Annotated in this window: 36 protein-coding genes; 17 read left to right on the forward strand and 19 right to left on the reverse strand. The window is 71.0% G+C overall.

The features are described 5' to 3' along the window. Positions 1-54 precede the first annotated feature (54 nt). Entirely contained in the window at positions 55-780 is a 726-nt protein-coding gene (locus J7E93_RS31455) for a hypothetical protein (protein ID WP_215073434.1), read from the reverse strand. A gap of 106 nt (positions 781-886) precedes the next feature. On the opposite strand from J7E93_RS31455, the gene J7E93_RS31460 reads away from it, so the two are divergent. Next, complete coding sequence (locus J7E93_RS31460; protein WP_215073435.1) at positions 887-1,504, forward strand: hypothetical protein; 618 nt, start codon at positions 887-889, stop codon at positions 1,502-1,504. A gap of 103 nt (positions 1,505-1,607) precedes the next feature. On the opposite strand, the gene J7E93_RS31465 is transcribed toward J7E93_RS31460, so the two are convergent. Genes J7E93_RS31465 through J7E93_RS31475 form a run of 3 tightly spaced genes read right to left on the reverse strand, consistent with a single transcriptional unit; the run spans position 1,608 to position 3,956 of the window. Further along, positions 1,608-2,390, reverse strand: a complete 783-nt coding sequence (locus tag J7E93_RS31465) for an enoyl-CoA hydratase/isomerase family protein (protein ID WP_215073436.1) — start codon at positions 2,388-2,390, stop codon at positions 1,608-1,610. Further along, positions 2,387-2,812, reverse strand: a complete 426-nt coding sequence (locus tag J7E93_RS31470) for a Zn-ribbon domain-containing OB-fold protein (protein WP_215073437.1) — start codon at positions 2,810-2,812, stop codon at positions 2,387-2,389. The genes J7E93_RS31465 and J7E93_RS31470 overlap by 4 nt, the downstream gene beginning before the upstream one ends. Before the next feature lies 1 nt (position 2,813). Further along, positions 2,814-3,956 carry a lipid-transfer protein gene (locus J7E93_RS31475; RefSeq protein WP_215073438.1) on the reverse strand — a complete coding sequence of 381 codons (1,143 nt, stop codon included), beginning with the start codon at positions 3,954-3,956 and terminating at the stop codon, positions 2,814-2,816. Between the two features lie 92 nt (positions 3,957-4,048). Between J7E93_RS31475 and J7E93_RS31480 the strand changes: the two genes are divergently transcribed. Further along, positions 4,049-5,596, forward strand: coding sequence for a FadD3 family acyl-CoA ligase (locus tag J7E93_RS31480; RefSeq protein ID WP_215073439.1), 1,548 nt, complete (start codon positions 4,049-4,051; stop codon positions 5,594-5,596). Between the two features lie 412 nt (positions 5,597-6,008). Here the strand turns inward: J7E93_RS31480 and J7E93_RS31485 are convergent, their stop codons facing one another. Together J7E93_RS31485 and J7E93_RS31490 are read right to left on the reverse strand one after the other, a co-directional pair. After that, positions 6,009-6,209: a hypothetical protein gene (locus J7E93_RS31485; protein WP_215073440.1), complete on the reverse strand. Its 201-nt coding sequence runs from the start codon at positions 6,207-6,209 to the stop codon at positions 6,009-6,011. Between the two features lie 199 nt (positions 6,210-6,408). After that, the gene (locus J7E93_RS31490) at positions 6,409-9,372 is read right to left on the reverse strand and encodes a BTAD domain-containing putative transcriptional regulator (protein ID WP_215073441.1); all 2,964 of its coding nucleotides are present in this window, start codon (positions 9,370-9,372) and stop codon (positions 6,409-6,411) included. Positions 9,373-9,526: 154 nt separating this feature from the next. On the opposite strand from J7E93_RS31490, the gene J7E93_RS31495 reads away from it, so the two are divergent. From J7E93_RS31495 to J7E93_RS31525, 7 genes are all read left to right on the forward strand, one after another. After that, a complete protein-coding gene (locus tag J7E93_RS31495; RefSeq protein WP_215073442.1) occupies positions 9,527-10,744 on the forward strand; it encodes an amidohydrolase family protein in 1,218 nt (405 codons plus the stop codon). Between the two features lie 272 nt (positions 10,745-11,016). Continuing rightward, complete coding sequence (locus tag J7E93_RS31500; RefSeq protein ID WP_215073443.1) at positions 11,017-11,934, forward strand: LLM class F420-dependent oxidoreductase; 918 nt, start codon at positions 11,017-11,019, stop codon at positions 11,932-11,934. Positions 11,935-11,960: 26 nt separating this feature from the next. Further along, positions 11,961-12,722 carry an SDR family NAD(P)-dependent oxidoreductase gene (locus J7E93_RS31505; RefSeq protein WP_215073444.1) on the forward strand — a complete coding sequence of 254 codons (762 nt, stop codon included), beginning with the start codon at positions 11,961-11,963 and terminating at the stop codon, positions 12,720-12,722. A gap of 98 nt (positions 12,723-12,820) precedes the next feature. Continuing rightward, entirely contained in the window at positions 12,821-13,945 is a 1,125-nt protein-coding gene (locus J7E93_RS31510; protein WP_215073445.1) for an LLM class flavin-dependent oxidoreductase, read from the forward strand. Between the two features lie 169 nt (positions 13,946-14,114). Then, positions 14,115-15,854 carry an amidohydrolase family protein gene (locus J7E93_RS31515; RefSeq protein ID WP_215073446.1) on the forward strand — a complete coding sequence of 580 codons (1,740 nt, stop codon included), beginning with the start codon at positions 14,115-14,117 and terminating at the stop codon, positions 15,852-15,854. Beyond that, positions 15,851-17,314 carry an aldehyde dehydrogenase family protein gene (locus J7E93_RS31520; RefSeq protein ID WP_215073447.1) on the forward strand — a complete coding sequence of 488 codons (1,464 nt, stop codon included), beginning with the start codon at positions 15,851-15,853 and terminating at the stop codon, positions 17,312-17,314. Before J7E93_RS31515 ends, J7E93_RS31520 begins: the two co-directional genes overlap by 4 nt. Before the next feature lie 259 nt (positions 17,315-17,573). After that, positions 17,574-19,145, forward strand: a complete 1,572-nt coding sequence (locus J7E93_RS31525; RefSeq protein WP_215073448.1) for an APC family permease — start codon at positions 17,574-17,576, stop codon at positions 19,143-19,145. Between the two features lie 143 nt (positions 19,146-19,288). On the opposite strand, the gene J7E93_RS31530 is transcribed toward J7E93_RS31525, so the two are convergent. Then, entirely contained in the window at positions 19,289-19,756 is a 468-nt protein-coding gene (locus J7E93_RS31530) for a carboxymuconolactone decarboxylase family protein (protein WP_251067353.1), read from the reverse strand. A gap of 175 nt (positions 19,757-19,931) precedes the next feature. Continuing rightward, complete coding sequence (locus J7E93_RS31535; RefSeq protein WP_215073449.1) at positions 19,932-20,378, reverse strand: nuclear transport factor 2 family protein; 447 nt, start codon at positions 20,376-20,378, stop codon at positions 19,932-19,934. 110 nt (positions 20,379-20,488) lie between these two features. On the opposite strand from J7E93_RS31535, the gene J7E93_RS31540 reads away from it, so the two are divergent. Next, a complete protein-coding gene (locus J7E93_RS31540; RefSeq protein WP_215073450.1) occupies positions 20,489-21,022 on the forward strand; it encodes a GNAT family N-acetyltransferase in 534 nt (177 codons plus the stop codon). On the opposite strand, the gene J7E93_RS31545 is transcribed toward J7E93_RS31540, so the two are convergent. Then, positions 21,003-22,502 carry a CehA/McbA family metallohydrolase gene (locus tag J7E93_RS31545; RefSeq protein ID WP_215073451.1) on the reverse strand — a complete coding sequence of 500 codons (1,500 nt, stop codon included), beginning with the start codon at positions 22,500-22,502 and terminating at the stop codon, positions 21,003-21,005. The two genes, J7E93_RS31540 and J7E93_RS31545, sit on opposite strands and share 20 nt — an antisense overlap. A 132-nt stretch (positions 22,503-22,634) precedes the next feature. Between J7E93_RS31545 and J7E93_RS31550 the strand changes: the two genes are divergently transcribed. Continuing rightward, positions 22,635-23,465 (forward strand): TIGR03619 family F420-dependent LLM class oxidoreductase, encoded by an 831-nt coding sequence (locus tag J7E93_RS31550; protein WP_215073452.1) that lies wholly within the window; start codon positions 22,635-22,637, stop codon positions 23,463-23,465. A 3-nt stretch (positions 23,466-23,468) separates the two neighbouring features. Here J7E93_RS31550 and J7E93_RS31555 read toward each other — a convergent pair whose 3' ends face one another. The 4 genes from J7E93_RS31555 to J7E93_RS31570 form a co-directional block, all read right to left on the reverse strand. Next, positions 23,469-24,092, reverse strand: coding sequence for a hypothetical protein (locus tag J7E93_RS31555; RefSeq protein ID WP_215073453.1), 624 nt, complete (start codon positions 24,090-24,092; stop codon positions 23,469-23,471). Between the two features lie 72 nt (positions 24,093-24,164). Further along, complete coding sequence (locus tag J7E93_RS31560) at positions 24,165-24,674, reverse strand: hypothetical protein (RefSeq protein ID WP_215073454.1); 510 nt, start codon at positions 24,672-24,674, stop codon at positions 24,165-24,167. Continuing rightward, entirely contained in the window at positions 24,667-25,977 is a 1,311-nt protein-coding gene (locus tag J7E93_RS38205) for an alpha/beta hydrolase (RefSeq protein WP_215073455.1), read from the reverse strand. The genes J7E93_RS31560 and J7E93_RS38205 overlap by 8 nt, the downstream gene beginning before the upstream one ends. Next, positions 25,872-26,195 (reverse strand): hypothetical protein, encoded by a 324-nt coding sequence (locus J7E93_RS31570; RefSeq protein WP_215073456.1) that lies wholly within the window; start codon positions 26,193-26,195, stop codon positions 25,872-25,874. The genes J7E93_RS38205 and J7E93_RS31570 overlap by 106 nt, the downstream gene beginning before the upstream one ends. 154 nt (positions 26,196-26,349) lie before the next feature. Between J7E93_RS31570 and J7E93_RS31575 the strand changes: the two genes are divergently transcribed. Then, complete coding sequence (locus J7E93_RS31575; RefSeq protein WP_215073457.1) at positions 26,350-28,935, forward strand: bifunctional FO biosynthesis protein CofGH; 2,586 nt, start codon at positions 26,350-26,352, stop codon at positions 28,933-28,935. Between the two features lie 142 nt (positions 28,936-29,077). Next, entirely contained in the window at positions 29,078-30,196 is a 1,119-nt protein-coding gene (locus J7E93_RS31580; protein ID WP_215073458.1) for an ADP-ribosylglycohydrolase family protein, read from the forward strand. Here the strand turns inward: J7E93_RS31580 and J7E93_RS31585 are convergent. Together J7E93_RS31585 and J7E93_RS31590 are read right to left on the reverse strand one after the other, a co-directional pair. Then, a complete protein-coding gene (locus tag J7E93_RS31585) occupies positions 30,181-31,731 on the reverse strand; it encodes a sodium:solute symporter family protein (protein WP_215073459.1) in 1,551 nt (516 codons plus the stop codon). The genes J7E93_RS31580 and J7E93_RS31585 overlap by 16 nt on opposite strands. A gap of 210 nt (positions 31,732-31,941) precedes the next feature. Next, positions 31,942-32,724 carry an SDR family oxidoreductase gene (locus tag J7E93_RS31590; RefSeq protein WP_215073460.1) on the reverse strand — a complete coding sequence of 261 codons (783 nt, stop codon included), beginning with the start codon at positions 32,722-32,724 and terminating at the stop codon, positions 31,942-31,944. A gap of 81 nt (positions 32,725-32,805) precedes the next feature. On the opposite strand from J7E93_RS31590, the gene J7E93_RS31595 reads away from it, so the two are divergent. Continuing rightward, positions 32,806-33,639, forward strand: a complete 834-nt coding sequence (locus J7E93_RS31595) for a hypothetical protein (RefSeq protein WP_215073461.1) — start codon at positions 32,806-32,808, stop codon at positions 33,637-33,639. Between the two features lie 216 nt (positions 33,640-33,855). Here the strand turns inward: J7E93_RS31595 and J7E93_RS31600 are convergent, their stop codons facing one another. The 3 genes from J7E93_RS31600 to J7E93_RS31610 form a co-directional block, all read right to left on the reverse strand. Next, positions 33,856-34,056 (reverse strand): DUF397 domain-containing protein, encoded by a 201-nt coding sequence (locus J7E93_RS31600; protein ID WP_215073462.1) that lies wholly within the window; start codon positions 34,054-34,056, stop codon positions 33,856-33,858. A gap of 244 nt (positions 34,057-34,300) precedes the next feature. Continuing rightward, positions 34,301-35,161 carry a helix-turn-helix transcriptional regulator gene (locus J7E93_RS31605; protein ID WP_215073463.1) on the reverse strand — a complete coding sequence of 287 codons (861 nt, stop codon included), beginning with the start codon at positions 35,159-35,161 and terminating at the stop codon, positions 34,301-34,303. A gap of 202 nt (positions 35,162-35,363) precedes the next feature. Continuing rightward, the gene (locus J7E93_RS31610) at positions 35,364-36,086 is read right to left on the reverse strand and encodes a GPP34 family phosphoprotein (RefSeq protein WP_215073464.1); all 723 of its coding nucleotides are present in this window, start codon (positions 36,084-36,086) and stop codon (positions 35,364-35,366) included. 169 nt (positions 36,087-36,255) lie between these two features. Between J7E93_RS31610 and J7E93_RS31615 the strand changes: the two genes are divergently transcribed. Then, the gene (locus J7E93_RS31615; RefSeq protein ID WP_251067354.1) at positions 36,256-38,628 is read left to right on the forward strand and encodes a D-alanyl-D-alanine carboxypeptidase family protein; all 2,373 of its coding nucleotides are present in this window, start codon (positions 36,256-36,258) and stop codon (positions 38,626-38,628) included. 256 nt (positions 38,629-38,884) lie between these two features. After that, positions 38,885-40,573: an MFS transporter gene (locus J7E93_RS31620; RefSeq protein WP_251067355.1), complete on the forward strand. Its 1,689-nt coding sequence runs from the start codon at positions 38,885-38,887 to the stop codon at positions 40,571-40,573. A 454-nt stretch (positions 40,574-41,027) separates the two neighbouring features. On the opposite strand, the gene J7E93_RS31625 is transcribed toward J7E93_RS31620, so the two are convergent. Next, entirely contained in the window at positions 41,028-41,567 is a 540-nt protein-coding gene (locus tag J7E93_RS31625) for a DinB family protein (protein WP_215073466.1), read from the reverse strand. 128 nt (positions 41,568-41,695) lie between these two features. Between J7E93_RS31625 and J7E93_RS31630 the strand changes: the two genes are divergently transcribed. Next, positions 41,696-42,934: an IS701 family transposase gene (locus J7E93_RS31630; RefSeq protein ID WP_215073469.1), complete on the forward strand. Its 1,239-nt coding sequence runs from the start codon at positions 41,696-41,698 to the stop codon at positions 42,932-42,934. The last annotated feature ends 216 nt before the right edge of the window (positions 42,935-43,150 follow it).

Consider the following 43,150-nt stretch of genomic DNA (forward strand, 5'->3'; position numbering starts at 1 on the left):
GGGCGTGACGGGGACGGCGACCCCGGACGGCGCGGCGCCGGGGGCGTGACGCGGTCAGGGGCGCTGTCGCGGTGGCGGCGGTTCGTCCGGGTACGGACCGTGGCCGCCCTGGCCGGGGCCCGGTTCGTCCCGCCGAGGGTCGTGCTCGTCCCAGCGGGGTTGGTCCATCGTCCGGGTCGGTGAGTCCGCGTCATGCGGATACGCGGGTGCGCCGCCCGGGCCCCGGGCGTCCGGTTCGCCGCCGTATCCGCCCTGGTCGCCGTAGCCGTCCTGGTCGCCGTATCCGCCGTGCCCGCCCTGTCCGCCCCGGCCGTCCAGGTCCGGGTGCGTGGGCGGCGGCCGGTGATCGACCCGTGTCGTGTGCGCGCGGCGGCGGCCGGACATCACCACCGAGGCCAGGAGGAGCAGTGCACCGCCTCCGAGGGCGTTCGCGACCCCGTCGCCCAGGCCCGTACCGTCGGAGCCGACCGTCAGACCGTCCTCCGCCTGCCCGGCCCGGACCATCCACAGGACGGTGAAGCCGAGCACGATCACTCCGGCGAGGGCCACCAGGAGCCGGGAGCGGAGCAGCAGGCCGACGAGGGTGACCAACGCAGCGAAGGCGAACGGCAGCAGGATCGAGCCGATGACCTCGGCCTTCTCGTCGGTGATGCCGCCGAACAGGTCGTCGATGCGGTATGCGCTGCCGTGACGGCCGTCGTACCAGGCACGGAAGGGGCTCCAGACGGCGGCCGTCGCTCCGGCGAGGGCCAGGATCGAGCCGATGACGTTGCGAATCATCGATCGGGCCTCCTTCGGTCCGGCTCTCGCTCATGACGCTACGCCGGGTGAGAGCGCCCCGCCATGCGACGTTAGGGTGGCGCGGACACGACAGAAGGAGCGGAAGATGGCAACGGGGACGGCACGCCGCAGGAGCCTCCGGCTCGCGGCCACGCTCACGGTGGTGGTGCTCGCGCTGACGGGTTTCCAGACGAGCAGCAGCGGCGGCAAGGGCAGCGGAAAGAGCCGGAGCGGGTCCAGCGGCTCGGGCAAGTCCAGCGGCTCGGGCAAGTCCAGCGGCGGCGGTGGCAGCGACAGCGGCGGTGGCGGCTGCTCCAGCTCGAAGAAGAAGAACGACGACTACGACGCGAGCGACACCTCGGGCAGCAACGGGGAGACGTACACCCCCGCACCGACCACGCCGACCCCCACCGCCTCCTCCACGTCCACCGTGGAGGTCGTGGTCGTCGACTGCGTCGAGCCGGCGCAGAAGAAGCGCAAGGGCAAGCCCGCTCGTAAGGCCGACACCACCGCGACGCTGCGGATCACCTCCCGCGAGACGTTCACGGAGACCTTCAAGGTCGAGCTCGGGTTCCGGGGCGCCGGCGGCACCGAGGTCGACGACGCAGACGCGCTGGTGACGGTCGAGCCGGGAGAGACGAAGACCTTCGAGGTCGCGATGGACACCCCGAGGGCCGCCGACAGGGTCAAGAGCTGCTTCGTCGACTCGGTCCGCAAGCAGTAGGGCCTGCGGGGCGGACCACGCATTCCTCGAACGAAGATCCACGCGAGCAGGCCGCCGACGCCTCACCGGAGGCGACGACCGGTACGCCGGGGCGATGAACGGTTCACCGGAGGCGGTGGCCGCCGCTCCTGCGGGTGAAGAGTTCCGCCTGCCGATCGGCCGGCAGGTTCCCCAGCGTGACCAGGTGCGGCGCGTGGGCGAGGGCTTGGGCGCGGGCGGACCCCTGGGCCGACCAGAGCGCCCGGACGGTGCCCTGCACCGCCTCGGTCGGGTACGCGGCGATGACGGCGGCGGCCCGGCGGGCGGCGTCCAGTGCTCCGCCGGTCTCCGTCAGCTCGGAGACGAGCCCCGTCTCGTACGCCCGTCGGGCCGAGATCCGCTCGGCCGTCCCCATCAGCGCCATCCGTGCGACCTCCCCGAACGGCATCCGCTGTGCCATGTGGATGGTCTCGAAGGCGCTGACCATGCCGTAGGTGGTGTGCGGGTCGAAGAAGGTGGCCCCCTCGCCGGCGACGAGGAACTCCACCTCGCCGAGCAGGTAGAACGCCCCGCCGCAGGCCATGCCCTCGACGGCGGCGACGACCGGTTTCCACAGGTCGTTCGCCTTGGGGCCGATGGAGATCAGCGGATCGTCGATCGTGTACGGGGAGGAGGGCTGGGGGACCTCGACCGAGCGGTCGATGCCGGTGCAGAAGGCCGCGCTCCCCGCGCCGGTGACGACGACGGCCCGTACGGTGTCGTCGTGGCGGAACTCCCGCCAGACAGCGGCCAGTCGGTCGGCCATCTCCAGCGTGATCGCGTTGTGCTTCGCGGCCCGGTCGAGGGTGACGACCGCGACCCCCGACTCCTTGCCCGTCTCCACCCGGATGCCGCCGCCCGGGCTCATCCGCGCTCCAGGAGCCAGCGCGGCACGGTGACGCCGTCGATCTCGGTGAACGCGACCTTCACCCCGGCGCCGATCCGCAGGCGCGCCGGGTCGACCGAGTCGAGCGGTGCGTCCGGAGCTGCGACGACGTTCCCGACGAGACGGATCCGGGGAGCTTCGGCGAGTTCGACGACGACGGCGTTGTACGGGGCCTGGGCGGCGTAGTCGGGAAGGAGCGGCGGATGGGGCACGACGTACGACCAGATCCGGCCGCGGCCGGACATCCGGCGCCACTCGCTGTCGAAGGAGTGGCAGTGCGGGCAGCAGGGGCGGGGCGGGAAGCGCAGCTTGCCGCAGGCGGAACAGGCCTGGACGCGCAGTTCGCCCCGGGCGGCGTACTCCCAGAAGGGTGCGCCGTCCTCGTCGACGACCGGTGTCAGCATCTCAACTCCTCAGCAGTAGAGCCGATGTGGGGACACCTTCACCGGCCGTGACCAGGCAGGTGGCGGCGTCGGGCACCTGGGCGGTGGAGGTGCCGCGGAGCTGCTTCACGCCCTCGTTGATGAGGTTGAAGCCGTGGACGTAGGCCTCGGAGAGTCCGCCGCCGCCGGTGTTGAGGGGCAGCCGTCCACCGATCTCCAGGGCGCCGCCCTCGGTGAACGCGGCGCCCTCCCCCCGGCCGCAGAAGCCGTAGCCCTCCAGGGAGAGGGGGATGAGCGGGGTGAACGCGTCGTAGATCTGGGCGACGTCGACGTCCTGCGGCCCGAAGTCGGCGTGTTTCCACAGCTGTCGGGCGGCGGTCCAGGCGGGGCCGGTGAGCGGGTCGTCGTTCCAGTAGTTGACCATGCCGTGGTGCTGGGCGGGCAGGCCCTGGGCGGTGGAGTGGACGTAGACGGGTTTGCGCCGGCAGTCCCGCGCCCGTTCGGCGCTCACGACGACACAGGCGAGGGCCCCGTCGGTCTCCAGGCAGTTGTCGAAGAGGCAGAGGGGCTCGCTGATCCAGCGGGCGGTCATGTACATCTCGCGGGTGAGGGGCCGCTCGTACATCATGGCCGCGGGGTTCTGGTTGGCCCGGTTGCGGCAGGCGAGGGCGACGTTGAAGAGGTGGTCGCGGGTGGCGCCGTACTCGTGCATGTAGCGGCGGGCGAGCATGCCGATCTCGTCGGAGGGGCGCAGGAGCCCGAAGGGCCGGGTCCACTGCCCCGGCGTGGGGAGCTGCACCCGGGTGTTCTTCCAGGGCCGTGGCCCGCTGCCCCGCTTCCGGGACCGCCAGGCGACTCCGACGCTCGCCTGGCCGGTGGCGACGGCGGCGGCGAGGTGGCCGACGGTCGCGCACGAGCCCCCGCCGCCGAACCCCACCTTGCCGAAGAAGGTGACGTCGCCGGCGCCGATCGCCTTGGCGATCTCCACCTCGTCGGTCTCCTCCATCGTGTACGAGGCGAAGGCGTCGACCTCGTCGGGCGCGATGCCGGCGTCGTCGAGGGCGGCGAGGATCGCCCGGCAGGCGAGGGTCTTCTCGGACTCGGGGAGCTGTTTGGCGAACGGTGTCTGTCCGATGCCGACGATGGCTGTGGCGTCCTTGAGCACTGCAACCTCCCCGATCGCGAGCTGCTGACAGCGCGTCAGGCTACAGCTAATCTGACGGATAGTCAGCTACTGGTGTTCGGGAGGGGTGACGGATGCGCGGAGACCTGGAGTGGGGCTCGATCCCGAGGCTGGTACGGGCGGCGGCCGAACGGTACGGGAGCGCGGAGGCGGTCGTCGAGGGCCGTACCCGCGTCTCCTACGAGGAGCTGGGCGAGCGGGTCGAACGCGCGGCGGCGGCGTGCACGGCGTCCGGGGTCCGCGAGGGCGACCGGGTCGCGATCTGGGCGCCGAACACCCTGGACTGGATCGTCGCGGCGCTCGGGGCGGTGACGGCGGGGGCGGTGCTCGTCCCCCTGAACACCCGCTTCAAGGGCACCGAGGCGGCGTACGTCCTCGCCCGCTCCCGGGCGAAGCTGCTGTTCGTGACCGGCACGTTCCTGGGGACCTCGTACGTCGCCTCCCTGCGCCGCGCCGGCGTCGAACTCCCGGACCTGGAACGGGTGGTGGTGCTGGGCGACGCCGCGCCGGAGGAGTGGACGACCTGGAAGGCCTTCCTGGCGGCGGGGGACGAGGTGACGTCGGCGGAGGTACGGCGGCGGGCCGACGCGATCGACCCCGCCTCCCCCTCGGACATCATCTACACCTCGGGGACGACGGGCCGGCCGAAGGGAGCCGTGATCAGCCACGCCCAGACCCTGCGCTGCTACGAGGTGTGGAGCGACCTCGCCGGTCTGCGGGAGGGCGACCGCTACCTCATCGTGAACCCGTTCTTCCACACCTTCGGCTACAAGGCCGGGATCATCGCCTGCCTGATGCGGGGCGCGGTGATGATCCCGCAGCCCGTCTTCAACGTGGACACCGTCCTCGCGAACATCGCCGCCGAACGCGTCTCGGTCCTCCCCGGCCCGCCGACCCTGCACCAGTCGCTCCTCGACCACCCCTCCCGTTCGTCGTACGACCTGTCGACGCTGCGCCTCGTGGTGACCGGCGCCGCGGTCGTCCCGCTCCGGCTGGTCGAGCGCCTGCGCGGCGAACTCGGCGTCGGCACGGTCCTCACGGCGTACGGCCTCTCCGAGGCGAGCGGCATCGTCACCATGTGCCGTAGGGGCGACCCGGCGGAGGTCGTCGCGACCACCTCGGGCCGCCCGATCCCGGACACCGAGCTCCGCCTCTCGGAGGCGGGCGAGGTCCTGGTGCGCGGCCACCACGTGATGCGCGGCTACTTCGAGGACGAGGAGGAGACCGCCCGGGCCGTCGACCCGGACGGCTGGCTCCACACGGGCGACGTGGGCGTCCTGGACGAGGCGGGCAACCTGCGGATCACGGACCGGATCAAGGACATGTTCATCGTCGGCGGCTTCAACGCCTACCCGGCCGAGATCGAACAGCTCCTGGGCCTGCACCCCGGCATCGCGGACGTCGCGGTCATCGGCATCCCGGACCCCCGCCTCGGCGAGGTCGGCAAGGCCTTCGCGGTCCGCCGCACGGGGGCGCGGGTGACGGGCGACGACCTGATCGCGTGGGCACGGCGGGAGATGGCGAACTACAAGGTCCCGCGGGAGGTCGAGTTCGTGAGCGAACTGCCCAGGAACGCGAGCGGGAAGGTGGTGAAGGGGGCGCTGCGGGAGTGTGGCCGGTGAAGCACCACCAGGCCGTGCTCCGCGTACGTCCGGCGCCACCCCACACCTCGTGACATCAGATGCATGGTCGCGCGATCGGTGAGGCGCGGCGCGGGGCTGTTCGCCGCGACGCGAGCACCGTCGGGTATCAGCCGGAGCGGCGTACGGGCCGCCGCCTCCCGCGTACCCCGAAGGGGCCGGGCAGATGCCCGGCCCCTCCGATCGGTTGTCCGGCCGCTACGCGCCCGGCCCTGAATGCGTCGGGTTCGCCTCCCGCTGGTCCCCCCAGACCTCGCGGGCGGTCCCCCGTTCCCGACGCGCCGGGCCCCCGGACAACCGGTGGCCCCGGCGACTCCCCCGATTGGTGCCGCCGCGGCCTTCCCCCGGTGTGAGCCGACCCCGTTTCCCCCGTGGGCCGGCTCGGCTCGGCTGGTTACTTCAGCGGCTCGCTCGTCGCGTGGGAGTCCAGCGGCTTGATGGGCTCGCTGGTGGCGTGGGAGTCGAGCGTGGTGATGTCACCACCGGTCGCGTGGGAGTCCAGGGGCTTGATGGGCTCGCTGGTGGCGTGCGAGTCCAGGGTGGTGATCTCCTCGCCCGTGGCGTGCGAATCGGTGGGCTTGAGGTTGTCGGCCATGGAATCTCCTGAAGTGATGGGGCGTTGTGGAACCGAACGCCCGCCCGGCTATTCCCCCGCGGACAGCCGGGCGGACATCCAGCGGCCGATCACCCTAACGGCGCGGCCTCGCGGCGATCCGTCTGCCCCCCGACGCGGCGGATCGACACGTATGAGAATGCCGTGCGGCGATAAACGATTGATGAACGTCCGGTCCGGGTCAGGCAACCGCCGTCGGATGCAGCAGCGCGCGCACCTGATTCGCCTCGGGCGAGCCGAGTTTCTCGAAGGCGTCGAGCGCCTCGCTCCAGCACACGCGCGCCCGGTCCCTCTGACCCAGTGCGGTGAGTCCGCGGCCCAGGACCGTGAGGACGTTGGCGCGCCGCCATTCCCCGCCGATGCCGTGCAGCACGGACAGGGCCTGCTCGGCGTGGGCCGCCGCCGCGGCGTGCCGGTGGTCGGCGATGTGTACCTCGGCGAGCCGGAACAGGGTCATCCCGTGCCAGAGTTGCTGTCGGCTCTCCTGGAAGACGCTGAGTGCCTCGGTGAGGACCGTACGGGCGTGGGTCGTCCGCCCGGACGCGGTGAGTGCGAGCCCGAGGGCGTACTTCCCGTTGGCAAGACGCAGGGCGAGGCCGGTGTCCGCCTCCTCGTAGATGGCGATGCCCTGTTGCGCCAGTTCCACGGCGCTCGCGACGCGACCCGTGGCGAGGTGGACCCGTGAGAGGTTGCACAGCGCGCTGGCTTCTCCGGGCTTGTTCGCGTCGGCTCGGAAGGCGTTCCGAGCCTGCGACAGGTGCGCCTCGGCGTCCACATGACGGTTCTCGTACAGCGCGAGGATGCCCCGCTCGTTGGGGGCGTTCCCACGGGTCCACGGGTCACCGGACGCACGGGCGAGGTCCACGGCGATGCGGGCCTCCTCGTCGGCCTCGTCGAAGCGGCCGGCCGTGCTGTACACCTGGGTCAGCGTGGTACGGGCCCGGCCTTCGGACCGGGCGTCGCCGGACGCGCGGGCCGCGTCGCGCGCCGCCACCGCCGCCATCTCGTACCGGAGGGAGTTGACTCCCGACTCCGCCAGGTCCTTCGTCGCCATCAGGAGGTCGACCGCCCGGCGCAGGGACGTGCCCTTCAAGGACTGCTGTGCACAGGCCAGGACGCAGTCCGCCTCGGCATGGAGCCAGTCGAGGGCCTCCGCGGGGTTCGAGAACTCCAGTCCGGAGTGGTGGGTGGCCTCCAGGTGGTCGATCGTCCGGTCCCCCGGGCGCTCGATCGCGTACACCCGTGCCGCCGTCGACAGATAGAAGTCCAGCAGCCGCGACAGCGCCCGCTCCCGTTCCACCGGCGGCTGCTCGTCCCGCTCCGCGCATGCACGCGCGTAGAGGCGCACCAGGTCGTGGTAGCGGTATCGGCCCGGGGCGGCGGACTCGACCAGGGAGGTGTCGACCAGGGCCTCCAGGAGGTCCTCCGTGTCGTGGAGGGGGAGGTCCAGGATCGCCGCGGCCGCCGCCAGGGAGATGTCGGGGCCGTCGGCCAGGCCCAGCAGGCGGAAGGCGCGGGCCTGGGCCGGTTCCAGCTGGCCGTAGCCGAGTTCGAAGGTCGCCTTGACCGCGAGGTCGCCCGCCTGGAGCTCGTCCAGGCGGCGGCGTTCGTCGGCCAGCTTGGCCGCCAGGACGGCGACCGTCCATGTGCGGCGGGCCGCCAGCCGGGAGGCGGCGATGCGGATCGCCAGGGGGAGGAAGCCGCACGCGGCGACCACGTCCAGGGCCGCTTCCCGCTCGGACCGCACCCGCTCCGCGCCGACGATGCGCGTGAAGAGCTGCAGCGCCTCCTCCGGGGACATCACATCCAGGTCCACCAGGTGCGCGCCCGCCAGGTCGACCATCCGGATGCGGCTGGTCACCAGGGCCGCGCAGCCGGCGGTGCCGGGCAGCAGCGGGCGGATCTGGGCCGCGTCCCGGGCGTTGTCGAGGAGGATCAGGATGCGGCGGCCGTCGAGCGTCGAGCGGTACAGCGCCGCCCGCTCGTCCAGCGAGTCGGGGATCGCGGAGTCGGGGGTGCCCAGCGCGCGCAGGAAGGCGCCCAGGACCGTCTCCGGCGCGGCGGCGCGGGCGCCCGCGCCCTGGAGGTCGACGTACAGCTGGCCGTCCGGGAAGTGCGGCCGGGCCTCGTGTGCCACGTGGACGGCCAGGGTCGTCTTCCCCACGCCGCCGATGCCCGCGAGCGCCGAGACGGCCATCACGGACCCCTCGGCGGTGACGAGCCGGTCGCCCAGCTCCCGTACGAAGGCCGCTCGGCCGGTGAAGTCGGGTACGGTGGCGGGCAGTTGGGCGGGACGGGCGACGACCGGGGTCGGTGCCTGGTCCTCCACCGGGCGGGCCAGCTCGGTGTCCGCCCGCAGGATCCGCTGCTGGAGCCGGGAGAGCTCCGGGTTCGGGTCGACGCCCAGCTCGTCGGCGAGGAGCCGGCGGGTGTCCGCGTACACGGCCAGTGCCTCCGCCTGCCGGCCGGACCGGTACAGGGCGAGCATCAGCAGCTCGCGCAGCCGCTCGCGCAGGGGGTGCGCCGCGGTCAGCGCCGTCAGCTCCGAGACGGCCTCGGCGTGCGCTCCGGCCTCCAGGTCCATGTCGAGCCGGGTCTCGACGAGCTGGAGCCGCCACTCCTCCAGGCGGGTCCGCTGGTTCTCGGCGTAAGGCCCCGGTACGGAGGCCAGTGCCTCGCCGTCCCACAGTCCGAGCGCCTTGTTGATCCGCGCCCGCGCCGCGCAGCGGTCCCCGGCCGCCCGCAGCTTCTCGGCCTCGGCGGCCAGCTCCTGGGCGACGGTCAGGTCCAGGGCGTCCCGGCGGGGGCGGATGGCATAGCCGCCCGACTCGCTGACCAGCACCCCGGACGGCAGGATCTTGCGCAGCCGGGAGGCGTACGTCCGTACCGCGGCGAGCGCCTGCGAGGGCGGGTCCTCGCCCCAGATGGCGTCGATCAGCTCGCCCGCGGTGGCCGTGCGCCCGTCGCGCAGCAGAAGGGCCGCGAGCAGGGCCCGCTGCTGCGGGGATCCGGACGGCAGGGCTTCGCCGTCACGCCAGGCGCGTACCGGGCCGAGCACACCGAAGCGCAGGTCCTGGCCGACATCGTCGGGACCTGTCGACGGGACTCGCTGCCCCGGAACTCGCGGGCCGTTCTCACGGTCCATAGCTCCCCCTGCCCGTACCGCTGGTTCGCCCTGGACAGTCTGCCTTGTCCGGAGGGGGCGCGTCAGCATCGGGTCACTGTCTGCACAAGGTCTGCCACAGGTTACGACCGCACGCTGGCTGACGGGCCGTCAGATCGGCGCTACCGTGAAACGCATGGAGACCTTCCCGAAGATCATCTCGGTGGACGACCACACCGTGGAGCCCCCGCACGTCTGGCGGGACCGGCTCCCGTCCCGGTACCAGGACACCGGCCCCCGGGTCGTCCGCGCCCCCCTGAAGGAAATGACCTTCCTCGGCGGGAAGTTCGCTCCCGTCATGGGCGCCAAGGGCGACGAAGGGCCGATCGGCGACTGGTGGGTGTACGAGGACCTGCACCGTCCCCTCACCCGCCTGGACACCGCCGTCGGCTACGACCGTGACGAGATCAGGCTCGAGGTCATCACCTACGAGCAGATGCGCCCCGGCTCCTACTCCGTCCCCGACCGGCTGGCCGACATGGACGTCAACCACGTCCAGTCCGCACTCTGCTTCCCCACCTTCCCCCGCTTCTGCGGGCAGACCTTCACCGAGGCGGGCGACCGCGAGCTGGGCCTCCTCGGCGTCCGCGCCTACAACGACTGGATGGTGGAGGAGTGGTGCGGGCCCGAGGCGCACGGCCGGCTCATACCGCTCACGCTGATCCCGCTGTGGGACGCGGAGCTCGCCGCCGCCGAGGTCCGCCGCAACGCGGCCCGGGGCGTGCGCGCCGTCGCCTTCTCCGAAATTCCGCCGCATCTCGGTCTTCCGTCGATCCACACGGACGACTGGGACCCGTTCCTTCGGGCCTGCGACGAGACCGGCACCGTGGTCGCGATGCACATCGGCTCCTCCAGCCGCATGCCGTCCACCTCCGCCGACGCCCCACCGGCCGTCGGTTCCACCATCACCTTCGCCAACTGCTGCTTCTCGATGGTGGACTGGCTGATGAGCGGCAAGTTCGAGCGCTTCCCCAACCTCCGGATCATGTACGCGGAGGGCCAGATCGGGTGGATCCCGTACATCCTGGAGCGGGCCGACGTGGTCTGGGAGGAGAACCGCGGCTGGGGCGGGGTCGCGGAGAAGGTGCTGCGCCCGCCGTCGGAACTCTTCGCGGAGCATGTGTACGGCTGCTTCTTCGACGACGCCTTCGGGCTGAGGAACCTCGACGCGATCGGGGTGGGGAACGTGCTCTACGAGACGGACTACCCGCACTCCGACTCCACCTGGCCCAAGTCGAGGGAGGTCGGCGAGGCACAGATGGGCCACCTGGCGCCGGACGTCGTGGAACGGATCGTGCGGGGGAACGCGATCGACCTCCTCGGCCTGACACCGGAGGGACTCTGGCGTCCCTGACCGTCGCGCCCGCCGGCCGAGGCCGGGGCCGCCGGGATCCGGGGGCCGCTCGCGCCCGCCCGCCGGCCGAGGCCGAGGCCGCCGGGATCGGGGTCCGCTCGCGCCCGCCGGCGGTCGGCCGGGACCGGGGCCGCCGGGATCCGGGATCGGTTGGCCCGCTCTTCTCGGGGAGCTTCTCGGGACCGGCTCGAACGCGGCTCTTGCCTGATGGGCCGTCAGCGACGACGATGACCCCCTTCGTCGCCTGACGGTCCGTCAGTTAAGGGGTTCCCATGGTCGTGTACGGGATGCAGCTCCCGGTCCAGTCCCAGAGCACGATCTACGCCGAGCCCTGGGAGGCCGCCGCCGGCCCCGCCGATCTCGTCGAGATCGCCCGGACCGCCGACCGCGCCGGTTTCGACTACCTCGCCTGCTGCGACCACGTCGCCATCCCGCGCCGTCTCGCCGGGCCGATGAGCACCGTCTGGTACGACCCGGTCGCCACCCTCTCCTTCCTCGCCGCCGCCACCGCGCGCGTCCGGCTTCTCTCGCACGTCGCCGTCGTCGGACTGCGGCACCCGCTGGTGACCGCCAAGGCGTACGCGACCCTCGACCACCTCTCCGGCGGCCGGCTGGTCCTCGGGGTCGGGGCCGGGCATGTGCGGGAGGAGTTCGAGGCGGTCGGGGCCGACTTCGACGGGCGCGGCGGGGTCCTCGACGAGACGATCGACGCGCTCAAGGCGGCTCTGGGGTCGGAGGAGTATCCGGAGTTCGCCGGTGAGCGGTTCTCGTTCAAGGAGCTCGGACAGCGACCCCGGCCCGCCCAGGAGCGGGTCCCCGTCTGGGTCGGCGGCTCCTCGCCGGCGGCCGTCCGGCGGGCCGCCGTGAAGGGGGACGGCTGGCTGCCGCAGGGAGACCCGCGCGACCGGCTCCCCGCGCAGATCGCCCGGCTGCACCGCCTCCGGGAGGAGGCCGGAGTCACCGACCCGATCACGGTCGGCGCGATCGTCGAACCTCTCTACGTGGGGAAGGCCGGCTGGGACGTCGGTCGCCGCACGCTGACCGGCGAGCCGGAGGCGCTGGCCACGTCGCTGCGCGCGTACGGGGAGATGGGCGTGCACCAGATCCAGGTCCGGTTCCGCTCCCGGAGCCGTACCGAACTCACCGACCAGATGGCGGCGTTCGCCGCCGAGGTGGCTCCGCACCTCTAGAGCCGGAGAGAAAGAGGGGTAAGGGCATGGGCAAGCTGGACGGGCGGGTCGTCGTCATCACCGGCGCGGCGCGCGGGCAGGGCGAACAGGAGGCGCGGCTCTTCGCCGCCGAAGGGGCGCGGGTGGTCCTCGCGGACGTCCTCGACGACCTGGGCGAGGCGCTCGCCAAGGAGCTGGGCGAGGACCGGGCCGCGTACGTCTCTCTGGACGTGACCAGCGAGGAGGACTGGGCCGGTGCGGTCGCCGTCGCCAAGGAGCGCTTCGGGCGGATCGACGGACTGGTCAACAACGCGGGCATCCTGCGCTTCAACGAGCTGGTCGCCACGCCCCTGGCCGAGTTCCAGGCGATCACGCAGGTCAATCAGGTCGGCTGTTTCCTGGGGATCCGTACGGTCGCGCCCGAGATCGGGGCCGCGGGCGGCGGGACGATCGTCAACACCGCTTCGTACACCGGTCTGACGGGCATGGCGGGGGTCGGCGCCTACGCGGCGAGCAAGCACGCGGTGCTCGGTCTCACCCGGGTCGCGGCCCTGGAGCTGGCGGCGAAGGGTGTGCGGGTCAACGCGGTCTGCCCGGGGGCGATCGACACGCCCATGAGCAACCCGGAGGGTGTGGACCCGGCGGCGACGTCCGAGCTGTACCGGAAGCTCGTGCCGCTCGGCCGGATCGGCAGGCCGGAGGAGGTGGCGGCGCTCGCGCTCTTCCTGACCGGTGACGACTCCGCGTACATCACCGGGCAGCCGTTCGTGATCGACGGCGGCTGGCTGGCCGGAGTCAGCCTCTTCTGACGACTCGTCAGCTATTGACGCACCCGCGCCGCGGTGCGAAAGTCGGGCACATCGAGAATCTGACGGTTCGTCAGAAATAACGAGGACGGTGAACTCCCTTGGAATTCGGGATCTTCGTACAGGGATACGTCGGCAAGCGCGCCGAGACCGATCCCGAGGCCGAGCACAAGGCGCTGATGGAGGAGACCGAGTACGTCATCCAGGCGGACAGGTCCGGGTTCAAGTACGCCTGGGCCTCCGAGCACCACTTCCTGGAGGAATACTCGCACCTCTCGGCGAACGACGTCTACCTCGGCTACCTCGCCCACGCCACCGAGCGGATCCACCTCGGCTCCGGCATCTTCAACCCGCTCGCCCCCGTGAACCACCCGGTCAAGGTCGCCGAGAAGGTCGCCATGCTCGACCACCTCTCCGGCGGGCGCTTCGAGTTCGGCTCGGGCCGCGGCGCCGGCTCCCACGAGATCCTCGGATTCATGCCGGGCATCACCGACATGAACCACACCAAGGAGATCTGGGAGGAGACGATCGCCGAGTTCCCCAAGATGTGGCTCCAGGACGAGTACGTCGGCTTCCAGGGCAAGCACTGGTCCCTGCCGCCCCGCAAGGTGCTTCCCAAGCCGTACGGGAAGTCCCACCCGGCCATGTGGTACGCGGCCGGCTCGCCGTCCTCGTACGCCATGGCCGGCAAGAAGGGGCTGGGCGTCCTCGGCTTCAGCGTGCAGAAGGTCTCCGACATGGAGTGGGTCGTCGAGTCGTACAAGACGGCGATCAAGGAGGCGAAGGCGGTCGGGGACTTCGTCAACGACAACGTCATGGTGACGTCGACGGCGATCTGCGCCGAGACCCACGAGAAGGCGGTCGAGATCGCCGTCGGCGGCGGGCTCAACTACCTCCAGTCGCTGCTCTTCCGCTACCACGACACCTTCCCCCGGCCCGAGGGCGTCCCGGAGTGGCCCGAGCTGCTGCCCGAGTACAGCGCCGAGATCATCGAACTCCTCATCGCGGAGGAGCTGATGATCTGCGGCGACCCGGAGGAGGTCCTGCGCCAGTGCAAGCGCTGGGAGCAGGCGGGGGCGGACCAGCTCTCCTTCGGGCTGCCGATCGGGGTCTCGTACGAGGACACGATGAACACGATCAAACTGATCGGTGAGCACGTGATCCCCAAGATCGACACCGACCCGGTCCACCGCACGACCCGCTTCCGTCAGGCGGCGGGTTCCTGACAGGGGCGGTGTCTTCCCGGACCGCCGCCCCGTCCGGGCCCCGGCCGGGGACGTCGTAGCCGCGGCCGGCTACCGCGCCCCCGGCCGGGGCATGCCCGCGCCCAGGCCGTGTCCGGTCACTCCACGGCTCCTGCCACTCCCTGAGCGCCGTACGCAGAAAGGGACCGTCATGCTCGACCACCTGATCAAGGGCGCCACCGTCGTGGACGGCACCGGCGCCCCCGCCCGTACCGCCGACGTCGGCCTGCGCGACGGGCGGATCGCCGTCGTCGCCGAGCCGGGGAGCGTGACCGAGGAGGCGCGGACGTCCGAGGACGCCACCGGCCTCGTCCTCACCCCCGGCTTCGTCGACCCCCACACCCACTACGACGCCCAGCTCTTCTGGGACCCCTTCGCCACCCCTTCCATGAACCACGGCGTCACCACCGTCGCCGGCGGCAACTGCGGCTTCACCCTCGCACCGCTCCACCCCGAACGGCCCGAGGACGCCGACTACACCCGCCGCATGATGTCCAAGGTGGAGGGCATGGCCCTCAAGGCCCTGGAGGAGGGTGTCGACTGGAGCTGGTCGTCCTTCGGCGAGTACCTCGACGCCCTCGAAGGGCGGATCGCGGTCAACGCCGGCTTCATGGTCGGGCACTGCGCCCTGCGCCGGTACGTGATGGGGGCCGAGGCCGTCGGCGGGCAGCCCACGGCCGAACAGCTCGACCACATGACACGGCTCCTCCACGAGGCGATGGACGCGGGCGCCTGGGGCCTGTCCACCACACAGTCCTCCACCCACTCCGACGGCGACGGCGCCCCCGTCGCCTCCCGGCACGCCACCCCCGCCGAGCTGATCGCCCTCTCCCGGGCCGTCGGCGAGCACGAGGGAACCCAGCTGGAAGCGATCCTCGCCGGCTGCCTCGACCAGTTCTCCGACGACGAGATCGACCTCTTCGTCGAGATGACGGCCGCAGCCGGCCGCCCGCTCAACTGGAACGTCCTCACCATCGACGCCGCCGTCCCCGAACGCGTCCCGCGCCAGCTCGTCGCCTCCGAACGCGCCCGCAAGTCCGGCGGCCGGATCGTCGCCCTCACCATGCCGATCCTGACCCCCATGAACATGTCGCTCGGCACGTTCTGCGCGCTGAACCTCATCCCGGGATGGGGCGAGATCCTCCGCCTGCCCGTCCCCGAGCGGATCGCGAAGCTCCGCGACGCGGAGGTACGGGCCGAGATGCTCCGCCGCGCCGACTCCAAGGAGGCCGGCGTCTTCCGGCGCCTCGCGCACTTCGGCCGGTACGTCATCGGGGACACCTACAGCCGCGAGAACGAGGGCCTGACCGGCCGCGTCGTGCAGGACATCGCCGCCGAGCGCGGCCAGGACGCCTTCCAGTGCCTGGTCGAGATCTGCGCCAACGACGAGCTGCGGACCGTGCTGTGGCCCATGCCCACCGACAACGACCCCGCCTCCTGGACCCTGCGCCGCGAGACCTGGGAGCACGAGGACGTGATGCTGGGCGGCTCCGACGCCGGCGCCCATCTGGACCGCATGTGCGGGGCCCCGTACACCACCCGATTCCTCGGCGACTGCCTGCGCGGGCGGAAGCTGGTCGCCCTGGAACAGGCGGTGAAGATGCTGTCCGACGACCCCGCCCGGCTCTTCGGGCTGCGGGAACGGGGCCGGATAACGGAGGGCTTCCACGCCGACCTGGTCCTCTTCGACCCCGAGCGGATCGACGCCGGCCCCGCGACCCTGGTCCACGACCTGCCGGGCGACAGCCCCCGGCTGGACTCGCGGGCGATCGGCATCGTCTCCGTCCGCGTCAACGGCGTGGAGACCGTCCGCGACGACGAGGTGACCGGCGCGATCCCCGGCAGGGTGCTGCGGTCCGGCCGTGACACGAGGACGGTGAGCACCAGGTGAGGACCGAGCGGCTCTTCATCGGCGGCGAGTGGGTCGAGCCCGCGGGCGGGCACTACGAGGTGATCGACCCAGCCACGGAGGAGATCGTCGGTCTCGCCCCCGAGGCCTCCCGCGCCCAGGTGCACGAGGCGGCGGCGGCCGCTCGGGACGCCTTCGCCGCCTGGTCCCGTACGAGACCGGAGGAGCGGGCCGCGATCCTCGACCGGGCCGCGGACCTGATGGCGCGCGACGCCGAGGAGAACGTGGCCCTCGCGCGGGCCGAGACCGGCGCCACCACCGCCACCGCCCGGGGCATGCAGGTCGCCGTCGGATCCTCCCGCTTCCGGCGGTACGCGCGCGGCGCCCTGGAGCCCGTCGAACAGGCCCTGCCCCCGCAGATCAACGAGGCCGGCCCGATGGGGAGGGCCGGGGTCTTCGGAGCGGTCGCGGTGCGCCGCCCGGTCGGCGTCGTCACCTGCATCACCTCGTACAACAACCCCTGGGCCAATCCGGCGGGCAAGATCGCCCCCGCGCTCGCCATGGGCAACACGGTCCTGGTGAAGCCGGCGCCGCAGGACCCCCTCTCCGTCTACGCGATGACGCGGGCCCTGGCGGAGGCGGGGGTTCCGCCGGGGGTGGTGAACGTCGTCACCGGGGCGGGCGCCGAGGTCGGCGAGGCGGCCGTGGACTCCCCGGACGTCGACATGGTGTCCTTCACCGGTTCGACGGCCGTCGGGCAGCGGATCGGCGAGGTGTGCGGCCGGACGCTGAAGCGGCAGCTGATGGAGCTGGGCGGCAAGGGCGCGGCGCTGGTCTTCGACGACGCCGACCTCGACTCCGCGGTGACGGGCATCGGCACCACCTTCTCCTTCTACAGCGGGCAGATCTGCACGGCGCCGACCCGGGTCCTCGCCCAGCGCGGGATCTACGAGCGGCTGGTCGAGAAGCTCACCGGCTTTCTGGCGTACATGACGGTCGGCGACCCGGCCGCGCCGGGCACGGTGGTCGGCCCGGTGATCTCGGCGGCCCACCGCGACCGGGTGGAGGCGTACGTGGAGCTGGGGCGGAAGGAGGGCGCCCGGGTCGTCGTGGGCGGCGAGCGCCCGGCCGGCCCCGGCTTCGGGAAGGGCTTCTATGTGGCGCCCACGCTGCTCGCGGAGTGCACCAACGACATGCGGGTGGTGCGGGAGGAGATCTTCGGCCCGGTCGTCGTGGTGGTGCCCTTCGACGACGAGGAGGAGGGCGTCGCGCTCGCGAACGACAGCGACTACGGACTCCTCGACTACGTGTGGTCGGGGGACGTCGCCCGCGCATTCCGCATCGCTGCCCGGCTGCGGGCGGGCGGGGTCGGGGTGAACACCGTCGGACGGAACATGGAGGCGCCGTTCGGCGGATTCAAGAGGAGCGGTGTGGGGCGGGACGTGGGGTCGTACGCGCTGCACGCCTACAGCGAGTTGCAGGCGGTGGTCTGGCCCGGTTGATCCACTCGTATCCCCTCCGCGAGAAGCCCCGGAAAACTCCACGGGAAATTTTGAAAACGGACATTTAGGACACGGCTGCGGTTCCCGCATATCGGACAGGCGGGAGCGGACCTACCAATCGGTCGGCCGCCTCCGGTCGTCGATCTTTCAATCAATGCCATGAGGGCGCTGTTGCCCTTTCAATGCAAGGCGAAGATCGGCCGAGGTTGCGGAGTTCGATCTTCCGGATGTGGAAACCGCAGCCTTTAACGTCCTGTTCATGACTCAGGTGGATGCACGGCCCCAGGCCGGAGACACGGTAAGGGGCGTCGCCTCCTCGGGCGACACCCAGGGCGTACAGACCAAAGGACTCGGAAAGAACTCCGTCGGACTGATGGGCAGTGCCGTCATCGGCATCTCGACCGTCGCTCCGGTCTACTGTCTGACCTCCACGCTCGGCTCCACGGCCGGCGAGGTCGGACTCCAGATGCCCGCGATCTTCCTCGCGGGATTCCTCCCGATGCTGCTCGTCGCGTTCGCGTACCGAGAGCTCAACAAGGCGATGCCGGACTGCGGCACCTCCTTCACCTGGACCGTGAAGGCCTTCGGCCCCCGGATCGGCTGGATGTGCGGCTGGGGCCTCGTCATCGCGACGATCATCGTGCTGTCCAACCTGGCCGGCGTCGCGACCTCCTACTTCTGGCTGCTCGCGGGTGAGGTCACCGGCAGCGACTCCGTCGCCGCCCTGGACGACAACAAGGCCGTCCACATCCTGACCTGCCTCACGCTCATCGCCGTCGCCACGGCGATCAGCTACCGCGGCATGACCGCCACCAAGGGTGTGCAGTACGCCCTCGTCGGCCTCCAGCTCGTGGTCCTCGTCCTCTTCGTCGCCATGGCCTTCCAGAAGGCCGGCAGCGGCACCTTCGACACCGGCATCGACTTCTCCTGGTCCTGGATGAACCCGTTCGCCGTCGGGTCCTTCGCCGCCTTCACCGCCGGTCTGTCGCTCTCGATCTTCATGTACTGGGGCTGGGACGCCTGCCTGTCCACCAATGAGGAGACCTCCGGCTCGACCAAGACCCCCGGCCGCGCCGCCCTCATCGCCATGGTCGTCCTGGTCGGCTCCTACCTGGCCACCGGCGTCGCCGCCCAGATGGCCGTCGGCTCCGGCGACACGGGCCTCGGCCTCGCCAACCCGGAGACCTCCGACAACGTCTTCGCGGCCCTCGCGGGCCCGGTCATGGGCCCGGCCCTCGGCATCCTGCTCTTCGTCGCGGTCCTCGCCTCGGCGGCGGCCAGCCTCCAGACGACGTTCATCCCGGTGGCCCGCACCGTCCTCGCCATGTCGGCGTACGAGGCGCTCCCCGCCTCCTTCGCGAAGGTCCACCCGCGCTTCAAGGTCCCGGGCAAGGCCACGATCATCGCGGGTGCCGCCACCGGCGTCTTCTACACGGTGATGACCCTGGTCAGCGAGAACGTCCTGGTCGACACGATCTACGCGCTCGGCCTGATGATCTGCTTCTACTACTCGCTCACCGCGTTCGCCTGCGCCTGGTACTTCCGCAAGGAGCTCTTCCGCTCCGGCCGGGACTTCCTCTACAAGGGCCTGTGCCCGGTCCTCGGCGGCGTCCTGCTGACCGCGGTCTTCGGCAAGACGCTCTACGACATGTGGGACCCGGCCTACGGCAGCGGCTCCTCGGTCCTCGGCGTCGGCTCGGTCTTCGTGATCGGTGTCGGACTGCTGCTGCTCGGCGTGGTGATCATGCTGGTGATGCAGCGCAAGAGCCCCGCGTTCTTCCGCGGCGAGGTGCTGACGAAGGAGACGCCGGCGCTGGTCGTCGCCGACTGATCCGCTTCCCCGTCTGATCCGCGGAGGCATCCGCGGCCCGACAGCCTGAGTCACAGCACGCCGAGGGGGCGGGACCTGGACGGTCCCGCCCCCTCGGCGTGTTCCGGTGCGCCGTCAGCGCCCCGTCCGGCCCCCGGGGAGCCTCACAGGCCCGTCCCGGCCGGCTGCCTCACCGTGACGTTGAGCCGGTTGAACAGGTTGGTGACACCCACCATCAGCACGATCGCGGCGAGCTGCTTCTCGTCGTAGTGGTCGGCGGCCGCGTCCCACACCTCGTCCGGTACGGCGTCCGAGGTGTCGGCGAGCCGGGTGGCGGCCTCGGTCAGGGCGAGCGCGGCCCGCTCCTCGTCGGAGAAGTACGGCGCCTCGCGCCAGGCGGCGACGGCGAACAGCTTCTCGTCGCTCACGCCGTTCTTCCGGGCGCTCTTGGCCCCGTAGTCCACGCAGAAGCCGCAGCCGTTGATCTGGCTGGCCCGCAGGTGCACGAGCTCCAGGGTGGACTCGGGCACACCGCCCTGACGGGTGGCCTTGATCAGCTCCTGGATGGCCGGCACCGCCTCGGGAAAGACGTAGGCGGGGTTGGTCATCCGGGCCTTCAGTTCCTGCTGCATGATGATCGCTCCTCGGCGGTCGGTGCCTTCTGCGCGGCCGTTCCTGTCGGCCTCACTGCACTGACGGAGCGCGCGACACGGATGTGACACGTCCGGGAGAGTTTTTTCGGGAGCCGGCTGTGGAGCGGGTGGGGGAGCCTGTCGTGGAGCCGCGCGGCGGCCTCCGTGGCGGCGGCTACGGAAGCACCGGGGGGTCCCCCTGCGTCCAGGCGATGCGCAGATCGGCCCGGGACAGCCGCCACCCCTCGGCCGTCCGGACGAGCTCGTTCTCCGTACGGCCACCGGAGAGGAACAGCCCGCCGTCGCCCGCGAGCACATGGGTGGAGAGCTGGTTGCCGAGCAGGGTGGCGCGGTCGCCGTCCACATCGATCAGGTAGTTCGAGCCGAAGTGCACGGTCCGGTCGAAGAGCGTCATCGCCATCCGCACGTTCGCGGCGACGGCCTCGCGCCCCCGCACGTCCCCGGCGGGCGTGGAGGTGGTCGCGTCCTCGGTGAAGAACGCGGCGGCCCACGTCTCGTCGAAGGCGCCGCGGTCGTCGAGGGAGCGCAGGTAGCGGTCGAAGAGCCGGGTGATGGCGGTGATGTCGGCGGCGTGGGCGGTGTCAGCGGTGTCCGTGTTCATGGGGCGAGCCTCACGCCTCAACCTCGGTCGAGGTCAAGCGCTGTCCGCCGGGCGCCGTCAGCGGCGCCTCCCGATTACCGTCCTGGGCCACGGTTCGACAGGATGGGGGCATGACCGAGATCCGTACGCCCCGCCTCCTCCTCCGCCGCTGGACCGACGACGACCTGGTCCCCATGGCCGAGATCAACGCGGATCCCGAGGTCATGCGCTGGATCGGCGACGGGTCCGTCCGGGATCTGGAGCAGACCGCAGAGGACATCGAGCGGTGGGAGGAGGAGTGGGACGACGAGGGCTTCGGGCTCTTCGCCGTCGAGCTCCTCGCCTCCGGTGAGCTGATCGGCTTCGCCGGGCTCTCCGTGCCCGACTTCCTCCCCGAGGTGCTGCCCGCCGTGGAGATCGGCTGGCGGCTCGGGCGGCAGTACTGGGGTCACGGGTACGCGTCCGAGGCCGCCCACGCCGCCCTGGAGTTCGCGCTGCAGGACCGTGGCCTGGACCGGGTCGTGAGCATCACGCACATCAGCAACACGGCCTCCGAGAACGTCATGCGCAAGCTCGGCATGGTCCCCGAGCGCGACACCAACCACCCCGTCTTCGGTGTCCCGCTGCGCGTCCACGCCATCGACCTCAGCGAGTACCAGGGCTGACCTCCTCGGCCTCCAGGAACACCGGGTTCGTGAAGGCGGCGAGCGCGCCCGGCAGCGGCGGCAGCGTCGCCGGGTGGCGCACCTCCGCCCGTACGTAGGTGGCGTACGCGGCCGTCGTCGCCCACTCCACCGTCCCCTCGCCGCCCGCCGGAAGCACCGCCGTGTGCAGCACTCCCTGGTCCGTCACGAAGCGGACCGTGCGGCCCGGGGCGCCGGTCACCGTCAGCCGGACGGTGACGGGCTCGTCCGCCGCCGTCCGCAGCCGCTCGCCGATGCCGGCCGTACGGCCCCGGCCGTCCGTCGCCGTGAAGGCCAGCGACACCGCCGAGGACTCGGCGACGTACGAACGGCCCGCGCGCAGGCCCGCGAGGATCGCCTTCCGGCTCAGGTCGTCGGCGAGCACCACCGTCTGCGGGGTGCCGACCGCGTCGGGGTCGCGGTGGGCGTCGCTGTTGCCCATCGCCGGGGTCCAGCGGCCGGTGGCGAGCGCCCCGTCCCAGGCGGCCAGCGACACCTCGTCGTCCGGGGTGAACGGGCCGTTCCACACCTCGACCACGTCCGCGTCGGCGAAGCCGAACTTCCAGTTGCAGCCGATGCAGGTGGCGTGCGGATGCGCGGGGACGACCAGGCCGCCCGCCCGGCGGATCTCCCGCGCGAAACGGCCGAAACGGTTCTCCCGCGCCCGGTGGCGCCAGTCCACGAAGGTGCCCGGCGCGGTCCCCAGAGCCAGGACATGACCGTTGCGGGTGGTGATCTCCTCGCCGAGGAGGATCAGCAGGTCGTCCCCGGCGAACTCCGCCCACGCCCCGTGCCCCGCGGTGGTGTTGTGCTCGGTGGTGGCCAGGAAGTCGAGCCCGGCGGCGCGGGCGAGCGCGGCGACCTCGGCCGGCGTGCGGCGTCCGTCCGAGTACACGGTGTGCAGATGGCTGTCGCCGCGATACCAGGCCCGGCCGCGGCCCTCCGCCCGCTCCGGCGGGTACACCGGCCGGGGCGTGGGCAGCGATGCGCCGAAGCGGAGGGTGATCGTCACCGTGTACGCGAGGCCCTGCGGCGCCACCGTGTACGGCGCCAGCGCGACGAACCAGGTCCCGGCGTCCAGCGGACCGGCGACATACCCGGGGGTCGCCGCGTCGGCCCGCACGAAGAACTCCTTGCGGGCACCGCCCGACCAGCCCCGGAAGCCCCTGCCGCCGAGCTCGGTGCCCCGCTGGTCGAAGAGCCCGATGTCGAGGGCGTTGCCCTGCGTCCCCGCGGGGACCGGCGGCCTGTCGTACGTGTACGCGACATGGATCTCGCGTACCCCGCGCGGGATCTCGACCGGCAGGTACGCGTAGTCGGGGGAGCCGGGCGGCAGCGTGCCGCCGACCGTCTCCGTACGGTCGCCGCCGGGGGTGTCCGCGTACGCGAAGTTCACACCCCCCAACGTAAGGGCCGACGCGGCCGAGGTCGCGAGGAGCGTGCGTCTGGTCGGTTCGCTCATGTCCGGCACCCTCACATGACGCCCTGAACTCCCGGACGACGCAAGACATCCTCAGGTCGTCTCCGCGCCGACCGGACACCCCCTCGTGCCGCACCTCTCGGAAATCCGGCCCGCACCCCCTACCTTGCCCTCATGCGGATCTCGACCACGATCTTCCTGACCGACGAGACCATCTCCCCCGTGCGGATCGCCCGCGAGCTGGAGCAGCGCGGCTTCGCCGGCCTCTACCTGCCCGAGCACACCCACATCCCGGTGGAGCGGTCGACCTCCTACCCGGCGGGCGGTGAACTGCCCCGGGAGTACGGCCGTACCCTCGACCCCTTCGTGGCGCTCGGCCAGGCCGCAGCCGTCACCGAGCGGCTCGCGCTGGGCACCGGCATCACGCTCGTCGCCCAGCACGATCCGATCGACCTGGCCAAGCGGATCGCCACCCTCGACCATCTCTCGGGAGGCCGCTTCACCCTCGGCGTCGGTTTCGGCTGGAACCGCGAGGAGGCCGCCGACCACGGCGTGGAGTGGTCGACGCGACGCGAGCTGTGCCGGGAGCGGATGGCGCTGATGCGCGCGCTGTGGGCGGCGGAACCGACGGCGTACGAAGGTGCGTTCGGCGTGTCGGTACGGGCCTCCCACGCGTACCCGAAGCCGGCCGGTGGCGCGCCCCGCACCCTGCTGGGCGGGGCGGCCGGCCCGAAGCTCTTCGCGCAGATCGCGGAGTCCGCGGACGGCTGGATGCCGATCGGCGGGCGCGGCCTGGGCGAGACCGTGCCCGTGCTGCGGGAGGTGTGGGAGAAGGCGGGCCGGGGCCCGCGGCCGCCGCAGGTGGTGCCGTACGCGGTCCTGCCGAACCCGGGGAAGCTGGCGCACTACGAGGAGTTGGGGTGCGAGGAGGTGGTGCTCCAGCTTCCGCCGGCGGACGAGACAGAGGTACTGCGCGTCCTGGACGACTACGCGAAGTACCTCTGAGCCTCAGCGCAGCGCGGGCGGCTCCAGGTCCTCGACGGCCTGCTCGCCCTGGGCGCCGGCCGGGTCGTAGGCGCACGGCATACCGGTGAACCCCTCCAGCGTCCGCCAGTACGACCGCCAGGCGAAGGAGACCCGGTCGTCGTCGCCCTTGTGTGCCCGCAGCTCCCGGTTGTCGCCCGACGTCTCGTAGTCGGTGACCGTCCACCCGGTCGCCTTCAGGTGCGCGTGCAGCCGGCGCAGCGCCGCCGCGCCCTCGGCCTCGTCGACCGCGTCGAGCCGCCACTCGTGGTACAGCCGGTACGAGCGCGGCTCGGGCGTGTCCTCGATGCCCTCGATGCCGCGCGGGTAGCAGACGCCGCCCGACAGCCGGTTGTCCGCCTCCGCGCGCTCACCGCTGCGCACGGCCGGCAAGGGGCGGGCGATGCCCGCCGCGTCGTACATCTCCTGCGACCGCTCCGTCGCCCGCCGCGCCGTCTCGGCCGGCGGCACGACCGGGAAGTCCTCGCCGGTCGCCCGGTCGACGGCGTACCAGAGGACCAGTCCGGCAATCAGCAGCACGGGAAGGGCGACGACGCCGAGGACGACGTACAGGCCGATACGCAGGCGTCGGCGGGTGGGATCGATCATGGCACGGACGCTACGGGTGGGGCCGCGCGGCGCGGATCCGTACGGGGGCCCAGAGGGAGGGGGCTCACGTACTCAGGACTCCTGGAAGCAGCGGGAGACGACGGTGATGGCGAGGACCGAGGTCGGGTCCTTGTCGTTGCGGTTGTCCATCAGTCGGAGATCGGCGGAGAATTCGCCGTCGGGCGAGTCCGCGACGATCGTGGGCGTCTTCGCCTTACTGGTGTCCGGGCCGTCCGAGACGATCTTCCAACCCTTCTCGGGGAGGGCTCGGCGCAGTGCCGCGTAGGCCTTCTCCAACTCCTCGAAGGGGAGGTCGTAGATGCTCCAGCTGTGGCGCATGTGGATGACCTGCCCCTCGGGCTCATAGTCATCACAGGCGAGCGGCAGCGGCCCCGGCTTGGTGATCTTTCCCTTCTTCACGCCGGTCATGTCGAGAATGCTGCTGGAGGCGCGCTGCGCCCCCTCCCGCATCTGGACGGTGTCGCGCACCTCTGCGGTCTTCTTGTCCATCGTCGAACATCCTGTCAGGAGTGCGCACGCCACCAGCAGGACGGGCACGGTCAGTCTCAGTCGCTTAGTCAAGAGTCACCTTGTCGTGGCGGCCGGTGATGACCGCCCCTTGGTTGTACAGGCTGTTCCGGCCCGGTACCCAGAAATCACCGTGGTCCTTCGCGTCGCTCGCCATGATGTTCCCCCCGAAGCCCTTGTCCGTGGGGATCGTGAAGCCCTCACCATGCCCCACGAGCCTGCCGCCCTGCCGGACGAGAACGTCGTCTCCGCCTCCGCCCATGGCCCAGACGTGCTCCTTGCCCACGCCCAGGTCGCTCGCGTGTTCCACCTGCATGCCGGGGCTGCCGACCGCGATGATGTCGTCCGCGAGCGGCCCGGCGCCCTGGCCCTGCTGGGTGGCCATGCCGGCGACGGTGGAGCCGTAGCTGTGGCCCATCACGGTCGTGTGCGACCGGTCGGGGCCGCCTTGGGCGGTCTCCATGCCGTTCATGAACTGCCGCAGTGTCGGAGCGCCCTCCTCCCCGTACTTGTTGAGCGTGGCCGCCGGGATGTCGTTCGGCGCGTTGTAGTCGAACCAGGTGATCGTGGAGACGTTCTGGTTCGGTACCAAGACGTTGGTCTGCGACCACAGGGCGTCGGTGCGCCCGAGATCCCCGTCGATGTCCGACAGCTTCGTCTTCGTCCCCGGTACGTACACCGCCGTGTGGTCAGCCGTGTCCGGGTTGCCGTTCGCCAGGATGACCCGGCCGTCGTCCTGCTCCGCGTTGAACTTCAGCAGGTACGCCTCCGGCATACCGCTGCTCGCCGGGCGCTCCAGACGACTCTCGATGGCGTTCATGCCGAGCAGCCAGCCCTTGAGGTCCGCCTGGCGGCCCTCGTACTTGTGGTGCCAGTCGAGCCACTTCTGGCTGTACACCATGCCGCCGCGCGCGCCGTACGAGACCAGCTTCGGCTTCGGCTCCGGCGGGATGCCGGCCAGCTCGATCTCGTACTTCGCCTTGGACTCGGCGAACACCATGCGGTTGGCGTCGTCACGGACGGTGGAGGGAATGCCGTCGAGTGCGCCGATGGAGGCCGGGTAGAGCGTGGCGTACTCGTCACGCTGCTCCTGCGTCAGCCCGTTCCACCACGTGGCGTTCTCCTCGGTGCTCTTCCCGTGGGGGATGTCGTCGGCGGCGGCGTACTTGCCGGCCGCGTCCTGGAGCCGCTTGGTGTCGGCCGCGGCGTCCGCGAGGTCCTTGTACTCGACCTTGAGGCCGGGCTCGGCCTTCAGGTGGCGCAGGACCCCGGAGTAGCGGCCGTCGATCTCGTTGGCCTCTGGGGGGCGGCGAGTTCGGAGGCGAGGCCGTTGAGGGCGGTGCGGATGAGACCGCACTCGGTGTGCAGGTACTGGTAGTTGCGGGCGAGCTGACCGAGGTCGGCCTCGGCCGCCTTGGCCGCCTCTCCCGTCTGCGATCCCCGGATCTTCGCGAGCATCTCGTTGTCGGCCCGGTCTTTGTCGGCGTTGGCGCGGGAGCTGACCTTGCCCCAGCCGTCGGCGGCGTCGGTGTACTCGGAGAGCTTGACGTCGCGCAGTTGCTGCCAGGTGGGCACCGTCGTCTCCCCCGCGAAGCGTGATCGATAAGGCCGGGCGCCATCGTATGCGCGGCCGCCCGGGTACGGATGAGTACTCCTACTCAGTCCGGACGATCTCCCTGTCGTCCCCATGTCCCGGCCCCTTGTCACGGTCGGCTCGTATGCTCGACGCATGACGGATCACCAGGTCGGACGGCCCACCGAGAACGCCATGCGCCGCGCCCTCAAGCGGGCCAGGGACGGAGTGGCGCTCGACGTCACCGAGGCGGCCGTGCTGCTCCAGGCGCGCGGCGGCGACCTGGAGGACCTGACTGCGTCGGCGACCCGCGTGCGGGACGCGGGCCTGGAGGCGGCCGGGCGGCCCGGTGTCATCACGTACTCGAAGAGCGTGTTCATCCCGCTCACCCGGCTTTGCCGGGACAAGTGCCACTACTGCACCTTCGTCACCGTGCCGGGCAAGCTCCGCCGGGACGGCCACGGGATGTTCATGTCCCCCGACGAGGTCCTGGACATCGCCCGCCGCGGCGCCGAACTGGGCTGTAAGGAAGCGCTGATCACGCTCGGCGACAAGCCCGAGGACCGCTGGCCCGAGGCGCGCGAGTGGCTGGACGCGCACGGCTACGACGACACCCTGGCGTACGTACGGGCCATGGCGATCCGGATCCTGGAGGAGACCGGGCTGCTGCCGCACCTCAATCCGGGCGTGCTGTCCTGGACGGACTTCCAGCGCCTGAAGCCGGTGGCGCCGTCCATGGGGATGATGCTGGAGACGACCGCCACCCGCCTGTGGTCCGAGCCCGGCGGCCCCCACTACGGCTCCCCGGACAAGGAGCCCGCCGTGCGGCTGCGCGTCCTGGAGGACGCCGGACGCTCCTCCGTGCCCTTCACGTCCGGGCTTCTCATCGGGATCGGCGAGACGTACGAGGAGCGGGCCGAGTCGCTCTTCGCGCTGCGCAAGGTCTCCCGCGCCTACCACTCCGTCCAGGAGCTGATCATCCAGAACTTCCGCGCCAAGCCGGACACGGCGATGCGCGGCATGCCCGACGCCGAACTGGACGACCTCGTCGCCACGATCGCCGTCGCCCGGCACATCATGGGCCCGAGCGCCTGCCTTCAGGCCCCGCCGAACCTCGTCGACGAGGAGTACGGGCGGCTGATCGGCGCCGGTATCGACGACTGGGGCGGGGTGTCGCCGCTCACCATCGACCATGTCAACCCCGAGCGGCCCTGGCCGCAGATCGACACGCTCGCCGAGAAGTCCCGGGCGGCCGGCTTCGAGCTGCGGGAACGCCTCTGTGTCTATCCGGAGTTCGTCGGCCGCGGCGAGCCGTGGCTCGACCCGCGCCTGCTGCCGCATGTCCGTGCCCTCGCCGACCCGGAGACGGGCCTGGCGAACCCGGACGCGCCGGTGCGCGGGCTGCCCTGGCAGGAGCCCGACGAGGCGTTCACGGCCACCGGCCGCACCGATCTGCACCGCACCATCGACACCACCGGCCGCACCGGTGACCGCCGCGACGACTTCGACGAGGTGTACGGGGACTGGGAGTCGCTGCGCGAGGCGGCCGCCCCGGGCATGGTCCCGCAGCGCATCGACACCGACGTCCGCGAGGCCCTGGCCGTGGCCGCGGACGACCCGACCCGGCTCACCGACGACCAGGCCCTGGCCCTGCTCCACGCCGACGGACCCGCGCTCGACGCGCTGACCCGGATCGCGGACGACGTCCGCAGGGCGGTGGTCGGCGACGACGTCACGTACGTCGTCACACGGAACATCAACTTCACCAACGTCTGCTACACCGGCTGCCGCTTCTGCGCCTTCGCCCAGCGCCGCACCGACGCCGACGCCTACACCCTCTCCCTGGACCAGGTCGCCGACCGGGCCCAGCAGGCGTGGGAGGTCGGCGCGGTCGAGGTGTGCATGCAGGGCGGTATCCACCCCGACCTGCCGGGCACGGCCTACTTCGACATCGCGCGGGCGGTGAAGGAACGCGTCCCGGGGATGCACGTGCACGCCTTCTCCCCGATGGAGGTCGTCAACGGCGCGACCCGGACCGGGCTCTCGATACGGGAGTGGCTGACGGCGGCGAAGGAGGCCGGGCTCGACTCGATCCCCGGCACCGCGGCCGAGATTCTCGACGACGAGGTCCGCTGGGTGCTCACCAAGGGCAAGCTGCCCACGGCCACCTGGATCGAGGTGATCACGACCGCCCACGAGCTGGGCATCCGCTCCTCGTCCACGATGATGTACGGGCATGTGGACCAGCCCCGCCACTGGCTCGGCCACTTCCGCACGCTGGCCCGCATCCAGCAGGAGACCGGCGGCTTCACCGAGTTCGTGACGCTGCCCTTCATCCACACCAACGCCCCGGTCTACCTCGCGGGCATCGCCCGCCCCGGCCCGACGGTCCGGGACAACCGCGCGGTCACGGCCATGGCCCGGCTCCTCCTCCACCCGCACATCAGCAACATCCAGACCAGCTGGGTGAAGCTGGGCGCGGAGGGCGCGGCCGAGATGCTCCGCTCCGGCGCCAACGACCTCGGCGGCACGCTGATGGAGGAGACGATCTCCCGGATGGCGGGCTCCAGCTACGGCTCGTACCGCTCGGTCAGGGATCTCGTCGCCATCGCGGAGGCGGCGGGGCGGCCGTCGCGGCCCCGTACGACGCTGTACGGCGAGGTCCCCGAGGAGCGGGTCCGGACGGCACAGGCCTCCGACGGGCACCTGCCGGAGCTGCTGCCGGTGGTGCCGTCGGAGTGAGCCGAACCCCGGTGAACTGGTCAAATCCGGCCTGAAGGGCGTCGGATCACATAACGTTCCGCCCCCCGAACGTGCGTACCCGGTCGATTACAGTGCTGCGGCAGACCTGCGTCAGACCTGCGTCACCGGGGGAGGGCACGTCGTGACCACAACCGCCACGGCCGTGTGGGGCCGTGCCGAGCAGCAGGACTTCCGGGCCCGGGTCCGGGGCTGCCTCCTCGGCGGGGCCGTCGGCGACGCGTTCGGCGCGGGCGTCGCCGGGCTCTCCCTGGCGGAGATCCGGGCCGCCCACGGTCCCGAGGGGCTCACCGAACCGGTCCCGGCGTACGGCCGGCGCGGGGCCGTCACCGCCGCCACGCAGATGACCCTGTTCACCGTCGACGGGCTCATCCGCGCCCAGGTCCGCCGCGACACGGGGGCCTGGCACCCGCCGACCGACGTCCACCGGGCCCATCTGCGCTGGGCCGCCACCCAGCACGACTGGGGCCCCGACGAGCGGCGCAAGGACAACGGCTGGCTGGCCCGGGAGGAGTGGCTCTACGCCCGCCGCGACCCGGCCCGCTCCTGCCTGACCGGCTTCGGCGACGAGACCCTCGGCACCCTGGACCGGCCCAAGAACCCGGGCGCGACCGACTCCGGCGCGCTCGTCCGCTCGGCGCCCTTCGGGCTCCTGGTCGGCTGGGAGCCCCAGCTGGTGTGCCAGCTGGCCGTGGAGTGCGCGGCGCAGACCCACGGCGATCCGGCCGCGTACCTCGCGGCCGGCGCCCTCGCCGTCGTCGTGCACGGGCTCGCGCGCGGTGAGAGCGTGGACGGCGCGGTGCAGCGGGCGCTCGGCCAGCTCGCCCCCCGCCCCGGCCACGAGCCCGTCACCGACGCGCTGCAGCACGCGCTGGGCGCCGTACGCCAGGGGATGCCGAGCGCGACCCGGGTGACCGCTCTCGGCGCGGACGAGGACCGGGCGGAGAACCTGCTCGCCGTCGCCGTCTACTGCGCCCTCGTCGGCGAGGACATCCGCCACGGGCTGCGCCTCGCGGTCAACCACGACGGGCCGTCGGCGGCGACGGGTGCGGTGACCGGCGCGCTGCTCGGCGCCCTGCACGGTGAGACGGCCCTCCCGCCGGCCTGGCTGGCCGAACTGGAGGGCCGTGCGACGGTCCTGGAGCTCGCGGACGACTTCGCGATGGAGATGACCCAGGGGGCCGCCCTGCACAGCCCTTCCGAGTCGTCCCCGGGCTGGCTCGCCCGCTACCCGAGGGGCTGATCCGCCCGGTCGCCGCCGGCCTGCGCCGGGACGGCGGCCGCGCCGGCGGGTCCGCCGTCGTCCGAGTGGATCTTGTCGAGCACCGCGTCCCGCTCCGGGGTGTCCTCCGGCCTGACGAAGCCGATCAGGATGTACAGGATGAGCGAGGTGGCGAGCGGCGACACGATCTGGATCTGCAGTTCGATGCCGTCCAGGCCGTAGTTGGTCAGCCAGAAGGCGAACAGGCCGGCCGCCCACGAGACGAGCGCCGCCGTCGGACCCGACTTACGGAACGTCCGCAGCAGCCCCAGCATGAACGGGATCGCGATCGGCCCCATCAGACCGGCCACCCACTTGATGACGACGGTGATGATGTCCTTGAAGGCGGGGGAGTTGACCTGGGTGGCGACCGCCATCGACAGACCGAGGAACGCGATCGTCGACCAGCGGGCGGCGAGCAGCCCTGCCCGCTGCGACCAGCTCCGCGCCGCCTTGCTCATCACGGGCGCGATGTCCCGGGTGAAGACGGCAGCGATGGCGTTGGCGTCGGAGGAGCACATGGCCATGGTGTGGGAGAAGAATCCGACGATGACCAGCCCGAGCAGTCCGTGCGGGAGCAGCTGTTCGGTCATCAGGGCGTACGAGTCGGAGGCGTCGGGCTTGTTCGGCTCGACGAGCAGCGGCGCGACCCACATGGGGAAGAAGAGCACCAGCGGCCAGACGAACCACAGGACGGCCGAGAGCCGGCCGGAGCGGGTGGCCTCGCGGGCGCTGGGGGTGGCCATGTAGCGCTGGGCCTGGTTCCACATGCCGCCGCTGTACTCGAAGGTCTTGATGAAGAGGTAGGCGAGCAGGAAGGTCATCGTGTAGGGGCCGGCGGTCGGCGCGGTGTGGCCCTGCAGCTCGGGCCGGTCCCAGACGGTCCACAGCGCGCTGAAGCCGCCGAGCTTCGCCAGGACGGCGACGAGCATCGCGATACCGGCGAAGAACTGGATGATGAACTGGCCGAGCTCGGTGAGCGCGTCGGCCCAGAGGCCGCCGACCGTGCAGTAGACGCCGGTGATCACGCCGGTGATGAGGATGCCCTGGTTGAGGGAGATCCCGGTGAAGACGGAGAGCAGGGTGGCGATCGCCGCCCACTTGGCACCCACGTCGACGATCTTCAGCAGCACTCCGGACCAGGCCAGGGCCTGCTGGGTGGGCAGGTTGTAGCGGTTCTTCAGGTACTCCAGCGGCGAGGCCACATGCAGGCGGGAGCGCAGCCGGTTGAGGCGGGGCGCGAAGAGATGGGCACCGATGGCGATGCCGATCGCGATGGGGAAGGACCAGGTGACGTAGGAGGTGACGCCGTAGGTGTAGGCGATACCCGCGTAACCGGTGAACATCACCGCGCTGTAGCCCGACATGTGGTGCGAGATGCCGGAGAGCCACCACGGCATCTTGCCGCCGGCGGTGAAGAAGTCGGAGACGTTGTCCACGCGCTTGTGGGACCAGACGCCGATCGCGACCATCACGCCGAAATAGCCGATGAGCACGGCCCAGTCGAGACTGTTCATTTTTGAGCCCCCTCCAGGGGTCCGGTCCGCCTTGTGAACGCCGTTCATGGTGTGGTGAGTTGAGCAGCCACGACAACGGACCGGAGGGTCAAGAGAACGTAAAATCGTTCGAGTTTTTGACCTCGATTCATGTCTGTGAATCCAGATGGGGTCAAAAAGGGCCGTACGGCAAGGTTGCCGTACGGCCCGGGGGTGCTGCGCCGTCCTCCGCTAGCGCATCAGCTCGCCCGCGTTGACGAGCAGCGACTGCCCGGTGATGGCCCGCGCCCGGTCGGAGGCGAGGAAGGCCGCCGCCTCTGCCACGTCCCCGTCGGTCGCCAGCTCCGGCAGCGCCATCCGCTCCGTGAGCCGGCCGAGCACCTCGGCCTCCGCCACCCCCTCGGTGTGCGCGGTGAACCGTACGTACGCCTGGACCGGCGGGCCCCACATCCACCCCGGCAGCACGGTGTTGACCCGGATCCGGTGCGGGCCGAGCTCGCGGGCCATCGAATACATCGCCGAGGTGAGCGCGCCCTTCGAGGCCGCGTACGCCGCCTGCTGGACCTGGGAGGGGGCGGCCACCGCCGACTGCGTGCCGATCAGGACGACGGACCCGCCGCGCTCCTTGAGCGCCGGCAGGCAGGCCCGGGTCATGCGCAGGGTGCCGAGCAGATTGACGTCCAGGACGCCCTGCCAGGTGGTGAAGTCGGCGTCCTCGACGCCGCCGAAGTAGCTGTCCCAGGCGGCGACGTGGACCACCGCGTCGATCGCGCCGAACCGCGCCAGCGCGAGCCGGGCGAGCGCCTCGCACCGGGACTCGTCGGTGATGTCCGTGGGAAGGAAGGCGGTGCGCTCGCCCTCCGGGTCGATCTCCGCCGCCGAGGAGGCGAGGTTGGCCTCGGTGCGCGCCCCGAGCACCGCGTTGCCCCCGTCCCGCACCACCGTCGCGGCGATCCGATGGCCCAGCCCGGGGCCGACACCCGACACGACCACGGTCTTTCCCTGGAGCGGCATCCGGGTCCCTCCCGACTCTGGCCAATCATCTGACGGCCCGTCAGAGTAGGGGGCGCCATCCGACATGGGAAGGGGCTGGGAGTGAGCGAGGAGACGCGCAGCGAGACGTACGGGGAGCTGGCCGCCGTAGGGCCCTACGGGGTGCGCCCCGGCCATGCGCTGATCACCATGGTCGAACCGCACCCAGGGCACGAGTACGCGTACAACCGCTGGTACGAGGACGACCACTACTACGCCGGGGCGATGGCGATGCCGTGGATGTACGCGGGCCGCCGCTGGGTCGCCACGCGCGAACTCCAGGAACTGCGCGTCCCGGAGAAGTCCGCGGTCGCCCAGCCCGTCACGGCCGGCTGCTACCTCTCCACCTACTGGATCGCCGAGGGCCGCTACGACGACCACATGAAGTGGACCGTCGCCATCAACAAGCGCCTGAACCGCGACGCCCGGGTCCACCACCACCGTACGCACGTCTTCACGGCCTTCCAGGACCACGAGGCGACCGTGTACCGGGACGGGGCGGCCGGACCGCGCGACGTCCACGCCCTCGACCACCCCTACGCGGGCCTGATCCTCCAGGTGATCGACACCGAGGGGCCGGAGCGGCGGACGGAGCTGCTCGAACGGCTGCGCTCGCGCGAGCTGCCCCGGCGCCTCGCCGGCTCTCCGGCGGCGATGGTCACCGTCTTCCGGCCGACACCGCTGCCGGGGGACCGGATGACGTACGTGAAGCAGGTCGAGGGCGTCGACACCCGGCTGACCCTGCTGTGGTTCCTGGAGCGCGACCCGCGCACCTGCTGGTCCGCCCACTTCGCCGACCTGGACACGATCGCCGGGGAGGCCGGCCGGGTCGAGCTGGTGGCGCCGTTCGTCCCGACGGTGCCGGGCACGGACCGGTACGTGGACCAGCTGCGCTGATCTCGGCGTCGCCGAGAGGGCCGGACTCGGTCTCGCGGAGAGGGCCGGGACCGGTGTCGGGGAGAGGTTGGACGGCCGCCCCGGAACCGGTGTCCTGGAGGCGGCCGGAACCGGGGCCGTGGAGACGGCTGAGCGCCGTGCCTCGGATACGGCCGAGCCCCCTCGGCCAGGACGGCGGACCGGACGAGAGGGCTCTTTCCGTGGTGCTGAGTGAACTCAGAGAGTCCCGGTGGTGACTTCGCCGACGAAGGCGTTCCACGACCCCGACCCGAAAGCGATGGACGGACCCTCGGGGGCCTTGGAGTCCCGGACCGCAATCGATGCCACGACGGGGGACTTGACTTCGACGCAGGCCCCGTTTCCGCCGGAATAGGAGGACTTCGTCCAGGTGTCCTGAGCGCCCTGAATAATCGCCATGTTCTTAGCTCCGGTTCTGCCAGTAGTGTGTCGCGCCAACGTTCTTGCTGGCGTGATCGACGCTACTCGCCGGTCCCGTCGCGTGGGGGCGGCGTTCACCCGACCGGATGGCATATTCCAGCTGGCCTTCCGCTGGAACAAGGCCGGGGTGTACCGTACCGACCTCTTCCTCCGGCGGGCTGTCCGTATGACGGCATTCACCCGCGAATCGGAGAATTCGGAAATCTGCCGACCTTGTCGCCGGTCAAATGGCGGCGTACGCCTTCGCGATGTCCGAGATGAACTCCCGGGTCTGCTCGACATTCAGGGCCTGCGCCCGCAGGTGTTCGTACATCACGCTGTACTTGGCGACGTCCTGGGCCTTCTCCAGATACAGGTCGCTCGTCACGCCCTCGATGTAGACGACGCTGGAGTCGGACGTGTCGGGGAATTCCAGGATCGCGTAATGTCCGCTGATTCCCGGATGCGCGCCCATGTCGAACGGCAGCACCTGCACGGTGACGTGCGGCAGATGCGACTGCTCGACGAGATGCTCCAACTGCTCGATCATCAGCTGCTTGTTGCCGACGATCCGGCGCAGCGCGCCCTCGTCGATCACCGCCCACAGCCGCAGCGGGCGCTCCTCGTCCTTGATCCGGTCCTGCCGCCGGGTGCGGACCGTGACCCGCTTGTCGATGTCGGCCGGGGCGGACTCCGGCAGCGCGCCGCTGATCACCGCCTCCGCGTAGCCGTGCGTCTGCAGCAGGCCGGGGATGATCTGCGGCTCGTACACCCGCAGGCTCTCCGCGTCCGTCTCCAGGCCGATGTAGACGCTGTACGGGATGTCGCCGAAGGCGTGCCACCAGCCCTGCTGGCGCGAGTCCTTGGCCATCTGCATCAGCGACTCGACGACCCGCTCGTCCTCGACCTCGTACACCCCGCAGAGGTCGCGGACATCACGCTGACTGATCGAGCGACGACCGTTCTCGAGGCGGCTGATCTTGGACTGCGAGACCAGAAGACGCTCGGCCACCTGCTCGGCCGTCATGTTCTTCTGCTCCCGGAGCCGGCGCAGCTCCTGGCCCAATCGGCGTCGCCTGACGGTGGGATTGACGTTGGACGCCACGGAAACTGCACCTCCGGCTGTCGGCTGCGTAGCTGTGAGTATCTACTGCTTGGCAGACTGCCACCAAAGGTGTGGTGTGCGCTGGGAAATGGCCACAACGCTGGGGAAACGCGCGTGGGCGGGACGGTCGTGACGACCGTCCCGCACACGCCTGCGGCTCCCGGAGTGGTTCTTGTCGGCCCGGTCGCGCGGGCTCGCCGGCTCAGTGCACGGCGGCGCGGACCATGCCACCGCGGCGGGGCTGCTCGGGGACGCCCGCGGGACGTCCGCCACCCGTCGCGGAGTTACGGCGCGGCTGGGCGGCCACACCGTTCTGGACGTCCATCACGGCATGCGCCACGAGGCCGCCCATGGGGTCGTGCCGGATCAGATCGCGCAGCCGGGACCGCGACGACCGTCCTTCGTTCCCCGGGTACAGGTGCTTGCCGAGACCGACCGCGTGGGCCAGCGCGGCGAGCGCCGCGGTCCGCGGGTCCGGCGGTACGCCGGTGCGGATCGCACTGTCCAGCCGGGCTCTGATCTCCCGGCTGATCGCCGTCTCCGTCGCTTGGTAGCGCGTCGTCGGCAGCACCCCGCACATGTGGGTCTCCACGGCATGCACCATGCCGCATCGCTCCAGATGCGAGAGATACGTCTGGCGGAGCCCCAGTCGGGGTCCGCCGATCCAGTGGACGGCCCGAACCGGGCTGCCGCGTCTGCGCAGCAGTTCCAGTGCGGAGTCCAGAGTCGGATCTCCGGTCGGCCGTGGCATCACCACGGCGATACGATCCCCGTCAGGGGCTATCCGTCCCGCCAGAGCCAGCTCCACTAGCTGTGCTCCGGCGAGGCCCAGGTCGAGCGACTGCGGCTGCGCTGTGGTACCCGTGGCCGGGTCCAGAGCGAGCAGCAGAAGCTCCTCCGGAAGTGTTCTGCGGCTCCTGCCCATCCATGCCTCCCCGCGTGGATGAGTCACAGGGTGACCCCTCTCACATTCATCTGTCGAGAGTGCCTGGGTGGTTCGTACGGGAACCAGTAGGTATGTCGTTCTCGTCTAGCACGGGGGCCAAGGGGTTCACACAGGACACTGGTACACGGTTCGGACGTACGCATGACGTATGACGCATGGAGGAGGCACGGTGGCGGGCGAGTCCCCCGACAAGGCGGAGCAGGAGTCCTCGGGGTCTTCAGGGGCTTCGGCGGAGACGACTCCGGCGGGCGGCCGGGATCCGCGGCTCTCCGTGCTTCGTGAGCCGCAGGCGTCGGAAACGGCGTCGGGAACGACGTCCGGCACGGCGTCGGCGGTTCAGATCGACCAGCCGACGGCCGTCTTCAAGACCCTGGCCCCGCGCACCTCGGACGACGACGCCGCACCGGCACCGCCCGAGGCGGAGACGGAGGCTGCGGCGACGGAGGCTGCGGAGGACGCCACGGCGGACGAGGTGGCGGAGTCCACGACGGACGACTCGGTGGACGACTCGGTGGACGTCTCGGTGGACGACGCTCCCGAGGCCGGGGGCGACCGTCTGCGGGCGGCGGTGGCGGCGTGGGTCGCCTCCGGCGACGAGGAGTCGTCGCGGCCGGACGAGGCCGAGGGCGACGTCGAGGCCAAGGCCGAGGAGGCCGAGGGCGCTCCGGCGGCACCCGAAGGCACCGACACGGCCGAGGGGGCCTGGTTCGCGGCGCGGAAGCCGGCTGAGGCCGAGCCGGAGCCTGTTGTCGACCCCGACCCCGACCCCGAGCCCGAGGACGCGCCGGAGGCTGTCGCCGAGCCCGACCCGGAGACCGACCCGGAGCCCGACGCCGAGCCCGAGCCCGTCGATCAGCCCACCACCATGTTCAAGGCGGTGCGGCCGCCCGTCGTGGATCAGCCGACGACCGCGCTGAAGCTCCCGCCGCTGCCGAAGACGCCGGACTCTCCCGAACCCGGCACCAAGCCCGTCGCCGAACCCGCTTCGAAGCCCGCCGCGGAATCTCCCGCCGAGCGCACGAGCAAGTTCGTGGCCCTGCGCCCGGACATCCCCAAGGCACCGACAGCACCGACAGCACCGACAGCACCGACAGCGCCGACAGCGCCCGCACGGCCCGCGGCGCCCGGTACGCCGGCCGCGCCCGCGGCGAAGGCCCCTGCGGCCCCGGCGCCCACCCCCGTACCCCCGCCGTCCCTCACCGAGGCCGAGCGGACCAGGCAGCAGCCGATGCCGCCGCTACCTCCGCTGGACCTGCTGGCGGAGCTGACGAACACCCCGCCCCCGCCGCAGACGGCGCTGCGCACCACCGTCCGGCGGGTGCGGATCTGGACGCCGCTGGTCATCCTTCTCCTGATCATCTTTGCGATCGTACAGTTCGTGCGGCCGCTGCCCCCGCCTGTTCTGAGCCTTTCCACGGCCCCCACCTTCACCTTCGCGGGCGGGGAGCTGAACATGCCCTGGCCCACCGAGGGCCAGGGCGCCGCCGAGGTCGAGGGCGTCGGTTCGCTCGGGACGTACGGGGCCCAGAAGCCCGCCCCGATCGCGAGTGTCGCCAAGACGATGACGGCGTACGTGATCCTCCGCGACCACCCCGTCAAGGGGAACGAGTCCGGTCCGGAGATCACGGTCGACCAGAAGGCCGGCGAGCAGGCCAAGGCCAAGGACGAGTCGACGGCGGCGATCAAGGAGGGGCAGCAGTACACGGAGAAGGAGCTGCTCCAGCTCCTCATGATCCCGTCCGGCAACAACGTGGCCCGGCTGCTGGCCCGCTGGGACGCCGGTACGGAGGCCGCGTTCGTCGAGAAGATGAACGTGGCCGCCAAGGACCTCGGCATGACGGACTCCGTCTACACCGACCCGTCCGGTCTGCAGGCGACCACCGTCTCCACCCCGCAGGACCAGCTGAAGCTGGCGAAGGCGGTCATGCAGTACGACGTGTTCCGGGAGATCGTGAACATGCCGAACCTCACCGTCGACGGCATCCCGGGCCAGATCGAGAACAACAACAACATCCTGCTCAAGCCGGGTGTCAGCGGTATCAAGACCGGCTCCTCCACGCCGGCCGGCGGCAACCTGCTCTGGGCCGCGAACACCGTGATCGACGGCAAGAACCGCCGCATCCTCGGTGTCGTGATGGGGGCGAAGGACGCCGACCAGCTCCACAAGAAGCTCCAGCTGGCGATCGACTACAGCCTGAAGCTGATCCAGCAGGCCCAGAAGGACGTCACCTCCGCCGCCGTCGTCCGCAAGGGCCAGGTCGTCGGCTACGTCGACGACGGGCTCGGCGGCAGGACCCCGGTGATCGCGACCAAGGAGCTCAAGGCCATCGGCTGGCCGGGCCTGAAGGTGAACCTGGAGCTGACCGACGGCGGAAAGACCGTGCCGCACTCCGCCGCGAAGGGTGACGTCGTCGGCCAGGTGTCGATCGGCACCGGCACCGGCAAGGTCAGCGCTCCCGTCGCCCTCCAGTCGGACCTGGTGGAGCCGGGCTTCGACAAGAAGCTGACCCGTCTGGGCTGACCGCCCGGGCCGACGTGACGGGCGCCCCGGTCCTCCGGGGCGCCCAGCTGTTAGCGTTCCGACAGACCATGCGCATGCGCGAAGGGCAGCACGGGAGAGGGCCGCAGTGACCACCGCCGAGCCGACACGCGCCGACGAAGCCGCGCAGACGCGAGCCCCTGCGCCGGCGCGAATAAACCTCCCGGCCCCCCGGCCGCCCATCGAGCCACCGCCCGGGCCCCCGCACCCTCCGCGCCGCAGACGCCGCTATCCCGTCATGATCGCGACGGGCCTCGCGGCGCTCACCCACGTCCTGTGGTTCTTCCTGTTCGCGAACAGCGGCGGCGACCTCGCCGCCCAGGACGCGTGGGCCGAGTTCGTGGGACGGCACCCGGACTCCGCGTACAACCTCGCCTGGTACGGAGGGATGCACCCGGTCTCGTACAGCGTGATCTCGCCGTACGTGATGTCGGTGCTCGGCGTGCGCTCGACGATGATGATCGCCGGCACGGTCTCGGCCGGTCTGACGGCGCTGATCCTGGTCCGGGTACGGGCGGTCCGCAATCCGCTGGCGTGCTCGCTGGCGGGGGTCTTCGCTTTCCTGTGCAACGCCCTGTCGGGGCGTGTGACGTTCGGGCTGGGCATGATGTTCGCCCTGGGCTCGGTCGCCGCCGTCTTCTGCTGGCCGTACCGCTGGCGCCGCAGACGGTGGGCGAAGGCCGCCGTCGCCGCCCCGCTGGCCGGTCTCGCGACCGCCTGCAGCCCGGTGGCCGGGCTCTTCCTCGGGGTCGCGGCGGCGGCGCTCTTCCTCAACAAGCGGCGCCCGGGCGCGTACGCCCTCGGCCTCGCGCCGGTGGCGGTCGTCGCCGTCTCCTCCTGGCTGTTCCCCTTCTCCGGTACGCAGCCGATGTCGCTGGGGTCGACCGCGCTGCCGTTCCTCTTCGGGGTGCTCGTCCTCGTGCTCGTCCCGCGCGACTGGCGCACGGTGCGTACCGGGGCGGCCGTGTACTCCGCGGGCACGCTGCTGACCTGGCTGATCGACTCCCAGATCGGCTCGAACGTCTCGCGGCTCGTGATGCTCTTCGCGGGCGTCGTCCTCCTGGCGGCCCTGCCCTACACGGCCCCGCGGTCGCGTCGCTGGTACGCGATCGTGCTCGCCTTCGCCGGACTGAACTTCTGGATCGGCTTCAAGGGCGTCGACGACATGGTCCGTACCGCCCCGGACGCGTCCTGGGCGCGGGAGGTCGCGCCGCTGATCAACCAGCTGCAGGTGCGCGGGGCGGAGACGGCGCGGGTGGAGGTCGTCCCGGCCTCCAGCCACCGCGAGTCGTCCGCCCTCACCCCGTACATCAACCTTGCCCGGGGCTGGAACCGGCAGGCGGACATGGAGCGCAACCCGCTCTTCTACGACGACACGCTCAACGCCTCGAACTACCAGGACTGGCTGGACCGCTGGGCCGTGCACTACGTGGTGCTGCCGACGGGGGCGCCGGACTCGGGGGCGGAGCGGGAGGCGGAGCTGGTCGGGGCCGGCCTGCCGTACCTGAAGCAGGTCTGGTCGGACGCCAACTGGCGCCTGTACGAGGTGGACAACCCGACCCCGCTGGCCGATCCGCCGGCCGAGGTACGGCGAGCGGGCGCGAACGAGGTCGTGATCGAGGTCGACACGCCGGGGCGGGTGCTGATCCGTGTCCCGTACTCGCCATGGCTGGCCCTCCTCGACGAGAACGGCGGCAAGGTCGAACCCCCGGAGGAGACGGAGGCCTCGCGGACGGCCCGCGAGGCGTCGGAGACGGAGCTCCCGAAGGTCTTCCTGAACGAGAACGGCTGCCTGCTGAAGGCGGAGGCGGACACGGAGGGCGACGAATGGACGGAACTGGTGGCCCCGAAGCCGGGCGTGTACCGCCTGGCGGCCCCGTACAAACTCTTCCCCCGCGGCACAGCCTGCCCGGACGAACTCCGCTGACGGCCCCCCACTGACGAAGGGCACCTACCGAGGGCCGGTAGGTGGCCTCTCCGCTTGTCCCGCCGCTGGTCTCGAATCTGCGACACCCGCTTTAGGAGCATGATCATAAGCTCACTCGTCTTGCCTGATCCGGCTTGATGTTTCGCCGTTTTAGCAGGTCAGCGACCTGATAGGGGAAGACGGGGGGAGTGATCTTTCACGATCCTTCGCGGGTCTCCTTTGTCTTGCTGTTCCCATCAGGTTCCCAGCCGAGGGTATGGGGGACGGTCTTCAAGGGTTGGCAGAGGTATCTCCGCAGGTTCGTCGCCCAGCCGGGTTCCATTGAGCACCGCAGATGCTTTGGAGGGGCGACAGGCTCTCGCTCCTTGGCCCGGGAATTGAGCCAGCGGCCGTTTCCGCAGGTCAGCCACCTGACTACAGGCTAGTACTCCAGCCGTAGATCGTGATCTTGCTGCTACTCGGTGAAGCCGTGGAGGTAAAGGTCGCGAAGGACACCGAGTTCGGCACCGTGATGAGCGGCTTCGTCCAGGGCATGTAGGGCCAGCAGTAGGTAGCTCTCGTGGCCGTAGGCACCAGCGCGGGGACCCATGGGCTGGAGGAGACGGTCATCGCCGAGGGATTCGACTCGGGTTCGGAATCGGGACCAGTCGTTGGTCAGCATCTGAACGCCTTCGGTTGCCGTGCCCGGCCACAGATGCCGGTCACCGCTCTGAGATTCGTCTGCAAAGAAGCGGTCGTAGCCGCGCAGGCAGTCTGCTCCGATGTGCCAGATGCGCCAGGCGATCGTCGTGAACGGCGCCGGTCGGGCATCGCCTGCGGGCCGTGGGTCGGCACGGAACACACCGTTCGTATCCGCCCGGAGCGTCATGCACGAGGCAACGGGCTCCCAGAGGTATTCGGCGTCGGTGAGACCGTCAAGGCGAGCGAAGGTTCTGGAACGTACGTCGTCAAAGGTTTCGAGCAGATCTCTGGTGACGGGGCCGGGCGAGGCCATTGGCAGCTCCAGGTTCGCCGACGGGTGCGGCCACCGCTGATCATCGGTGTGTGAAGACAGAAGATCATGCAGTGGCCGCGGATCACAGCGTAGCCCCTGCCCACTGGCAGAAGGCGTTCGACGGTCTGATGGACCGGATCGCGGGCCGGTTCGCGCGTGTTGAGCCCCGCCGACGGATACGGCGGCTGGTGCTCGGGCTGCTCTCGGACCTGCCCCGGAAGAACTGCTGGACCATCGCTGAGTGGGCCGGGGAGGCGACCCCTGACGGCATGCAGCACCTGCTGAACCGTGCCAAGTGGGACGCCGACGCCGTCCGTGATGACGTGCGCGAATACGTCGTCGATCACCTCCACGACGAGGCAGCGGTGCTGGTCGTCGACGAGACCGGCGACGTGAAGAAGGGCACCCGCACAGTCGGGGTCCAGCGTCAGTACACCGGCACAGCCGGCCGGATCGAAAACTCGCAGGTCGCGGTCTACCTCGTCTACGCGGGCGAGCGGGGTCACGCGGCGGTGGACCGGGAGCTGTACATACCGCGCTCCTGGACGGGCGACCCGGACCGCTGCCGGGCGGCGGGGCTGGGCGAGGACACCGTCTTCGCGACCAAGCCGGAGTTGGCCCGCAAGATGATCGAGCGGTTCCTGGACGCCGGACACCACGTCGGCTGGGTCACCGGGGACGAGGTCTACGGCGGCAACCCGAAACTACGCACGGCTCTGGAGGAACGCGGCATCGGCTATGTCCTCGCGGTGGCCTGTTCTGCCGAAGTAAGCACTGCCGCAGGCAAGTTCCGCGCCGACGCCCTGGCGGCGAAGGTCCCGAAGCGGGCCTGGCAGAAACTCTCGGCCGGACGGGGCGCGAAGGGACACCGGTTCTACGACTGGGCCGTCATCGACCTCACCGAGGCGGCCCCGGGCAAACGACAACTCCTGGTCCGCCGCAACCGCACCACCGGCGAACTCGCCTACTACCGCTGTCATTCCGCCGAGCTGGTGCCCGTGTCTGTCCTGGTCAAGGCTGCCGGCTCACGATGGCGGGTGGAAGAGACCTTCCAGACCGAGAAAGGGCTGGCGGGACTCGATGAGCACCAGGTCCGCCGCTACTCGTCCTGGACCCGCTGGGTCACCCTGGCCATGCTCGCCCACGCCTTCCTCGCGGTCGTCCGAGCCGACGAACACGCCCGCCATCCCGGGCCGGCCGACTTGATCCCGCTGTCCTGCAACGAGATCCAACGCCTGTTCATCACGGTCGTCGTCCAGCCTCTCCACACCATGGCTCACCGACTCCGCTGGTCCGACTGGCGACGCCATCATCAGGAGAGATCACGCACCAGCCATTACCGACGACAAGCGGCATCCCAGACATGAAGATCACGATCTACAGCTGGAGTACTAGGCGGTCCCCCCTGCGGGTGGGGGAGGACCGGTTCGGCAAGAGAGTAAGTCCTACGCGTGCGTAGATCCGCACCAGTGCTCAGGATCACCCCCCGGGGGAGTACCTCCGTGGAAGGATTCGCGACATGTCGGTCGCCTCCTCGGTCCTCGTTCCGTACGCCTCCTATCTGCGGGTGTACGAGCCGCTGG

The sequence above is a fragment of the Streptomyces sp. ISL-36 genome (assembly GCF_018614205.1).
In the GTDB taxonomy this organism is placed as follows: Bacteria; Actinomycetota; Actinomycetes; order Streptomycetales; family Streptomycetaceae; genus Streptomyces.

Excerpts from the sequence above, each read along its gene's own strand:
- J7E93_RS31455 (WP_215073434.1), bottom strand. The coding sequence starts at position 780 with ATGATTCGCAACGTCATCGGCTCGATCCTGGCCCTCGCCGGAGCGACG.
- J7E93_RS31460 (WP_215073435.1), top strand. The coding sequence starts at position 887 with ATGGCAACGGGGACGGCACGCCGCAGGAGCCTCCGGCTCGCGGCCACG.
- J7E93_RS31465 (WP_215073436.1), bottom strand. The coding sequence starts at position 2,390 with ATGAGCCCGGGCGGCGGCATCCGGGTGGAGACGGGCAAGGAGTCGGGG.
- J7E93_RS31470 (WP_215073437.1), bottom strand. The coding sequence starts at position 2,812 with ATGCTGACACCGGTCGTCGACGAGGACGGCGCACCCTTCTGGGAGTAC.
- J7E93_RS31480 (WP_215073439.1), top strand. The coding sequence starts at position 4,049 with ATGCGCGGAGACCTGGAGTGGGGCTCGATCCCGAGGCTGGTACGGGCG.
- J7E93_RS31485 (WP_215073440.1), bottom strand. The coding sequence starts at position 6,209 with ATGGCCGACAACCTCAAGCCCACCGATTCGCACGCCACGGGCGAGGAG.
- J7E93_RS31490 (WP_215073441.1), bottom strand. The coding sequence starts at position 9,372 with ATGGACCGTGAGAACGGCCCGCGAGTTCCGGGGCAGCGAGTCCCGTCG.
- J7E93_RS31495 (WP_215073442.1), top strand. The coding sequence starts at position 9,527 with ATGGAGACCTTCCCGAAGATCATCTCGGTGGACGACCACACCGTGGAG.
- J7E93_RS31500 (WP_215073443.1), top strand. The coding sequence starts at position 11,017 with ATGGTCGTGTACGGGATGCAGCTCCCGGTCCAGTCCCAGAGCACGATC.
- J7E93_RS31505 (WP_215073444.1), top strand. The coding sequence starts at position 11,961 with ATGGGCAAGCTGGACGGGCGGGTCGTCGTCATCACCGGCGCGGCGCGC.
- J7E93_RS31515 (WP_215073446.1), top strand. The coding sequence starts at position 14,115 with ATGCTCGACCACCTGATCAAGGGCGCCACCGTCGTGGACGGCACCGGC.
- J7E93_RS31525 (WP_215073448.1), top strand. The coding sequence starts at position 17,574 with ATGACTCAGGTGGATGCACGGCCCCAGGCCGGAGACACGGTAAGGGGC.
- J7E93_RS31530 (WP_251067353.1), bottom strand. The coding sequence starts at position 19,756 with ATGCAGCAGGAACTGAAGGCCCGGATGACCAACCCCGCCTACGTCTTT.
- J7E93_RS31535 (WP_215073449.1), bottom strand. The coding sequence starts at position 20,378 with ATGAACACGGACACCGCTGACACCGCCCACGCCGCCGACATCACCGCC.
- J7E93_RS31540 (WP_215073450.1), top strand. The coding sequence starts at position 20,489 with ATGACCGAGATCCGTACGCCCCGCCTCCTCCTCCGCCGCTGGACCGAC.
- J7E93_RS31545 (WP_215073451.1), bottom strand. The coding sequence starts at position 22,502 with ATGAGCGAACCGACCAGACGCACGCTCCTCGCGACCTCGGCCGCGTCG.
- J7E93_RS31550 (WP_215073452.1), top strand. The coding sequence starts at position 22,635 with ATGCGGATCTCGACCACGATCTTCCTGACCGACGAGACCATCTCCCCC.
- J7E93_RS31555 (WP_215073453.1), bottom strand. The coding sequence starts at position 24,092 with ATGATCGATCCCACCCGCCGACGCCTGCGTATCGGCCTGTACGTCGTC.
- J7E93_RS31575 (WP_215073457.1), top strand. The coding sequence starts at position 26,350 with ATGACGGATCACCAGGTCGGACGGCCCACCGAGAACGCCATGCGCCGC.
- J7E93_RS31585 (WP_215073459.1), bottom strand. The coding sequence starts at position 31,731 with ATGAACAGTCTCGACTGGGCCGTGCTCATCGGCTATTTCGGCGTGATG.
- J7E93_RS31590 (WP_215073460.1), bottom strand. The coding sequence starts at position 32,724 with ATGCCGCTCCAGGGAAAGACCGTGGTCGTGTCGGGTGTCGGCCCCGGG.
- J7E93_RS31600 (WP_215073462.1), bottom strand. The coding sequence starts at position 34,056 with ATGGCGATTATTCAGGGCGCTCAGGACACCTGGACGAAGTCCTCCTAT.
- J7E93_RS31610 (WP_215073464.1), bottom strand. The coding sequence starts at position 36,086 with ATGGGCAGGAGCCGCAGAACACTTCCGGAGGAGCTTCTGCTGCTCGCT.
- J7E93_RS31615 (WP_251067354.1), top strand. The coding sequence starts at position 36,256 with ATGACGCATGGAGGAGGCACGGTGGCGGGCGAGTCCCCCGACAAGGCG.
- J7E93_RS31620 (WP_251067355.1), top strand. The coding sequence starts at position 38,885 with ATGATCGCGACGGGCCTCGCGGCGCTCACCCACGTCCTGTGGTTCTTC.
- J7E93_RS31625 (WP_215073466.1), bottom strand. The coding sequence starts at position 41,567 with ATGGCCTCGCCCGGCCCCGTCACCAGAGATCTGCTCGAAACCTTTGAC.
- J7E93_RS31630 (WP_215073469.1), top strand. The coding sequence starts at position 41,696 with ATGGACCGGATCGCGGGCCGGTTCGCGCGTGTTGAGCCCCGCCGACGG.